Source organism: Mesorhizobium sp. M7A.F.Ca.US.005.03.1.1, assembly GCF_003997975.1.
Taxonomy (GTDB): domain Bacteria; phylum Pseudomonadota; class Alphaproteobacteria; order Rhizobiales; family Rhizobiaceae; genus Mesorhizobium; species Mesorhizobium ciceri.
Map to the genome: position 1 here is coordinate 114,500 of NZ_RZRO01000003.1, position 56,075 is coordinate 170,574.

General features: G+C 58.5%; 55 protein-coding genes (2 of these 55 running past the window's edge). 33 read left to right on the top strand and 22 right to left on the bottom strand.

Annotated features, from left to right (window positions below; all coding sequences use genetic code 11):
* The 3 genes from EN990_RS02495 to EN990_RS02505 form a co-directional block, all read left to right on the top strand.
* Positions 1-41: the 3' end of a DUF6538 domain-containing protein gene (locus EN990_RS02495; protein ID WP_245465000.1), read on the top strand. It extends 1,678 nt beyond the left edge of the window; 41 of the gene's 1,719 nt are visible here — the last part of the coding sequence; its start codon lies off the left edge, out of view; it ends in the stop codon at positions 39-41.
* Between the two features lie 431 nt (positions 42-472).
* On the top strand, positions 473-1,276 hold the full coding sequence (locus EN990_RS02500) for a hypothetical protein (protein ID WP_024503087.1): 804 nt from the start codon (positions 473-475) through the stop codon (positions 1,274-1,276).
* Positions 1,277-1,375: 99 nt separating this feature from the next.
* Positions 1,376-2,242: a hypothetical protein gene (locus tag EN990_RS02505; RefSeq protein ID WP_024503088.1), complete on the top strand. Its 867-nt coding sequence runs from the start codon at positions 1,376-1,378 to the stop codon at positions 2,240-2,242.
* 91 nt (positions 2,243-2,333) lie between these two features.
* On the opposite strand, the gene EN990_RS02510 is transcribed toward EN990_RS02505, so the two are convergent.
* Together EN990_RS02510 and EN990_RS02515 are read right to left on the bottom strand one after the other, a co-directional pair.
* Positions 2,334-3,149, bottom strand: a complete 816-nt coding sequence (locus EN990_RS02510) for a hypothetical protein (RefSeq protein ID WP_024503089.1) — start codon at positions 3,147-3,149, stop codon at positions 2,334-2,336.
* 129 nt (positions 3,150-3,278) lie between these two features.
* Entirely contained in the window at positions 3,279-3,593 is a 315-nt protein-coding gene (locus EN990_RS02515; RefSeq protein WP_127218517.1) for a hypothetical protein, read from the bottom strand.
* Positions 3,594-3,954: 361 nt separating this feature from the next.
* On the opposite strand from EN990_RS02515, the gene EN990_RS02520 reads away from it, so the two are divergent.
* The 13 genes from EN990_RS02520 (at position 3,955) to EN990_RS02585 (ending at position 17,699) form a co-directional block, all read left to right on the top strand.
* Positions 3,955-5,619, top strand: a complete 1,665-nt coding sequence (locus EN990_RS02520; protein WP_081714267.1) for a RecQ family ATP-dependent DNA helicase — start codon at positions 3,955-3,957, stop codon at positions 5,617-5,619.
* Positions 5,620-5,771: 152 nt separating this feature from the next.
* A complete protein-coding gene (locus EN990_RS02525) occupies positions 5,772-6,032 on the top strand; it encodes a hypothetical protein (protein WP_127218519.1) in 261 nt (86 codons plus the stop codon).
* A 324-nt stretch (positions 6,033-6,356) separates the two neighbouring features.
* Positions 6,357-7,814 (top strand): His-Xaa-Ser system radical SAM maturase HxsB, encoded by a 1,458-nt coding sequence (gene hxsB / locus EN990_RS02535; RefSeq protein ID WP_127368061.1) that lies wholly within the window; start codon positions 6,357-6,359, stop codon positions 7,812-7,814.
* A gap of 1 nt (position 7,815) precedes the next feature.
* Entirely contained in the window at positions 7,816-8,976 is a 1,161-nt protein-coding gene (gene hxsC / locus EN990_RS02540; protein WP_024503094.1) for a His-Xaa-Ser system radical SAM maturase HxsC, read from the top strand.
* A gap of 60 nt (positions 8,977-9,036) precedes the next feature.
* Positions 9,037-9,861, top strand: a complete 825-nt coding sequence (locus tag EN990_RS02545; protein ID WP_206519144.1) for a hypothetical protein — start codon at positions 9,037-9,039, stop codon at positions 9,859-9,861.
* A gap of 96 nt (positions 9,862-9,957) precedes the next feature.
* On the top strand, positions 9,958-10,395 hold the full coding sequence (locus EN990_RS02550) for a hypothetical protein (RefSeq protein ID WP_128336529.1): 438 nt from the start codon (positions 9,958-9,960) through the stop codon (positions 10,393-10,395).
* Positions 10,396-10,494: 99 nt separating this feature from the next.
* Positions 10,495-10,944: a hypothetical protein gene (locus tag EN990_RS02555; protein WP_245460878.1), complete on the top strand. Its 450-nt coding sequence runs from the start codon at positions 10,495-10,497 to the stop codon at positions 10,942-10,944.
* A 1-nt stretch (position 10,945) separates the two neighbouring features.
* A complete protein-coding gene (locus EN990_RS02560) occupies positions 10,946-12,175 on the top strand; it encodes a hypothetical protein (RefSeq protein ID WP_024503097.1) in 1,230 nt (409 codons plus the stop codon).
* Between the two features lie 251 nt (positions 12,176-12,426).
* Positions 12,427-13,428, top strand: a complete 1,002-nt coding sequence (locus tag EN990_RS02565) for a hypothetical protein (RefSeq protein WP_024503098.1) — start codon at positions 12,427-12,429, stop codon at positions 13,426-13,428.
* A complete protein-coding gene (locus tag EN990_RS02570; RefSeq protein WP_127368063.1) occupies positions 13,418-14,545 on the top strand; it encodes a hypothetical protein in 1,128 nt (375 codons plus the stop codon). Before EN990_RS02565 ends, EN990_RS02570 begins: the two co-directional genes overlap by 11 nt.
* Positions 14,542-15,219, top strand: a complete 678-nt coding sequence (locus EN990_RS02575) for a hypothetical protein (RefSeq protein ID WP_024503100.1) — start codon at positions 14,542-14,544, stop codon at positions 15,217-15,219. Before EN990_RS02570 ends, EN990_RS02575 begins: the two co-directional genes overlap by 4 nt.
* Positions 15,220-15,446: 227 nt before the next feature.
* Positions 15,447-16,007, top strand: a complete 561-nt coding sequence (locus tag EN990_RS02580) for a recombinase family protein (RefSeq protein WP_127368083.1) — start codon at positions 15,447-15,449, stop codon at positions 16,005-16,007.
* 270 nt (positions 16,008-16,277) lie between these two features.
* A complete protein-coding gene (locus EN990_RS02585) occupies positions 16,278-17,699 on the top strand; it encodes a recombinase family protein (protein WP_127368082.1) in 1,422 nt (473 codons plus the stop codon).
* A gap of 3 nt (positions 17,700-17,702) precedes the next feature.
* Here EN990_RS02585 and EN990_RS02590 read toward each other — a convergent pair whose 3' ends face one another.
* The 4 genes from EN990_RS02590 to EN990_RS02610 all read right to left on the bottom strand — a co-directional run bounded on the left by EN990_RS02590 (position 17,703) and on the right by EN990_RS02610 (position 21,572).
* Positions 17,703-17,984 carry a helix-turn-helix transcriptional regulator gene (locus EN990_RS02590; protein WP_127368081.1) on the bottom strand — a complete coding sequence of 94 codons (282 nt, stop codon included), beginning with the start codon at positions 17,982-17,984 and terminating at the stop codon, positions 17,703-17,705.
* Between the two features lie 198 nt (positions 17,985-18,182).
* Entirely contained in the window at positions 18,183-20,003 is a 1,821-nt protein-coding gene (locus EN990_RS02595) for a DUF262 domain-containing protein (RefSeq protein ID WP_127368080.1), read from the bottom strand.
* Between the two features lie 795 nt (positions 20,004-20,798).
* A complete protein-coding gene (locus EN990_RS02605) occupies positions 20,799-21,080 on the bottom strand; it encodes a hypothetical protein (protein ID WP_127368078.1) in 282 nt (93 codons plus the stop codon).
* Positions 21,081-21,092: 12 nt separating this feature from the next.
* Complete coding sequence (locus tag EN990_RS02610) at positions 21,093-21,572, bottom strand: MucR family transcriptional regulator (protein WP_127368077.1); 480 nt, start codon at positions 21,570-21,572, stop codon at positions 21,093-21,095.
* A 168-nt stretch (positions 21,573-21,740) separates the two neighbouring features.
* On the opposite strand from EN990_RS02610, the gene EN990_RS02615 reads away from it, so the two are divergent.
* Together EN990_RS02615 and EN990_RS02620 are read left to right on the top strand one after the other, a co-directional pair.
* A complete protein-coding gene (locus tag EN990_RS02615) occupies positions 21,741-22,115 on the top strand; it encodes a DUF6232 family protein (RefSeq protein ID WP_127368076.1) in 375 nt (124 codons plus the stop codon).
* Positions 22,116-22,987: 872 nt separating this feature from the next.
* Positions 22,988-24,094: a HEPN domain-containing protein gene (locus tag EN990_RS02620; RefSeq protein ID WP_127368075.1), complete on the top strand. Its 1,107-nt coding sequence runs from the start codon at positions 22,988-22,990 to the stop codon at positions 24,092-24,094.
* Positions 24,095-24,116: 22 nt separating this feature from the next.
* Here EN990_RS02620 and EN990_RS02625 read toward each other — a convergent pair whose 3' ends face one another.
* Positions 24,117-25,715, bottom strand: coding sequence for a DUF4339 domain-containing protein (locus EN990_RS02625; RefSeq protein ID WP_164753407.1), 1,599 nt, complete (start codon positions 25,713-25,715; stop codon positions 24,117-24,119).
* Positions 25,712-26,158 carry a hypothetical protein gene (locus EN990_RS02630; RefSeq protein WP_245460880.1) on the bottom strand — a complete coding sequence of 149 codons (447 nt, stop codon included), beginning with the start codon at positions 26,156-26,158 and terminating at the stop codon, positions 25,712-25,714. The genes EN990_RS02625 and EN990_RS02630 overlap by 4 nt, the downstream gene beginning before the upstream one ends.
* Positions 26,159-26,185: 27 nt before the next feature.
* On the opposite strand from EN990_RS02630, the gene EN990_RS02635 reads away from it, so the two are divergent.
* Positions 26,186-26,452: a helix-turn-helix transcriptional regulator gene (locus EN990_RS02635; RefSeq protein WP_127368073.1), complete on the top strand. Its 267-nt coding sequence runs from the start codon at positions 26,186-26,188 to the stop codon at positions 26,450-26,452.
* A 44-nt stretch (positions 26,453-26,496) separates the two neighbouring features.
* Here the strand turns inward: EN990_RS02635 and EN990_RS02640 are convergent, their stop codons facing one another.
* The 4 genes from EN990_RS02640 to EN990_RS35360 all read right to left on the bottom strand — a co-directional run bounded on the left by EN990_RS02640 (position 26,497) and on the right by EN990_RS35360 (position 28,597).
* Positions 26,497-26,862, bottom strand: coding sequence for a DUF3768 domain-containing protein (locus EN990_RS02640; protein WP_127368072.1), 366 nt, complete (start codon positions 26,860-26,862; stop codon positions 26,497-26,499).
* A 74-nt stretch (positions 26,863-26,936) separates the two neighbouring features.
* The gene (locus EN990_RS02645) at positions 26,937-27,551 is read right to left on the bottom strand and encodes a hypothetical protein (RefSeq protein ID WP_127368071.1); all 615 of its coding nucleotides are present in this window, start codon (positions 27,549-27,551) and stop codon (positions 26,937-26,939) included.
* 707 nt (positions 27,552-28,258) lie between these two features.
* Positions 28,259-28,420, bottom strand: a complete 162-nt coding sequence (locus EN990_RS35355) for a hypothetical protein (protein ID WP_164753409.1) — start codon at positions 28,418-28,420, stop codon at positions 28,259-28,261.
* Positions 28,421-28,450: 30 nt separating this feature from the next.
* On the bottom strand, positions 28,451-28,597 hold the full coding sequence (locus tag EN990_RS35360) for a hypothetical protein (protein ID WP_164753410.1): 147 nt from the start codon (positions 28,595-28,597) through the stop codon (positions 28,451-28,453).
* 246 nt (positions 28,598-28,843) lie between these two features.
* On the opposite strand from EN990_RS35360, the gene EN990_RS02650 reads away from it, so the two are divergent.
* The 5 genes from EN990_RS02650 (at position 28,844) to EN990_RS02670 (ending at position 32,266) form a co-directional block, all read left to right on the top strand.
* Positions 28,844-29,047, top strand: a complete 204-nt coding sequence (locus EN990_RS02650) for a hypothetical protein (RefSeq protein ID WP_127368070.1) — start codon at positions 28,844-28,846, stop codon at positions 29,045-29,047.
* Positions 29,044-29,967: an AbiV family abortive infection protein gene (locus EN990_RS02655; protein ID WP_127368069.1), complete on the top strand. Its 924-nt coding sequence runs from the start codon at positions 29,044-29,046 to the stop codon at positions 29,965-29,967. The genes EN990_RS02650 and EN990_RS02655 overlap by 4 nt, the downstream gene beginning before the upstream one ends.
* Positions 29,968-30,186: 219 nt before the next feature.
* Positions 30,187-30,984 (top strand): TIGR02391 family protein, encoded by a 798-nt coding sequence (locus EN990_RS02660; RefSeq protein ID WP_127368068.1) that lies wholly within the window; start codon positions 30,187-30,189, stop codon positions 30,982-30,984.
* A gap of 124 nt (positions 30,985-31,108) precedes the next feature.
* Positions 31,109-31,549: a hypothetical protein gene (locus EN990_RS02665; protein WP_013533589.1), complete on the top strand. Its 441-nt coding sequence runs from the start codon at positions 31,109-31,111 to the stop codon at positions 31,547-31,549.
* 378 nt (positions 31,550-31,927) lie between these two features.
* The gene (locus tag EN990_RS02670; protein WP_084016304.1) at positions 31,928-32,266 is read left to right on the top strand and encodes a hypothetical protein; all 339 of its coding nucleotides are present in this window, start codon (positions 31,928-31,930) and stop codon (positions 32,264-32,266) included.
* A 26-nt stretch (positions 32,267-32,292) separates the two neighbouring features.
* Here the strand turns inward: EN990_RS02670 and EN990_RS02675 are convergent, their stop codons facing one another.
* Genes EN990_RS02675 through EN990_RS02685 form a run of 3 tightly spaced genes read right to left on the bottom strand, consistent with a single transcriptional unit; the run spans position 32,293 to position 36,130 of the window.
* The gene (locus EN990_RS02675; protein WP_063170037.1) at positions 32,293-33,192 is read right to left on the bottom strand and encodes an alpha/beta hydrolase-fold protein; all 900 of its coding nucleotides are present in this window, start codon (positions 33,190-33,192) and stop codon (positions 32,293-32,295) included.
* A 21-nt stretch (positions 33,193-33,213) separates the two neighbouring features.
* Positions 33,214-35,262, bottom strand: a complete 2,049-nt coding sequence (gene fhuB, locus EN990_RS02680) for a Fe(3+)-hydroxamate ABC transporter permease FhuB (protein ID WP_082826648.1) — start codon at positions 35,260-35,262, stop codon at positions 33,214-33,216.
* Complete coding sequence (locus EN990_RS02685; protein WP_024503125.1) at positions 35,255-36,130, bottom strand: ABC transporter substrate-binding protein; 876 nt, start codon at positions 36,128-36,130, stop codon at positions 35,255-35,257. The genes fhuB and EN990_RS02685 overlap by 8 nt, the downstream gene beginning before the upstream one ends.
* Positions 36,131-36,634: 504 nt before the next feature.
* On the opposite strand from EN990_RS02685, the gene EN990_RS02690 reads away from it, so the two are divergent.
* On the top strand, positions 36,635-36,982 hold the full coding sequence (locus EN990_RS02690; protein ID WP_032808338.1) for a hypothetical protein: 348 nt from the start codon (positions 36,635-36,637) through the stop codon (positions 36,980-36,982).
* Between the two features lie 86 nt (positions 36,983-37,068).
* Here EN990_RS02690 and ggt read toward each other — a convergent pair whose 3' ends face one another.
* The 3 genes from ggt to EN990_RS02705 all read right to left on the bottom strand — a co-directional run bounded on the left by ggt (position 37,069) and on the right by EN990_RS02705 (position 42,521).
* The gene (ggt, locus tag EN990_RS02695) at positions 37,069-38,808 is read right to left on the bottom strand and encodes a gamma-glutamyltransferase (protein WP_127365677.1); all 1,740 of its coding nucleotides are present in this window, start codon (positions 38,806-38,808) and stop codon (positions 37,069-37,071) included.
* Positions 38,809-39,116: 308 nt separating this feature from the next.
* Positions 39,117-40,406, bottom strand: a complete 1,290-nt coding sequence (gene rhaI / locus EN990_RS02700) for an L-rhamnose catabolism isomerase (protein ID WP_127365807.1) — start codon at positions 40,404-40,406, stop codon at positions 39,117-39,119.
* A gap of 12 nt (positions 40,407-40,418) precedes the next feature.
* Complete coding sequence (locus EN990_RS02705) at positions 40,419-42,521, bottom strand: bifunctional rhamnulose-1-phosphate aldolase/short-chain dehydrogenase (RefSeq protein WP_127365808.1); 2,103 nt, start codon at positions 42,519-42,521, stop codon at positions 40,419-40,421.
* Between the two features lie 185 nt (positions 42,522-42,706).
* On the opposite strand from EN990_RS02705, the gene EN990_RS02710 reads away from it, so the two are divergent.
* The 7 genes from EN990_RS02710 (at position 42,707) to EN990_RS02740 (ending at position 49,846) form a co-directional block, all read left to right on the top strand.
* On the top strand, positions 42,707-43,516 hold the full coding sequence (locus tag EN990_RS02710) for a DeoR/GlpR family DNA-binding transcription regulator (RefSeq protein ID WP_013533598.1): 810 nt from the start codon (positions 42,707-42,709) through the stop codon (positions 43,514-43,516).
* 55 nt (positions 43,517-43,571) lie between these two features.
* Positions 43,572-44,567 carry a rhamnose ABC transporter substrate-binding protein gene (gene rhaS, locus EN990_RS02715; RefSeq protein WP_013533599.1) on the top strand — a complete coding sequence of 332 codons (996 nt, stop codon included), beginning with the start codon at positions 43,572-43,574 and terminating at the stop codon, positions 44,565-44,567.
* An 84-nt stretch (positions 44,568-44,651) separates the two neighbouring features.
* Complete coding sequence (locus EN990_RS02720; RefSeq protein WP_127368685.1) at positions 44,652-46,193, top strand: sugar ABC transporter ATP-binding protein; 1,542 nt, start codon at positions 44,652-44,654, stop codon at positions 46,191-46,193.
* Positions 46,190-47,164, top strand: a complete 975-nt coding sequence (locus tag EN990_RS02725) for an ABC transporter permease (protein WP_127368686.1) — start codon at positions 46,190-46,192, stop codon at positions 47,162-47,164. The genes EN990_RS02720 and EN990_RS02725 overlap by 4 nt, the downstream gene beginning before the upstream one ends.
* Entirely contained in the window at positions 47,161-48,156 is a 996-nt protein-coding gene (locus tag EN990_RS02730; protein WP_127368687.1) for an ABC transporter permease, read from the top strand. Before EN990_RS02725 ends, EN990_RS02730 begins: the two co-directional genes overlap by 4 nt.
* On the top strand, positions 48,156-48,473 hold the full coding sequence (rhaM, locus tag EN990_RS02735; RefSeq protein ID WP_127368688.1) for an L-rhamnose mutarotase: 318 nt from the start codon (positions 48,156-48,158) through the stop codon (positions 48,471-48,473). Before EN990_RS02730 ends, rhaM begins: the two co-directional genes overlap by 1 nt.
* Positions 48,470-49,846: an FGGY-family carbohydrate kinase gene (locus tag EN990_RS02740; protein WP_127368689.1), complete on the top strand. Its 1,377-nt coding sequence runs from the start codon at positions 48,470-48,472 to the stop codon at positions 49,844-49,846. The genes rhaM and EN990_RS02740 overlap by 4 nt, the downstream gene beginning before the upstream one ends.
* On the opposite strand, the gene EN990_RS02745 is transcribed toward EN990_RS02740, so the two are convergent.
* The 3 genes from EN990_RS02745 to galE form a co-directional block, all read right to left on the bottom strand.
* Complete coding sequence (locus tag EN990_RS02745) at positions 49,847-51,673, bottom strand: alanine racemase (RefSeq protein ID WP_127384507.1); 1,827 nt, start codon at positions 51,671-51,673, stop codon at positions 49,847-49,849.
* Position 51,674: 1 nt separating this feature from the next.
* Positions 51,675-52,925, bottom strand: a complete 1,251-nt coding sequence (locus EN990_RS02750) for a D-amino acid dehydrogenase (RefSeq protein WP_127369916.1) — start codon at positions 52,923-52,925, stop codon at positions 51,675-51,677.
* A 106-nt stretch (positions 52,926-53,031) separates the two neighbouring features.
* The gene (galE, locus tag EN990_RS02755) at positions 53,032-54,027 is read right to left on the bottom strand and encodes a UDP-glucose 4-epimerase GalE (RefSeq protein ID WP_127369917.1); all 996 of its coding nucleotides are present in this window, start codon (positions 54,025-54,027) and stop codon (positions 53,032-53,034) included.
* A gap of 266 nt (positions 54,028-54,293) precedes the next feature.
* Between galE and hemA the strand changes: the two genes are divergently transcribed.
* Positions 54,294-55,571: a 5-aminolevulinate synthase gene (gene hemA, locus EN990_RS02760; protein WP_127384508.1), complete on the top strand. Its 1,278-nt coding sequence runs from the start codon at positions 54,294-54,296 to the stop codon at positions 55,569-55,571.
* Between the two features lie 72 nt (positions 55,572-55,643).
* Here hemA and EN990_RS02765 read toward each other — a convergent pair whose 3' ends face one another.
* Positions 55,644-56,075, bottom strand: partial view of a pyridoxal phosphate-dependent aminotransferase gene (locus tag EN990_RS02765; RefSeq protein WP_127369353.1) — the final stretch only. The gene runs 735 nt beyond the window's last position; only the last 432 of its 1,167 coding nucleotides appear in the window; the start codon falls outside the window, past its right edge; its stop codon occupies positions 55,644-55,646.

A 56,075-nucleotide genomic window follows, 5' to 3' on the forward strand; every position in this document is an offset into this window, starting at 1 on the left:
TTGTTGACGCAAATCAGAATTTAGCGTCGCGGCCACAGTGATAAGCCATTTTCTTTCTGGTGTAGTTTGACGCGCGTTCGCTCCCCTTGTGGGCACTTCCAGCAGCTTTGCGCATTCCGTCGGCGGTGTGACGGGACCAAGCAATTGCAATTTACCTTGTAGCCACCCTTGCGAATAACCAAGTGACTGCCTATTTCCCCAACTAGACGAATGGCAGCAGCCATCGGCCGAGCGCCGAGTTCTCCTTTGGAGAGCCAAGAAGCTCACGGACTTCGCCGCAGATTTTGCGGTTCAGCTCGGCCAAATCACCACAGATCAATCTGGGGTCGGTGCTGCTGGATTCGTTGTTTTTCCATCTCCATCGATCCCGCTTTTTGCGGAGTAGAAAAATGCCTTGCGATCTAGCTTGTGCAATCTTGGACGCTGTCGCGTTGTCCAAGGAATTTACGGTCGTGAACGCCGGAGGTGCGCAATGAGCGCCAAAGGAAATTCACCAGAACGGAAGCTACCGGTTGCGCTCGAATCAAAAGATAGGTGCCCACCAATCGAAGACTTGCTGAACAACCAAGGTGCCATCAACGGCGCATTGGACACCCTAAGCAACAGCCTCGCTACTCTAGCAACGCAGTATCGCCAGCATTATCGCGAATACCTCGCCGATGGCTATTATTTGGCGTCGGTCATGCGCAAAGATCCCGACACTTGGAGCGATTTCTGTCATAGGCTCGATTGGAACGATGTCGCCGATCGACCCAAAATCAATGAGCCCGAGAGGGCTCTGGAGTACGTGCTTCGCATAGTCTGCGGCCTTGGAAGCAGAACCGGACGACAAAAGGCTTCAAAGCTGAAGTTTGCGCTGCTTGACGCGTGGGAGGCCGAGATTCCACACAGCGAAATACCCGACTGGCTAAAGCAGCGAGGAGGCATCGAGAAGGCTTACAGGGCTAGGCGAGCACGGTTACCCGCCGCAAGGTCAAAGCCAGCCACCGCCAAAGAGCACACGGCTGGCGTGACACCTCATGTCGACGGAAGCGCTCCATATTTGGCTCTCCAGATCTTGGCGAGCGAGGAGCATCTCGCACAAATAAACAAGATCGGGCTTTCGTCTTTTGCTACGCTCTCAGTTCGGCGTTCAGATGGCGATCCCTCCAAATTCGAGATCAGCCTCGTTAAAAAGGGCGGCCCGTATCTTCGCTGGGTCGGGCCTCTGGGGTCAGTTGTAGCACCAAAAAACGTGACAGCACCCACCAACGTGCCAACGCCCATTAGACACTGAAAACGCCGTACCCCACCACCACCTCAATCGTCGAGTGCACAAACCCGTCTTGTGACGCACCATGTGCACTCGACATCACCCCCCATCATGAGATCCATCATGGCTTCCGAACCCATCGTGAAATGGAAGACTTTCGTATCCGCCCATCAACAATTCGACGAAAAAGTGAAGAGATATGCGCTCGGCAAACGAGGGCGTGAGGGCGAGTTCGCTTTGGACGAAGCTATGAGGGAAAACCTCGCAGATCGTTCATCGCTGTCGCTTAAAGCGACAAATTGCCGGGCCAGAATCGAATTCTGCCGTGCCGCCCGCAACGTCATGAAGGCCACAACTAAGCCAATGCCTGAAAGGCCAGCCTACTTTCTGACGCTATCGCCGATCGATTTCGTAACCACCGCTGCCGAAGCAGAGACATACGACTGGTCGGTTCTCCAAGTGTGGGCGGATAAGGTGCTCAAGGGATTTTGCTACTTCGGCATCGTCGATGCAGCTCCGTATGCCAATACCCCAACAGGACGGGAGAAGGTTGTATCGTGGCATATCCACGCCATTGTGTGGGGCGCGAGCCGTGATGAAATGGAGGCGTTTAAGGACTCAGTGAATGAACGGTACGGATCGCTCTTGCCAAATCGCGAGGCAGCGCATGTCCGTGTTCGTAGTAGCTGGAAGGGCCTTCGTCAGAGCCTCATCTACATGCTGAAGGCCCCGCTCAAGACATACCGCGTCTACGCCATCAAAAGCTCCGACAAGCGGCCCACCGGGGAATACCAACAAAAGAAAGATTGGCATAGGTCGGGTGAAGCTGCTGCCGTTTGCCGGTTTATGCACGGCGCGGAGATCGACAAGCTATGCGTCGCCGGACTAGGCGGTCGGGAAGTTTTGGAGCGCACTACGGCTCGGTCCATTTCGACCATCGTTCGGCAGGACGTTGACCGGCTTCATGCCTTGATCCGGGCCGTTGCCTGAGACCGTTTCTTATCCAACTTGGACGCTGCTATGGCGCGAGGAGCCACTTTGGGAACAGTTCGGCGCCAAGTCTCGGAACTCTGAGCAGCAGTCAGCTGCCGTCCTCAAAACGCTTGAGCTTCTCCAGCACGAAATCATTGGGCCGAACCAAAAAGGGAATTTCGTTTGCAGTAGCGCGTCCTTTGAGGACCTCAGCGAAAGCGGTGGCTTGTGCAATTTGCTCACCATCACACGCATCGCGGGGAAGCACGGTACGGCAATCAAAGAATGAACTGGCGAGATCACCTTGGCCTCCTACTTTCGTCGACCCGGTTGCAATCAGATCATCGTTGAGGGCAATGTTGATCTCGGCTTTCCGTAGCCGTGTCTCGGTGGCGGCGAATAGGCCAGCTTTCCCACACACCCTTAGGAATCCGATACCATCTTTGATCTCAACGTCATCACGCGCGCGTTCACGAAGGCGACCTAAGGCATGGGCGGAAGCGTGTGCGACAAGGACCCCAAGCCTGACATCGGTGCCGGACCGCCCAATCTTGAGATAATGACACTGAATGGTGACGCCGGTTTCTAGGCCGGTGAGTGCTTCCATTGGATGGTCGTCGGCTAGCAGCGTGGTAAACATAATTTCGCAGGCTCTTTTGCCAGCAAAGAGGGTGATGTCGACAAAAGCTCCCTTGTCGGCTTCGGGTATGGACTTGAGGCGGTCTCCTACAGCTTGCAGCAAGGCCACACGTTTAACTGGAGACCCCTCTAAATTTAGACTACCGGCCAACCATTTCACTGCTGGCCACCACTCCTTTTCGTTACCATTCGAAATTGCTACGGCGCCGATTAACTCGCGTCGCTTTATCTCTCGCCCAACCTGACGAGCGAAAATGCGGCCTTCCGTTGTGATAGATTTGGCCATAGATGCCCCTAAGCCGATGCGAACAACCGCTCCCGGAGATACCACGCGACGGCGTTCAACACGTTGCCTTCCCAAAACCATTCGACGGTATAGGGTCGAGAGACCTGCCCCAAAGCGGACCAAGCGTTTTCATTGGCCGCAGAACGCGAACTGTTTGATCGTATACGTGGTCTCAGAAACCTTCGTCAGGTTTCCCGACCCGACATCGTAGAAGCGCCGGACGCACGTGTCGTACTTGTCATTGCTGGTGTCCATCCAATCCGCTTGCAGGAGAGTGCTGTCGATACCGTAGCGGAGTTGAAGCTGATAGTTGTCCTCGCCGCCGAGTGGAAAATCGACCACCCTGCCATCACGGCCATCGATCAGAAACGCGAAAATGCACGACGTGCCACAGCCAATTTCGATCATTGTAAAGTGGCCGCCGTAGTTCGGGCCGGACTTCATACCGTTCCGAATCCTCGTCTTGAATTGGGCAGCGGAGCCCGCAAATTTTGGCAGGGCTGACTTCCCTTTGAGATACATTTTTGTGGGATAGTCGCCGAATTTGGGTTGCCGCTGCCGGTGGGACCGCGAGGAAAATGGCGGCCAATAACGCTGAAATCAGTTTCATCATGCTGCCCAAATCCCCTTACGGAACGGCAATGCCTCCGGTCACTAAACCTGTCAAGAGTTTCCTACACCCGGTTTTAACTGAGACCTCTCACTATTCCGCGTAGACTTGCGATGCTTTCGAGGGAACTACCCTGCCACCTGCTAATTACAATCGGGGAATTTTGATCTGAACGTGCCATCCAGTAGCTGGTCCATGATCCGGCAGCAGGTTTTGCACCGTGACGGCTATTGCTGTGTGTCCTGCGGCATCAGGCTCAAGTCGGCGGATGCCGACGTTCACCATTTGCTCCCTCGCTCGATGGGCGGAACCGACGAGATGTCGAACTTGGTCACGCTCTGCGACGGATGTCACGCGCGCCATCACCCAAACTTGGCTGGTGGTCTGGCAAGACGGGCGATTGAGAGATGGGCCGTGAGGCTCGCGAGATGGGTGGACCGCGAAGGAGTGGTGACCGAAGCCACAGGTAACTTCGGACCTGCTCTACGCCTGTTTGGGCTGCAGCGATTTCGTCACGGTCAGTTGCCGATCATATTGGCGGCGCTTTCGGGAAAATCCGTGTTAGTCGTCAGTCCCACAGGTTCCGGCAAAACCCTATGTTTTCAGCTTCCCGCGGTGCTTAGGCGTGGCGTCGCCCTTGTTGTTTCTCCCTTGAAGGCGCTGATGTCCGAACAGGTGTCCGACCTTCTAGCCAAGAAAATACCGGCAACGTTCATCAACAGTGATCTCAGCCGCGAAGAGAAGGAGACCCGCTTTTCTCTGCTTGGCCTCAAGGCCATAAAGCTCCTCTATGTTGCGCCGGAGCGGTTTTTTGTTCGTAGCGACGCCGAGCGCAACCAGCTTAAGCGGAGCGAACCGTCCTTTTTGATCATAGACGAGGCCCATTGCGTTGACCGCTGGGGTGAGGACTTTCGCCCCGAGTACGGGCGCTTACGCGAGGTTCGGGAAAAGCTCGGTGCTCCCCCAGTCTTGGCTTTCACAGCTACTGCTGGAAAGGAAATGCAGGACCGGATTCTCGCCTCGCTTGGCATCCCGGATGCAAAGGTGTTCGTCCGCGATGTGGATAGGCCAAACATCGCGATGTTGCGACGGCATTGCCGATCTGAACAACGGGCGCAGGAAATAGCATCCATGCTGGCGCTGCCCCAGTTGAAGGGGCAGAAGGCAATGATTTTCGTCCCTACGGTAAAAGTGGGTGACGAACTGCGGACTGCTTTGTCGGCGATGGGGTTGGACATCCCATTCTATCATTCCAAGCTGGGAACTGCATGGGAGAGGCAGGAACTCGTGAAGCGCTTCTTGGGGCAGAGCCGCCCAGTGGTCGATCAGATTGTCTGCACCAACGCCTTTGGCATGGGCCTCGACGTTCCTAACGTGCGGCTGGTGGTGCACTGGCAACAATCAGCATCTGTTGAAGACCTGTTGCAGGAGTTTGGCCGCGCTGGAAGAGATGGGAAGCCGTCGGTCTCGGTCATGTTCCACGACGGTAAAGGTCGAGGTGATACGGGACGCCTCAAATTCATGGCCGAGATGACTGTCTCGAATGCACCGGGGGATGAGCACCAAAAAGCGGTCATGCTGGAGCAGCGGACCCGGAACATCGATCAAGTGGCCGGGATGCTCCGCTCGACTTCTTGTCTTCGTAAGTCGATCCGCAACTATTTCGGCGATAGCGAGGCACGGCACAAACTGAGCCTTGCAGAGCGGATCCTTGAATGGGTTTTTGGAACACGTGCGCCGAGAACCCACCACACCGCTTGCTGCGATAGCTGCGACTCCGCAACAATCAAAAAGCACGGCGCGATAGCTTATGTTGCGCGGGTCATGGGAGCTGAATTCTCGCGTTCAGGGCGAAAATGACGATCGATTGCGCTCAGAAGACGGAACCCGGCAACTCCCGCAATACAGTATTTGGTGGAACATTGTTGATATCTTAAGCACGTCTCCACAATCGGTACTTGTCCGGCTTGGCCCGTTTTGCTAATGAGTCCGTACAAACGGGGGTTTGGATAATGTCGAAGCGCAATTTTCTGTCACCAATGGCCTTGTCGGCCACGATGATTCTCGGCGGCCAAGTTCAGGCTGCAGTCCTTGTCGAATCGGCAAATCAGCCTTCGGCCAAGCTCGCTGAAGCTGGCACTGTTCCGGCGGACCTCGGCTACGGTGAGGTGCTCGACCGCTCAAATGGTACGGACGTTATCATGGCGTACCACACCAGCCATTCGAGCCATGCTAGTCACGGGTCTCACTGCTCTGGCTACAGCTATTGTTGATGGCGGACACTTCTCGCGATAGCGAGCTCGTCCAGACTGCCCAAGTCAAGTTTGATCTGTCAGTCTTCAGCCTCGACTGTGTGAAGCGCGCAGCGTATCGGGTAACTGGAAACGCTGCGGTTGAGATCACGATCGAAGGCGGCTTCGCAGTATGCACGATCAACTTCAGTAAGGCGGCCGCGCGAGCTGCGGCCGACGCAGCGATAGAAAGGCTGCGGCTAGAGGTCTTGGATCAGGACCTGCGTAGCAGCATCGCCGCCGAAACCGCCACGGTTAGAAACGCTATACTGGCGCTGGCGTTTTCCAGATCGGGCCTACAGTCCGATGACTAAGTTTGCTCCGGCAACTGAGTTCCAACGACCGTTGGACGACACATACCAGCTCGCGTACTTCCGTTTTTCCCAGTTGGATGACGAGCGGTATATGCTGACCAACCAAGCGGGCGAATATCTGGTATTGCCGCGCGCCGTGCTGGCTTCGTTTGTCAAGCACGAGCTTCCCAGCACACACCCCGCTTACTCCCGCCTGCGCAGCAGGCAGTTCCTCTTTGATGCATCCTCCAATATCGGCAAGGAGCTGCTGGCGCTTAAGGTTCGGACCAAGGCAAAGAGGCTGGAGAACTTCACATCGCTTCATATAATGGTCGTGTCTTTGCGGTGCGAGCACTCCTGCCCTTACTGTCAGGTATCCCGTCAAAGCGAAGATCGTTCAGCCTTCGATATGTCAGAGGAGACTGCCGAGAAGGCGTTGGCGCTCATTTTCCAGTCTCCAAGTCCGGCTATCAAGATCGAGTTCCAAGGCGGCGAGCCGCTTCTGAATTTCCCGTTGATCCAACACATCGTGCATCGGGCTGAAGCGATCAACAAGGTCGCCGGGCGGTCGCTGCAATTCGTTATCACGACGAACCTCGCTGTCGTTACGGACGAAATCTTGGAGTTTTGCTGCGAGCACAGCGTCCTAATTTCTACGTCGCTTGATGGTCCGGCCATTCTTCACAATGCCAATCGACCACGCCCGGGAAAGAACAGCTATGAATTGGCTGTGGCAGGTATCCACAAGGCCAGACTGGCTCTCGGCCATGGACGCGTCAGCGCACTTATGACGACGACCAAAGCCAGCCTTCCACTGGTGCGCGAGATCATTGACGAATACGTGCGGCTAGATTTCCCCGGAATATTCCTTCGGCCGCTTTCTCCTTACGGCTTCGCGGTCAAGACGAAATCGTACGCTGCCTATGACGTGGACCACTGGCTCGACTTCTACTTCGACGGGCTGAATTACATCCTCGAACTGAATCGGAAAGGCATTCCTTTCAAGGAGTTTTACGCGGCCACCATCCTTACAAAAATGCTCACGCCTTTCGAGCCGGGATATGTGGACCTGATGAGCCCGGCAGGCATCGGTATCTCCGCCGTTGTCTATAACTATGACGCCAGCGTCTACGCATCCGACGAAGCGCGCATGTTGGCTGAGATGGGCGACAAGACATTTCTGCTCGGGAACGTCCACGAAAACACGTATGCGGAGATTTTCGGGTCTGACGCTCTCCTCGATCCTATCGAGCAGTCTTTTGCAGGCTCCGTACCGATGTGCGCCGACTGCGCTTACGAACCGTTCTGTGGCTCCGATCCGGTGTTCCACACCGCAACGCAGGGCGACTTTGTTGGCCTCAAAACGCGGTCGGGATTCTGCAATCGCAACATGTCGATCTTCAAGAGGCTGATCGACCTTATGGAGAGGGACGTTACCGCCCGAGAACTCTTTCTAAGTTGGGCGAATTAGGATGTTGCGACTGAGTGGCTTCGCTGCGTCAGCAAGCGTCGGTGATTTCTCACAGCGAGTGGCACTTAGGCTCGTGACGGGCCAAGCTGATCAAGCGCCCAACCCGGAGCATGATGCGTATCTTTTCAAGGGGCAGGCGTTACATCCTGAATGCCAGTGGGTTGTCACCTTTGAGGAGCACCGGCCGGAGGCTGAGCGACTGTTTTCAGACCGACGACTAGTCGTTCTGCCCCACGAATTCGACTACCTCAGCGAGGGAGACGTTATCCGCTTTGTCCCGGATCGGAAGGCAGTGCGTGTCCTGTTCAGAAAGGGTGCCAACGCGAACTATTTCCTCGTAACGGAGCGGTGCAACCACCTGTGCTTGATGTGCTCCCAGCCACCCAAAGACGTTGACGATCGCTGGTTGGCGCGGGAGATTTTGGATGTGCTGCCCTTGCTGCCCGCAACGACCCCGTTTCTCGGGATCACTGGCGGTGAGCCGACGCTGGTGGGTGAGGACTTTTTTGACATTTTGTCATCAGCTCGTGACCACCTTCCTTCTACGCCGGTTCATATTCTTTCCAATGGCCGGACATTTAAGGACAAGGCCTTCTCGCATCGCTATCAAGCAATCGGGCATCCTCGTCTTTCCGTTGGCATACCGATCTACTCAGCGGACCCGGAAGTGCACGACTATGTGGTTCAATCCAAAGGCGCTTTCGATGAGACCATCCGCGGGATCATGAACCTGAAGTCCGTCGGGGCTGAGGTTGAGATACGAGTTGTCGTTCACAAGCAGACCTATGAAGGTCTCGCCGACCTGTCAGATTTCATTTTTAGAAACCTCACCTTCGTAGACCACGTGACGTTCATGGGGCTGGAGATCACTGGCTTCACAAGGGCAAATATGGATAAGCTCTGGATAGACCCGTACGACTATCGAAGTGAGTTGCGGGCGGCTGTGCAATATCTGGCTGCGGCTAGGATCAATGTTTCAGTCTACAATCACCAGCTCTGTCTTCTTGATGGCTCCATCCATCAGTACGCAAAACGCTCGATCAGCGATTGGAAAAATGAATACGCCGATGAGTGCAGAGGTTGCTCCCTACGCAATAAGTGTGGCGGCTTCTTTTCATCCAGCAGCCTCGCAAAGAGCTCTCACATCGCGGCGTTCCAATAATAGAACACCGATGTGCATCGGGACTTTCACGAAACCCGATTCAAAAGCTAAGGCCGTCCAATGCGAAGCTACTTGAGAAACTTTCTCGCGCTAATTGTCATCCTCAGCTTCACGACAGCGTCAATCGCAGATGATTTCAATGCCATTCTATTCGGTCATTCAGTCGAAATTTACGGCGAGGCCGAGGAGACGATGCACCTTGATGGAAAGCCGACCATTACAGACGGTAGACTCACAATCGACGAAATCACAATTGTGAACGGAATTCCAACATTGGTCGGCAACAGCCTGTCCGGCGGCAACGCTTGCGAAGGCTCACCCTTCATTGTTTCGTTCCCCCCTAGCGGCCAGCCTCGCATTGACGGGCCGATCGAGGGAGCCGACTGCGCCTTGGTAACCCGCAAGGTTGAAGACACTGCGATTACTTTTTCCACAGCTCCAAGTGCCGGAAGGGTAGGCAAGATATGGGTCTGGACGCCCTCCACTGGCCTTGCTGAGCAGGCGTCCGTTGAAATGCAGCCTGATTTGACTAAGGGCTTCGCGACCTTGCGAGAGCGCACTGTCAAACACCCGTCTGACCTTTTCAGCTACGGGGAAATTAGCAGTGCCATCAGCGACCTCCTCGGCCCCGACCTCGGTGCCTACCGGGAAACGCTTGATGGGACGGGCTCCGGCAAATTCGTCGGCGACGACTATGTAGGAACGGCTTGCACCCCGCATATGTGCGGCCTTCAGGAGGCATTGGTTTTCGTGTCCGCAAAAGAACATCGCGTCTACGCGGCGTGGAAACCGGATCAAAAGAAGATAGAAGTCCGGCCGCCTCTAGATGATTGGCCGGACAAGGCTCGGGTCGAACTGGCAACGTGGGCGCGAAAATGGATGTAGCTCGGATTTGAGGTGATAATCTTGCAGCTGAGATATCCGTTAGCCTTTACAATCGCGGCCTGCGTCGTTTGCGGTCCGGTGTTGGCCCAATCAGCCATGGAACACCACCTCTGGCAAGATAAGCGTAAATTCGATCCCTATAGTCGTACGGCAGAGTCAATCACCGGAACGATACGGCTCTCGGGAAATCCAGATTTCGCCATCCCGGGCAGCAAGCTGGCGATCACATTCGGAAACGGCAAAAAAGTTGGTCTGACCTCGGTGGGCGCATCTTGGCGTCAGTGGGACGAAACGGGCGATAAAAAAGCGACCGCGGAAGTTTTCAAATTGTCGCGGGATCCGGGTGCTCTTAGAAACGGCAACACGCTTTGCGGTGATCCGAAATCTGACCCAGCCCAGTACGTCGTGTTTTTCGAAAGATCGTCGTCTGGTGGTCCCCTGCTGCTTGGGATGGCGGTCTTTGGATCGAAAGACACTCCGCACGACATCAATAGCCCAAACCTCTGCGGCACTTTCAATTATTCTACAGACTGAACCGGCCGTCTGGCCGATTGGGGCCGCTGCGAGTGATTAGAGTACTTTGGAGTATCATTGGGGACGACTATGAAGTTTTTCAGGTACGTATCTGCAGTCTTGGCCATCGCTATCTCCGCTTCAGCAGGATGGGCCGATGACCACGATCCCATCTACTACGGAAGTCGGGCCGGTATGCAGCTTACCACAGTGTCGACGGAAGGCATCGGCACGGCAAACGCCAAGATTCACGTACGGCACACGCCCAAGGATGCCAAAGCCTTCTGTGTCCAATATAACTCGGACTACTCGATGGCTTGCGTCAAGCAGACAATGGCTTTGGTCAAAATCGACGATTATGTGACCGGTAATTGCGTCAAACGGACTTGGTTGGATCTATCGAACGAAAAGTTCGCGTTCCTCGGCCCCGCCAAGAAGTCAGACGAAATGATCGCCGATTACGCTATAAAGCGCGTCAAAACTGGCGAGATTCTCGACGGCACAACGGCTTCGGGATACTGGGTCGAGCTCGGCATTTTCCAGCACCTCTGTCCCGGAATTGCGAAGTAACATGCGTTGGAGGCTTTGCGCGTCGCTTTCGCTCGGCATCTTTCTCGGTCTAGCCGGGATGGTGCAAGCTGCCGAGGTGAGGTTTGTCGGGAAGGTCGAGCACAAAGGAAGTGAGGCGGTAGGTTTTCGACTTGAAGGCGAGATCAATGATACTGACTCCGCTAGCGTCAAGGTCGCATTGGCGAAAGCCGGGATCTCAAATGATGGCGAGGTCTGGCCAAGAATTGTCGTCGAACTCAACAGCTCGGGTGGATCTTATCAGGCTGGGCTCGACTTAGCGCTGCTCTTCCGCAGGTTAGGGCTGGCGACAGTTGTCAAATCTGGAGACCATTGTTTTTCCGCCTGTGCGCTGGCTTTCCTTGGCGGCACTCAGCGGGCAACGGATCCGACACCAGCCCCCGAGGATGGACCTATCCCGGACCAGCTTCCGGATCGTTCAATCGCACGTGACGCCTTGCTTGGTTTCCACGCTCCGTATCTCGCCCTGAGCGGGTCTTCATACACTGCTGACAACGTCTCAGAGGCGTATACCGCTGCTGTCTTGGGAATTTCGCGGTTTATAGCCACTGCCGACCATTTGTATGTGTCTACCGCCGAATTGCCGAAACTTCTCAAACCGACACGAGATGACCTCTATATGGCGGACAACGTTGATGCGGTCAGATTTCTAGGAATCGACTACATCGACTATGCCCTGCAGATTCGCGACCTTAAGGGCATTACACCATCGATGATCCTGAACGCCTGCGTAAATCGATACTACCATCTCCGAGGGCGAAGCAGCCTCGCCGGGTACGGAATGGCAGCCTCTGTCAGAGAAGAATTTGTCGAAGGCTCGAAACTCCTTGAGAATGGTGAGGAGAAGGAGGTCTTCGGCGTCCGGCGCATCAAGTACGGCGAGCGTTCAACAAATGTGGTGTTCACACCGATAGCGAAAACCGACGATGGTAGAAGTTTTGTCTGGTGCCTGTTTGGTCCCGTCGGATCTGATGCCACAACGATCTACAAGCCCGCCGGAACGGTTGAGGAGCTGTTTGCAGAACTGAGGAACGGAAGCGGGCAATGGTGGGAGTTCTCCAGCTCGCAAACAACTATGAAAATTGGTCATACCGACCCGATTGAAACAATGATGCGGGTCCTCGACATGGTACCGCCCGAGACAAAACTAAATGACGTTGGCAAGATTGTGGGGCAGTACCAAGCAGATGAAATGAATATCCCGTCGCCATAAACAGCGGCAAATGATAGCAATCTTTTCAACCTGCAGGGGCCGGTCAATAGGAGCGGGCCAATAACGTTCCGACATTACGTATACCAGATAATTACGAGCCGACCCAACACTTCGACCGAGTAGTCAAAGAGGCCTTTTCCTTTCGGTTGACAGGTGCTCTTTAACGACCACACCCAACAAAGCAGGAAACCTGTAATATTGGCTCGGAGAGTGCTACACAACGGAGATTCGCATGTGGGAGCAGGATAGGCATGGGTGAGACTGCGGGTATAGCGCAAATTGCAGAGATAATTTCCGACCAGATTTTTGCCGAGTTTCTCTGGACAAAAATTGGACCAGTCAACGTTGATTTCAAATGCGATAATTACGAGAGCCACAAGGTAGCTACGCATCCAACCGATGTCGTCTTTTATTACGATGAGCCTTACGACGACGTTACAACCTATGTTCAATGCGATCTCAAGAGCTACGCTGCCGCTTCGATCGGGCGGTCACAAATCGAGAAAGCCATTGTTAGCCTTTCCGCTCAGGTCGCTTGCGCAGAGATAAGCGCCGAGTGGCAAGAGCGATATGTGCACAAGCACAAGGACTTCTCAGTCTCAGGTCTCCTATTCATCTACAATCATGACGGAGGGTACGATCGGACATTTAGTGATAACCTTGAGAAATTGGACTTTGACGACCTACACACTCCCAAGAATGGAAAATTGGTCGTTCTTGGTCCCGCCGAAATTCATTGGCTCAATAATGTCAGCCAAGAAATACTACGAATGAGAGGGAGATCAGGGGCGGCGCGACTACCAGATCGAGGAGCTTGCTCTTTTTTTTACCCGCAGACGGTGCGCCGTGCACAGCTCCGCGGAAAACAGCGATGCGCCGCGTCGTTGGAAATGCTTACCGGCCCGTGGATTATTTTGCAATATGACGGAAACAGCGAGAGAAAAGCGGGGTTGGTGGTGTTTTACAGACCACCCGGTGAAACGGTTGATGAATTCCTCTACCTATTGGATTATATGCGCCAGCATGGATTGTTTGACCTTGAGCGTCAAATATTCATTCGCTCTATAGACAAAGCGGGCACGTCGCTACAAAATTTTCAAAAGGCACGGCTTCATTATATAGAAGCTATGGGCGCGACCGATGAAGGGAAGAATAGCCTATTGGACGTCTTAAATAACATACGATTCGAGCTGATAAACAATGTAATATCGACATTCTCCGAGATCCAGATAGGAATGTCATATGACGGATAAATTGCCTTTTTTGGCAGCTACAGACAAAGATATATTTGACTTGCTCATGTCATCTAAGGGGAGAATGAGCGAAGGTGTGCTACGTGGAATCGCGCTAACCCGAGGAATTATCTATTCTCCCAAAACTGACCGAGAGCGGCTTGCCAGTGATATTTCCATCCTGCCTCATGATTTTGCCTCGTTGACCAAACTGATCGAGAGACGCGAATATCAGAATAGAAACGAGAAGAGGGCTTACGTGGACGTGCCTGTGTCTCTTACTCATGACGAGATTAGTGAAGTCGTGCGAAGTTATAAGGAAGAGTTTGCAGGTGAGGATGAGTTGACCACTCAGCAACGGAGATTGAGAGAAGTCCAGCTGAATGTCGCATACGATGAAATAGACTATTCGAAGACAAGATTAATACAGAGGCAACGAAGAGACGCAAACATCGAGTTTATCTTGGAGAGTGATCGAACTACGATAAGGATGCCTGCAACGGAAAAGGCGAGAGGTGTCGTTGATCGATTGATTAAAAAGATTAGTCAACTTAAGCTTCAGTCTCTTACACCTAAGGATTTGTCACTGGATGGATTGACGGCGGATCAACGGACTACTTTTTTTATGAGTATGCTTCGAAATATTCCCGGATACCAGTTGCAGACGGTCGTTAGCATAAAATGCGCATCGGGCGACGATGACGTCGGCGAAGACCTTGAGATGGATATCGAAGAGAAGGAGCGCGCGGTCGAGAGCGAAATCGTCGGCAAAATAAACAGCGTCGCTCTAAGCGGTATGAACCTCTTGCAGTCTGAGGAATATCAGTCGCTCAAAAAGAATGGGTTTTTCATCACAGCGGTAACTTGGAGGGCGCTTCAAACAGAGAGGCCTAATGATCTCATGCAGTTCGACGTTTCATTTGACGAGCCTCGCCAAGGCAAAGGTTTTAAATTTGGGGTCAGGATCGCTCGGCGACTGACTGACGGAACTCCCACTTCCGACTTCAAACCCCTTGACCCAAATAGGCAGCCCGCGCTTTGGAGTCTGGTGGAGCGCACATCGGCAAACGCACTCGATGAGATTATTGCTTCAGGAGCTCCCGTTCAAGAACCCGCTGAAAGAGTGACAGCGGCATGACCCGGCGTAGATGGCTCCGTGTCCGCTGGCCTTTCGATATGAGAACATTGGCGGAGAGGCTGAGAGCAATACCCTTCACGGCTGCAACACAAAACGGCTTCATTTTGGATCGGGTGCGGCCCAACTCTTTGGAGGGGCGGTTTATCGAGCGCCAAGATATCAGTCAGATTGTGGAGAGTCCCTTAGGAGAGAAAGTTGTTTATGAAAGAACCGAGTTTCGGGGCATTGGCTTCGCGGTTAACCCATCATATTCGGACCTCGAAATCATAAATCCGCCTAGGAGCATGAGTTTATTTTTGTCGCGCCTTGGGGAAGCTTGCAATTTCGAAGTGTCTGTCAGCGAAATTAAGGTAGATGTTATTAGATGGTGCGAGCTTTTCTCGAAGGAGACAAACAGGGACATAAAAATAGTTAGCTGCCAGATGCGAGATATCAAGCTCACTGAAAGTGTTATGGCAACGGCGATTTTAAGAGGTGCCAATGACGTTCGTCTAGCTGCTGATAAATTGACGAATGGCGCTTCATATACGAACGACAAAATAAGAGTTCAGATTGAGGGCTCACCGATTAACACCCTCATCCTTACCAGACAGGGTTCGGCGAGCATTGATAAGAGCGCGTCTGAACCCCTGCTCGAAGCACTGCGGAGATCCCTACGCTATTCATTAGATTGAGAAGGTTTGACAGGCCCATAGGTGACTGAACACCGCTTCAACGAACGGACGCTGTTCGGCCAGCACCGCCCATATGCGCAAGTCAACCACGAGAGACGAGAACATGTCACTTTAGGGTATGCCCTAAAGTGACGTCACGCCATTGCGCAAGGGCGATGTAACATCGGAGTTGACAGCGACTATTTGTGACAAGGTAGCCTCGGGCCTAAACCATGAGGTGACACCACATGAGCCGGATAGGCTACGCCCGCGTTAGTACGATCGATCAGGACCTCGAAACCCAAATTGCCAAGCTGAAGGCTGAAGGGTGCAGCATCGTCCGATCGGAAAAGGTATCGGGGGCCAGCCGCGATGGCCGGGCCGAACTTGCGACGATCATCGACTTTCTCCGACCGGGTGATGAACTTGTCGTAACGCGGCTCGATCGGCTTGGCCGAGACACTCGCGATGTTCTAAACTTGATCCACGAATGCGAGCAGCGAGAGGCGTTTGTAACCGTCTTGGATCCTCACGTTTCGACCCGGGGGGAGATGGGCCACATCGTGCTGACCGTGCTGGGTATGGTCGCTCAGATGGAACGGCGTTTCATCAAGGAGCGCCAGCGCGAGGGAATTGAGAGAGCGAAGACCGTCGGTGCCTACAAAGGGGGCAGACAGCGTCTCGACAGGAACAAGGTGATGGCCCTTCGCGATGACGGCCAGAGCCCGACGCAGATCGCGAAGGTAGTCGGTTGCTCAAGGATGCAGGTTTACCGTATCCTCAATGCTCCTGCGGTGGCAGCGCCATGAAGCCTTCGGGTGCATCGAGGCCGTGCCACGACTAAGGGCTGACGGGTTCGCTGCAGGAAGTACTTACGGTGCTGGCGTCTCCTTCCGCCGTCATCGGCCAGCCGCCATAGGGACGGAGTTGCGCTACCCGACTCCCGGTCAAGCCGCTCGGCTACGGCAAGCACACGTGAATTGACGGCTCAGAACGTTTTGCTCAAGCCCGTTGTGGAGTAATATGCGGGCATCAGCGTCGTCCTGCCGCATTAGATCGGCTCGCGCGGAGGCACTATAGTGACTGAGCTTACAAGCGATCTCCGTGTTCCGGCTGCGCAGTACATTCGCATGTCTACCGACCACCAGCGGTATTCTTTGGAGAACCAGATCGCTGCCATCGCCGAGTATGCCGAAAAACGAGGGTTCGCTGTCGTTGATACCTACGCGGATGCCGGTAAAAGTGGCTTAAGCCTGAAGGGAAGAGACGGCCTGAAGCGGCTGTTGGCTGACGTTGTGACTGGGCAACATGCCTATTCTGCCGTTCTGGTTTTAGACGTCAGCCGATGGGGTCGCTTTCCGGACGCGGATCAATCCGCCCACTACGAATTCCTCTGTCGTAGCGCGGGTGTCGCGGTGGTGTACTGCGCCGAACCCTTTGAAAACGACGGCAGCATGGTCTCGACCATCCTAAAGAACATGAAGCGCGCAATGGCGAGCGAGTTCAGCCGCGAACTGTCTTTCAAGGTCTCAAGGGCACATCGACAGCAAGCCCTCCTTGGTTTCAGTCAAGGAGGCGTCCTGCAATATGGCGTGAGACGCCTCTTGGTGAACAAAGACCGGGAGCCGCTGTTTCTACTTAAGTCCGGCGAGCGAAAGGGGTTGAGTTCCGACCGTGTATTGCTTGTCCCCGGGCCACCGAATGAAATTAGTGTTGTGCAGCGGATATTCGACATGTTCGTGAATCAAAAGAGAAGCATGAGCCGCATTTCAACGAGTCTGAATCAAGAGGGGCTTCCTTCTACGAATGGTCGGGTCTGGAATCACCGGCGGGTCAAAGCCGTGCTCAGCAACGAATTGATGATAGGTTACTACGTCTACAATCGCAGATCCTATTTGCTGAAGGGCAGACCGAACCGGAACCCTCCTGAACAATGGACAAGAGCCCGGGTGATGGACCCGATTGTGGACGTAAGGCAGTTCGAGAAGGCTCAACGGGAACTCCGTTGTAAGCGGGGCTACGGTTATGAGAGACCGCGGATGGTCAAATGCCTCCAGCGCCTGTTCAAAGAAAAGAAGAAGCTTACCGTCTCGATTATCAACGCTTGCCCATATACGCCTGCTGCGGCAGCGTATGTTGCGCACTTTGGAAGCCTAAGAGCCGCCTATGCAGTTGTCGGTTATAAGCAGTGCTCCGCAGGTCCTAAGGCAGATCGACAGTACTCAGACGAAGAGCTTTTGGAGTGCCTTCGTCGACTGCAAACGGCATACGGATATGTCACGGTCGCACATATAAATGCTGACGCTGGGCTACCTAGGTATCAGGCTTTCCTAGACCGATTCGGCACGATGAGGACCGCCTATTCGCAGGCAGGCTTGCCTGCCACCAACTCGGAGCTGATCTCGGCGGGGCTTCTACGGGCAACCCTTCGACGCGAGAAAGATCAACAGGGAAGCTCCGGGCATCGACGCGGTTCTACTAAGAAAGCGAGTCGGAGTTAATCTCTATTTGTCCTCCGTATCGACCTTGTGGTCGAGCTGATCGAAACAGCGGATAAGTTGGTGGAGAGAGAATTTGCCGGTGCGGCCGACAACAATGTCGGAGACGTCGCGCTGTCCAATACCAAGCATCTCAGCCGACTTCGCCTTGGTCAGGCGGCGGCGTTTAATAATGGCGCGAATCTCACGGGCCAGCTCGGCTTTGAGCAGTTCCTCTTCTGGATTGTCAAAACCCAAGTCCGCAAAAACGTTGGCGCTGCTAATGTCGGCGGTGATTTCTCCTTTCATGCCTTTCTGCCGTCCTTCTTGGTCAGGTGACCGGCCGGGGATTGTTTCTTGCCTGCGCATTGGATGACGATAATCATTTTGGTTCCTCAAAGGACGTTGATCGTGGTGAGCTAGGCTTCGCCCGAGATTCTTTGAGAAGCTAACTTTGGCGCTCTGCAACCACCGCAAAGCCCGGTTTGAGTTTACAAACGAACCGTCCTATTTATCAGCGATAGCGAATATACTTAGAACCCTGCCAACGAGGACAGCAGTGCGGTCCTCAATCTGTTTTACGCTCCAACTGTCAGCTGACCCCAGTACATCATTCAGCTTAAGACCATTCTTATAACCGACGGGAAGTCCCTTGCTATCGACCCTGTCTCGCTTTTCTGAAAACCCTTTGTTCCCAAGAGCACTATTAAATCCGGAGATAGTAAGATTTCCAATCCTGTGGGCGTGAGACTGAATTAGCGCCTTTGCCACGGCTGCGTCTCCGCCAGCCATCATATCGACCCAATACGGGGGAACGTTTTGACCTTGTGGGAAAATGTGTTCAATCGACCAAACATACTGTTTGTTATCGACTCTCCATAGATCAACGGTTGTCTCTCTCGTCATTCCCTCCTCTGCGAGAGCGCACAAAACAAAACGAGTAACACCCACGTTCTCTTCGTAAATCGGCCCTTCCAATTTCTCCTCAAAGACCTTGTCGCTAGCTGAAACTGCCAGAAGGTCTTCAATCGCCGCGTCGACCACCCGATCACCTCGGAGAGGGGCCACCTTCTCGATTATCGACATGAATAAGCGGGTCAGATCGCGCGTCGGTGGCGTGTCCGTGAGATTCCTGCGAACAAAGAAGCGCGTTAGAAGACGAGCTATCTTGTCCAAATGCGAAGGCTGGAGTCCCAACTCTGATTGCTTCACAATGAGATACAATAGCAGCAGATGCGATGGCGCACCTTGAATTCGCTCCAGATCTTTCAACGGTTTGTCTAAAACTGAAAGCGCCGAGTTCTGGTTTCTAGAAAGCATTAGCGCATAGGATTCGGCTGCGCTTCGAATCCCTTGGAGCTGTGCGCCTGCGTCTTGATTGATCAACTTCTCGTATATCTGAATCAGGTTAGTACGTGTAGCAACTGGGCCAAGAGGGTCTTTTCTTTTATCTTTGTCGCTTCTAAATGGCCTATTTAAATCGTCCTTGAAGGCATTATAATAATGCCGGAAGAAGCGCTCTTGAACACTGTAATCGTCGCCGAGGTGCGAGAGCAGGGTGCTCCAAACGTCGAAGTAATAATCGACCTTATCGCTCGATGTAGCCTCCGCTCTGGCTAATAGTTTGTTCTTTATTAAATCAATTGCCGTAAGTGGCATTCCTCGATTGTTTAGCGATTCAAAGAGAGTATAAGCGTCTGCGTGGCTAGCAACCTCAATCTTAACTAAACATGCTTGGCTTACTTTGTCGAGAAGTTCCAAGATCGATACGAGCGGGTCGGCCGAAATATTGGCTGTCTCCTCAATCCGAGTTTGGAAATATCGATACGCGCGAAAAATCTTCCGATTTCCTGCATACGGGGGAGCATCAAAGGGGCTTACGGCACCCAATTCAGACAGAACGGCTCGATAGTCATTTAGGTTAAGGTTTTGAATCTGAGGAATAACGCGGAGTTGGTCAACTCCCTTTTTTAGCACAAGCTTGCGCTTGAGATTGAGCATTTCGATTTTCTGATCGTCGTTTAAAGCCTGCTCGCGAGATTTTAGTGACTGATAGATAGCGGCAAAGAGGAGGGAAAGAGTGGTCAAACGCTGCTGGCCATCTATGACCTCCAACCGCTGCACGTCGAGGCTATCGTTGGTCTGGTTGATACATATGATCGAACCTAGGAAATAACCGCCATCATTCTCCTGTACATCGTCAAATATTGTCTCCCACTGATTTTTCCCCCAAGTGTACTCTCTTTGATACCGGGGAACGGCGTAAACAACCGAGGCCTCTATGTCGAAAAGCTGTGAGATTGGATAATTGTTGACCGACTTTATCATCGCGTTGCCGTTATCCCTGCCATTTTGTCATGTCCCGATCCGTAAAAAAGACTACTCATCTCGATCAGGGTGAGAATTACGAAACGTTTCTAACTGCCTTGCAGCCGTCTGGCTATCGCGTCTCAGCAAATTGTAGCTCCAGGAGGGCTGGCGCAGCGACGGCAGCGTTTTCGCAGCTTGCGACCAAGGCCAGAAGACTTTGAAAGGGCCGACCGCCGGGCAGCGGTATGTTTGATCTTATCCCATCGTCTTCGCTGTGGCTTCAGGCATCGACGCAATCATTTCCTCGAAAGCCGCAAAGAAATTTGACAGGTTTTCGGCGTCACCCGTCACTGTTCACCGCGCCGCTGCATAGCCATTATCTTCATACTTTGGCCTTCCGCCACCCAGCCCACCACGCTTCCCATTGGGAGCAGAACCATCTCTCGCCTCGCGCCGGGTTTATGCGCGTAGCCGAATAATATTCCTGACCGGGCACGTGATAGATGTGCTCACCGCGATCGTTGATGTTTCCCTTGATGTCACAGCCCACTCTGCGCACGGCGACGGAGGTCGTTGACCTGACGGGATAATGAACATTTGGAAGTGAGTGTTGGGTGTCTGTTGCGACATAAGCGAGGGACGCCGTGCCAAGCAGCGCCAGAGAAATAGGGAGGCGAGCGCGCAGAAGCGAACGCCACCAAGGCCTCCGCCGTCTAACCCACGGCCGAACAGAATTGCCCATAGCCATCTCCCCGAGGGGAGAATGCTTCCGTCAGGCGGAAGAGTCTAGAGAGAGAAGAAAGCACTATCGGGCTATTCTGAACTGTCCTCGTCGCTTTCGTCGGGAGGGACTTCATCGTCTGGCGCTGGCTGTTGCTCCTCAACGTAAGCCTGACAACCTTCATTGAAGGATTGGCTATTGCCGTCGCAGTCGTTGGCGTCCGAAATACCATTTCGTTCGGCCCAATCGTATCCTGCTTGGTGGCCTGAACAGCCTGCGGTGCAGTCGTAACCTTCGAATGTTTGCTGCGCCACGGCAGGGTAGGCCGTAAGGCTTAACCACACGATAGCGCCAACGGCGGCTGATCTATTCATCGAGGTTCCGGCCTAAGCCGTCTTCCGCCGCGCGGCAGGCTTCTTGGCTTTGGCTGCAGGTTTTTTTGGGGCACCTTTTGCAGCCGCTTTTCGGCCGAGGCCTGAGGATTTCGCAAGGGCGGACCGCTGAGCAGCATAGTTTGGTGCCACCATCGGATAGTCTCGAGCCAAGCCCCACTTGGACCTGTATTCCTCCGGCGCCAGCCCATAGTGGACATTCAAGTGGCGCTTGAGGGATTTGAACCTCTTTCCGTCCTCCAAGCAAACAATGTAATCTGGGAACACGGATCTCTTGGGGTTCACCGCGGGAATAAGCTCAGGCTCTGTCGGCTTCGAAGGCAGGCCAATTCCCATCAAGGCAGAGTTGACGCTTGCAATCAGATCTGGAAGGCCGATCGCGGGCACTGGGTTGTTCTGCACGTACGCCGCAACAATCTCTGCAGTTAAACCCAACACACCGGCGTTACGAGTTTCTGCTGCAGCATCCGACATCGTTTCATCTCCCAATTGATTGCGTTTTTCGAATAGTCCGGAAAACCCGTCCGCGCAACTGTGACGGAAACGAACTCAGCGCCCGCAAACAACAAGTCACAAAACGCTTGGCAAGAAAGAGAGAATGCTCCACCGTCCAAAAGGGCAGAAAAGCTAGGTGGGGGAAGCATGGAGAAGGTCAACTTCACAAGTGGAGGCATCCACGTCACGGATGCAACCGCTATCTTCGGGAATGTGACTTATCAAATTTCAAGCATTGGAAGTGTGAGCATTAAGCAGGAGGCCGGAGGTTTCGGTGCTGTTTTAATTTTGGTGGCGATTATCTTTTCCATTTATGTTTGGATGAAAGCTGGCCTTCTGTGGGGGGTCCTCATTTTTTTCGGGTTAGGTTTCGCAACTACGATGCTGCCCTCCAAATCGACGCTGGTCTTGCGCACTTCCAGCGGCGACGTCCATGTGCTGTCGTCACATGACAAAGCGCTCGTTTCGCAAGTCAAAGGAGCTATTGAACAGGCTTTCAAGAACCGAGAAAGCTCGCGATAGCCGGTCCAAATTTTCGGTAATGCCAACCTTCCCATAGTTCGGCTAACGGGATCATCAACACGTTTCATGTTCGCAGCGACATTTAGGTAACTTCTATGCCTGCATATTCGGGAAAAGCCCAGCCCTACTTGAATGCCATCGCTGAGAGCGTATTTACCTCTCAACACGTCAGAGATTGGTTGATTAGGGGCACGTCGGCGGAACCAAATTACACCGGCAGTTCCGCCCTCGTAGACGAACAGCGCGCTGTGCGTTGGCGAACGCGGCCTACAATACAGCCTTTCTGGGCCAACTACTGGTGCGGTTTAGATAGTCGATGCACTTGTCGAATTCCCGATAGTAAGGGACTCGAGTCGGATGCCATCTTTTTCTTTCGAAATTCTCTAAACCGCATTCTCGCGGTCCATCTTGAATTCAAGCATTCAGGCGAACGGTTCGGCTACGGCCAGCCCGAGGCGTACCCACTTCGCGCCGCTTGTTTCGCCAAGACGTATCAGACGCGTCAAACCCTGAACGCCCATCATGACTGGACCACAGTCGTCTTTTGCGGCGCTGAGACCGCATCAGATGCGAGGCTTAGAAACTTCGAACGGGTGATCTACCACGCTGAAGCGATCTCCGTTATCGCTGGTTATCCTAAGGGGAGCCGCTGAGGCCTTGCTCAGCGCATTGAGAAGGGAAATATGGGGAAGCCATTCACACCTAAGGAACTGCGTATTCTATTCTCGTGCGCCGAAGACATATTTAAGTCCAAGTCACTTATAGCTCCTAAATCCATAAGCGAGATACCGCGCGACAGAACTCTCGCTAGGGAGCTTAGGATCAGAAAGAATAAGCATCTATACCTCACTGATTTTGGATTTGAGAAATTCATGCAAGTCGTCGAGATGGTATCTCGGCGCGATTATTTCGATGGAAAGGCAGACTATTCGGACATCTGGCGGGCATGGAAAAGCGCCGTACAGGATTGGCTATCTCAAGCTCTTATGCCTGACAATCCTCAAGAGGTCCTCGATGCCATATCTAATCTGGTCACCGGCGAGATACACGAGCATTTCTTCATCGTTCCAATTTTTGGCATAAAACTGGAATCAGAGGACTCATTCAGTCTCGGCCCGATGAGGATACTGCGAAGTCCGATTTCTGTCCTGAAATCGGCGAATGTCTCTTACGAGAAGCACCCGGATCCTTCTATATTGGAGGCTCGGCCCGGCGCTTTGTGGCTCCATGGTTCAGCTTTCGCGACTGAAAGAGTGGCGCGACGATTGTTCTCAGAGCAGACCGTGTTGGTCGTTGGCCTGATTGCAATCGCTGCCGCTGCTACATACGAGAATGGCGCTGCAGGGTTTCGCATCGGTACGGGCATGACTCCAGAGGACGCACCGGGCCGCTCAGTTTGGATGTCTTGGAGCCAAGCCGACAGTCACGTTACCACGCATTTTGGATCTCCAAGAGGACAGCCATTTTCGCTAGATACCGAGTTATCGGACAGGTCTGACGCGATGCGAATGATCGGGCTCGCGGCGACGAACTTACAGAAAGGCAACAAGACAGAGGTCGAGGAAGCAATCGAAAGGGCGATTTACTGGTTCTCAGATGCGCACCGCGACACTCCGCTGACCATGAGAATCGTCAAATATTGGAGCTGCGTCGAAGCCTTTTTCTCTCTTGAAAAGGAGAGGGTATCTCAATCTGTCTCGTCTGGGCTTGCGAGCATACTGACCTACGGTGGGTTTCGTTTCGTTCATTTCTCTGAATACGGGAAGCTGAAGAAGCAAATCAGCGACATGTACGATCTAAGATCGCTTGCAGTCCATCGCGGCGCCCACCAGCACGTCACTGAAAAAGACGTTGCCCGGTTTAGCCAATGGGTGGCTTGGATGATCATAGAAATTTTGCAATTGAGCCATTCTGGCTATGCAACGCTCAATCACCTCAAAAGAGAAGTCGATCGTCTGGACGCCATTAGCCGCACTTGAGTTCCGAGACCCTCGAAGGGTCTCAGTTGAAGTTGGCGTGGGGAACTCGTTCGACTGTCAGCGTCAGGTTGTTGTCCATCTGATGGAGCGAGGCGGTGAAGCGCTCGGACGTAGTCTGCCTGACACCGACATACTCGGTGTACTTGAACTGGTACGCTCCATCACCACGCATTTCCCAATGGCTGGACATGCCGTCCTCAAGCTGGAAGGTATCGACTATTTGTCGCGCGAAATCGTCGATCGACATGCCGCTGGCGATGTCGAAGTAGCACTGATAGAACCGCAGGCGAGCAGCGTGGCCGTCGCGCATCAAGATCTGCCCGCAAGCTTGTTGGTCCTTGACGATAAACAGCATCTGGCCCTGCGGTCCGTTTGGGTTCAAGCCTTTGGCAAGAGCGGAAAACGCTTGCAGGGTGCCAGTCCATTTCGAGCTTAAAGCAAACGAACGATCCACCGATTGCGTAAGCTGGGCTTCTGTCATTCCCAACTGGAGGCCGCGGAAGGTCGATCCGTTCGAAGGGGCGTCCGTGACGGATTCTTCAGCCACGTTTGGGGCAGTTTGTTCGGCATCGTCAAGACTGCTTTCTTCGGCAACCTCAGGAACGGGGTCTTCTCGATCGGCTCGCGCAACTCTGGCGGGACATAGCGCCTTGAACGCCTCAATCGCCACATCATAGTTGGCTCTGTAATCAAGCACTTCGTGCGGAACGACGTCTGGTTGAACTATGTAGGAATAATCGCCATTGGCAGCGCGGCCCTTGAATTGGAAGCCGTTGCCCCATGGACTGGTGAACTTTCCTGTAAAGCAATTTGCTACGATGCTCGCTTGAATTTTGGCGTCGGCCAACTTCTTGCCAACACATGTCTCACCGTCATCCCCGTTGGAATCGATACAGAAGCCCTTCGAGTTCGGGGCTGTGGGATCGAGGGTAATCTCGGCATGGTCCGTATCGATGCCGGACCGGCCTGTGATCGTGACAGTCATCCCGGCGCGTGATCCGTACGACAGGAGATCTCCAGTCTCCGCTGCGTTGGCAACGCTGAGGCTTGGATCTATGGCCAGTTCGGCGATCAGGAAGACCGCCGCGCAGGCGAGCCAGATCCATAGGTATCTGAGCGGTGCGCGTATGACGGCCGATCGACGCCAGAGATAGCCGACTGGGGTCAGCAGCATGAACGGAACGAGTGCCTTGCCCGTCGGGTTTTGCCCAGCGTTCTTGATCGCCTTGGCGTCCTTGTAAGCCAGCCAGAAAACGCCGATCGCTGCCCACAGCGATACGCCGGTGCTGATGGGCGGGGTGTTGGGATGGCCACCGGCGAGCAGGACGATCGTATCGGCAGCGAGGATGATCAGCGGCGAGAACGCGATCCATCTCGCCCATTTATCGACGACAGCGGTCGCGGGAACAGCCGCTTGAACAACACTCAGCGGAGGCGGAGTTACCCTGATTTCCTTTGGGACAATGTCCGTTTCGGAGGCCGCCTTCCACTGGCTGCCGAAAGCATCCGTCCAAACGCGCGTATTTGCCGGAAGCGCCTTACTCGAAAGCATGGCGGTCAGATAGGTTTCTTCGATCGGACCGCGCGGCTGTCCGTTTTCTTCGTAAAACCAGATCGTCATTTCGGGGCCGCTCCCGAAGGCGTGGTCTTGGCCTTTCGAGCGCTTCTCCATGCGAAGTACGCCATCACTGCCAGTATCAGATCTGCAAACGCCCAAATCTTCATATCGGTGAATGCGCTTGCCGCGATGAAGGCAAACAAGCTGCCGACGACGAAAATGATCGCCGAGATCAGCGGCAGGCCGAAGGCGAAGGCGCCGCCGACGAAGAACAGCAAACCGACCAACACGCCGACTGACCCAGCGCCCGCTAGGTCATGGTTGGCCGCGATGCTTCCACCCGTCGCGACCGCGCAGGACTGCAGCATCGAAATCATGCCAAGCAGAATGCCGATAATTCCAACTGCGATTTTCATTTCAATCCCCCTGAAGCTTCGTAACCGGTTGCTTAGAACCTGAAGCAATCCCCACGCCAAATAGGGGACTGTCAGTCCGTCGATTGTCAAGCCGTTTATATTGCCTTCTTGCTCACAATGAATGTGCGCAAGATCATTGGCTGGAATCTCCGCAAGCTCCGGGCAGAGCAAGGTTTGTCGCAAGAGCGGCTGGCATTGGCGGCGGAGATCGATCGATCTTACGTTGGCCGCATTGAGCGAGGCTCGGAGAACGTCACCATCGATACGTTGGATGCTTTGGCAACCGTCCTTGGTGTGCCCGCCGCGGCTCTTTTGATCGAGCCTGCCAAAGGGGCGCGGCAGCCTATGCCCTTGTCGTCCGGCAGAAGGCCAAAGGCGACTTAGATGTACCGGCGGCTGTGCCCCTGTGCCCTGTGCAGAGGGCAACATTAGTATTCCTCCGGCAGCATGACGGTCATCACGCGAATGGTCACAGCGGGGTCGGATGCATCGGGCGACAGGTTTACCAGCGCCCGGTCATAGTAGTCTATTTTGAAGAACAGCTGCCGCTCGCCGACGTGCAGCAGAGCGCAATCGTGCTGGCCCCATGGATCGTTGTTCTCGTCGAATGCATCGAAGTTGGCGATGGCCAGCAGAATGGCGCCGATCTCTTGGGCAGGCAGTGCGGCGACACCGGCGGTCATTACCATGCGGCCGCCCGCACCGGTCTGGCGCAGTTGGTCGTTGAGGGTTCGAATACGCGTGGTTCGATCAGCCGCCGACAGCCGACCGACGCGCTCCTTTGAGCATGTCATGGGGTGGTTCCTTCGAATGGATGTCTGGTTGAGGGGTGACGGGCCAGGACGAACCCGGCCCGTTGCAAGACCGCTTACTTCTTCGCCAGCTGGCGCGGGTGGATCAGGCCGAGTTGGTAGTAGCTGCGGTCGACGTGGGCTGCATCCGGATAGTCCCTGAATTTCAGCGTGAAAATGCCCTTGGCTTTCGCCTTCATGATCCGGGCCTCAAAGTATCCCTCGTCGGGGCCTTCCGATGCCAGTACCATGTCGCCGACTGCCAGCTTTGCCCAAAGGTCGCTATCGTTACCGCCAGCGGCACCGCCGCCACCGTCGCCCCTGCCATGGCCCGCCACGGCCTCAGGCGAGCCCGCTGAGGCGTTTTCGGGGCTGTCGACGGCCTTGTCGTCGCCCGACCCATTGTCGCGCTCGTCAGCGACGCCCGCTAGGGTCGCGATACGGGCATAGACTTCCGATTTGACGAACGGCACGAAAGCCCTGCCGCTGTCGAAAAGCTTGCCAGCCGGAAGGCGCATGACGATCTCGGGTGCTTCGCCGGGCTCAACGCGATGCGAATGCATCCCCATCAGCCTAGCCGCGCTTTCTGCCGCCTCGACTTCGGGCAGCAAGAAGACCGAGGCGTGGGTTTTACGAGCGTCATCCCTGCCGAAGACGATCAACGATCGGGTGGTTTCGGAGGCGACATTCATTGGCCTGCCTCCATATATGACAAAGGGGCCAGAAGGCCCCTTGTGGTGTGATTTGAGTGGTGCCGACATGGTGTGTCGGGTCGATCTGTCAAAGGCATGTCAATACTCCTGTTAAGGTCTGGCCTAACCGCGTCAGCCGACGCAGCTCGCCGCAGTCAGTATAGAGGAATATTTTCCTATTGTCAATGGAAGCCGTTCAGGGTAGCGCGTTATGGATACTCCGTTGTCGCTATCCTGTTTGCACAAACGAGGGCCGCTTCTGCGGGATGACTTTTCAGCCATTAGCTCTCGGTGGGGCGAGGCTTCTTCCGCTTGAGGAGCGTTACAAGCACGGTCCGCATCGACGAGTGCTCTGAGCTATCCAGCTCCACAACCCAGTCGTCGTTGTGCTTGTGCCAAGGGAACTTCGCGTCTCTCAAAGCTTGTCGAAATGCCTTGGGATCAACACCAACGGACCGGGCCATATCCGCAGCGCCTGTTAGCTTAGTCATGACACCTCCCATGCTTTTTGCGAGCATAGACGAGCTCGCCTCATGCGGCGACAGGCGGGATAGCGCCGACAAGCGCGCCCTCTGGAGATCCCCCGGCGAACGGGTGATTCACGAGGGCTATGCTAGGAGCATCGCCATTCTATCTGAAGCAGTATTCTGTAGCCCGACGTTCGAGGTCAGTGTCATACTGAAGCGCGCAGCCACGCCCTGCCCTTCCTACGATGAGCCTCGACTTTGCAACACCTCGGTGATACACAAGCCGCGCAAATCGGTTGCCAGTGCCATTGATTTTGTTGTCTTTTTTCTGCATTCTGCCCATTCCGCCTCTGGGCACCATTCTACTTCTTTGATATTGTTGTGTTTTTCGATGCTGCTCATCGTATCGATGCTCATCAGTTTGACGTTTTTTCAACCGGATTTGACAGTTTTGTTGGCCGCCTCTCGTCGAGAGGCGACAAGCGCCTCGGCGGAGATATTTCCTGCGGCCAACATACCGGTCGCTGCGATAGCAGTTGATGCGGAAACGACGACGCGGCGATTGACGTGCTGATCCAAGACACTATCCTCTCGCAGTGGAGTAACGGGCTCGCTGCCCGCGCGCGAATTCCAGTGGGTATGAACCGCGGTGACAAGCACCAGGTTCGCCGATGGCGCGCTCTCGGTTCGAGCTGGCTTCTGAAGGCTGGTGAAAACGCTCCGGACGGGAACGGTTTTCAAGCATGCCCTTTCGAGGCGAAGCTTGCGCGCGCACAACTATTGACCGAGATTGGCGGCGTTCGTGGAACTAATGAGGGGGACACAATGAAAGAATATCTGCCCTATCTGGCAATCGCATCCAGCGTTGTTGCAGCAGGACTTGGCGTCCGCGCTGCCACTGTCGTAGTCAGAAACTCGATCGACGACTTTATGACCGACATTGGCCGGCAGAGCAGACGGGCGAGCTTCGCGGCCGTTGCGGCAGGCGCTTCGGTAATTCTACGGTCTGTCGACCGACTGGCGCAATGAACAGTTCCACATCTGGTGACAGAGTTAATCGTGTAGACGCGAACTACAATATTTTCGAGCCGCAACCAGCAGCTAGTCCTATCGGCGAAAGCGGACCTCTTACCGCGATTTTAGAAAATATCACATCGTTAGTTGAGAGCGCGAAGAGCCTTCATCGACGCAAAAAGTATGCTGTCTGCAGTCATATTTCTATATTGTCCGTCGAGGAATCGTCAAAATACCTTATCATTTACTGCAAAGCCCATCTCCCAGAACGCATTTTCAATCATCGATATAGGCACCTAAGCAAGCATGCGATATCGGACGCTCCTTGGTATTTATCTGGGAAACTATCCGTTTTATACAGCGTGCATTTAGCTGCGGAGATGTTATCGCCGGGCGATCAAGGCTGGGAAGAAATGCAAACACTGTCGAAATTGTTGTCGCCATACATCCTTCGAACGGATCCAATCGCGGTGGCACAATCAATCATGGGTGTTCTTGATACACGTGATAATGATGAATTGAGTGAGATGTACAAAAAATCTGATAGAGAGCGAGAGAAAGCTCGACTTTCGTCGGTCTATGTGGATGTCTCGAATAAGCTAGAGATCACATCCAGCCCTGCCGATTTTGACCGAAAAAGATCGAAAGACTATCTAGACCAAGCATTATATTGCCTAGCTGTGGTTGAGTTCATTTCTAGACCTACCGAAACCATATTGGATTTCGTTCAGTTGCTCCCATCTGGGCAACGGCAGAGATTTGAGCGCGAGGCGAGGCGTAGCGCTTTGCAACTAGCGAATATTAAGCACGTCGCGCTTTCGGAGGTTAGAGTAGCGGATGAAGATGAAACGCTATCGAAAGTCGCTGTTCGCCAGCCGAAGGCTGGCGAACAGATGAGAGACGCCGAAGACGTAACGGACGAGCAAATTCTTTGACGCGTAAACTGGGGTCGGAGAGTCTACTTGCGTTCGACCGCGCCGTGAAGGTTTTCCCCAGTCTAAACCCCGAGGTGCTAAAGTACCACTCGTCAAGTCAAATAGGAGCAGGCAACTAGTATCTTGTGATAGTCAAGGCGCCGGCTTGAATCCACACCTGAAGGAAGGTGTCCCTCGCATCGGGCCGGTGCAGCGAAATCAGATTTGCAAGGAAAGAGCATGGCACGCCAGCCGATAGCAACTGCACGTCCAACTGCCGTATTGTCGGATGCGCAGCTCCGCGCAGCGCTTCCAAAGCTCAAACGACGACTTGACGAGCTAACTACTCTCAATGTTTTCGCATTGACGGAAAAGGACGGACGTAACATTCTAGATAGTCACTCAACTAAGATAAACTCAACGCTTCGAGATATTTTCGGAGTTGATACTTTGGAATATTCTGAATGTAGCGTAGAAACCTTTCAACCGGTGTTTGGTATTTGGTACAGCGGGATGGATGACTCCCTTCTCGGCAACATCAGCACGGTCGAGAACAAGGTGACGAGTTGCATCACCACGCTGAAGTCCGTCATCGAAATTTTTGAGGAACGTCTCGGCGACGAAGGCGAGAGCAGTATCGAAAGGACAGCACGTGCATACGATGGCCTTGATCTTCATCGGGAAATCGCGCGTGCGGCAAATAAGCTATATCAGGATGGCCATTATGCTAACGCCGTAGAGGCAGCCGTGAAGGCGCTCAACGGCTTGGTGCGTCTCCGTAGCGGACTTGAGTTCGACGGCACGACACTAATGGAGCGGGCGTTCAGTCCATCTAACCCCATATTGAAATTCAACGCGCTGCAAGACCAGAGCGATAGGGATGAACAGAAGGGCTTCATGCAACTATTCAGCGGCGCGGTGTCAGGTCTACGAAATCCGAGGGCACACGGATTCATTAACGATGACGCCGAGCGTGCTTTGGAGTTCATCGCCTTCGTGAGCCTGCTTGCGAAGCTTCTCGACGTGGCCACCACCTAGCCGCGCCCGCCGCACACATCGTCGAGCGAAACAAGTTTGCGCTCTTCTGCCACCAGCGGATTCGATTTGCTTGGTGATCCCCCAACCTTAGGGCAAACTGCCTGCTGGGGTGCTAGGAGGAGAAATGAGAGCACGCGCAGCAACGCTTGGGGATCTGGAGGATGTCTTTCGCGGTCTGTCGAAGCGGATGTCGGACGAATACGTCGCTGCCGGCAAGGACAGCAAGATCGCCTACGACAACCTTATGATGAATTTGAAGGAGGGCCGCGCGCACGCGCTTGTCGAGGGTGACAAGGCCGTGGCGATCATCGCCTGGCATGAGAACAGCGACGCCGCCGACACGCTGTTCGCCGCACGGGAGGACTTCTTCCGGGCCACGACCGTCCGTTTCTGCAAGCGGCATATCAGGCATATCCAGGCGCTCGCCGGCAACCTCGCCATCCATTCGCGCAGTTGGCTCCAGGGGCCGGATGTCGCAAGATGGTTCGGCGTCATCGGCTATGTCGAGCGCGGCCGGGAGAACGGCGCCACTTTGTTCGAGCTGCCGCCGGCTCGCATCGGCTAGGAAACCCTGGGCTGGTCAAGATCCCTTGCCGCAAACACCGCCACCCTCTCGCGATCGCCCGCACAGGTTCGTCGATGCGGGTCACCGTCTTCGGCTCCAGGATCCCTTGCTCGGCGGCCTTCTGAACTGCCTTAGCAAGCGGCTTGCGCCGGGCGCCGATTGGCGAGATGTTATGGGAGGGCAACCGGGGGGCAAACCGGCACGCCGAGACAGATATGGCTGCTGGAAATGTCACGAGCTTGCTTCGCCTTTCTTGCCTTTGTTGCCTTGGTGAGGCCGGTAGGGGCAGGCGAGTGGACGTCTCATCTGCTTGACCGCCCAAGCCTGGCAACCGCCTATTTTCGCCAAGCCGATCTTGTGACTGCATACGCGACCGCAATGGCGCGCTTCCGTCTGCAGTTCGCAGGGCGTGCCGGCGAAAACAACCTTGCGGTCCCTCTCGAACCACTGCTTTTGCGGGCGGAATTCCGTGCGCGGACATGGCGCTCGGCGGACGGCAGCCTGTTGCAAGGCTTTGCCGGCAAGGGCGGCTTCCGGCTGACTATCGGCAACTGCCTGGCGCGCATCTGCGCTGCCAGCGAATGCAGCGATGCCGGTTGGCCGGTTTACGCCTGCAGCGACGGAGGCAAGCGCAAGATGTCCGTCACGGATTTTGTGACGGCAAACTTCGGCGGCGTCTCCTACCGCCGATTGAGCGCCTCCCCTTCACAGGAATGACAGCGCCGACCGTCTTGCTGCGGCGTTCAGCAAAGGGCGGTGTCCCTCCTCACCGCAAACGCCGCCTGCACCGCGCGATTGACGGTGACCGGCAGGATCGACATGTGGTTCTCGCCGGCATGCAGTTCGAAACTGGCGCGCACGCCCGGGAGAGCGTCAAGACGCTGCGCCATTGCCCGCGCGAATGCGTCGGTGCGTGTCACCTTTTTCTGCTTCAGGCGCTTTTCCTCGTCCTCGGCGCCAATCTGGAACGGCGCCAGCTTCTCGGTCTCGTACTCGCCGGCCGACAGGATCATGGTCGCCGCCAAACCATCGGGAATGGCGGCCTCGAAGGCTTCGAGAAAGCGGTCGATGGCACGCTCTTCCCAATAGATGGCGGGGCTCGCCGCGATCCAGGTCTGAAAGGAAGAAGGCCGCGTGAACAGGGCGTAGAGCGCAAACAGGCCACCGAAAGAATGGCCGTAAAGCGCCTGGCGGCTGGCATCGACCGTGACCCGGCTGGCGACCCACGGCTTCAGCTCATCCTCGATGAAAGCAAGGAATTTCCCTGCCCCACCGGTCCGGACTTCGGACGTGCCTTCGTGGAAGGGCGGGTAGGTCTTGCCTGGCGGCGGGCCGAGATCCCATGAGCGGCGCAGCGGATCATAGGCGCCGTCGACGGGATAGCCGATGGCGACGATGACGCCCCAGCCGACATTGGTGCCCGTGGGATAGAAGGCCTGCGCGCGCATGGCGTCGACCGCCGTGCCGATGACGGCGTTGCCGTCGGTCATGTAGAGGACCGGCCAGCCGGCCTCGGGCACCGGCCCGGACGGCACATGCAGGAATATCCGCCAGGGCGCGCCGCCCTGCGCCGGAACAAGATCGTGGACCGCCGTGTTGGCGATCAGGGCTGGCGTCGCGTTGGACATGGATATCTTGGACATGGATATCTCCAGGCAAAACGGTCAGCGGCGGCGCAGCAGCCACATCAGCACCGGGCCGCCGATCAACGTGGCGACGAGACCGGCCGGGATCTGGCGCGGGAAGATGGCGATCCGGCCCACCCAGTCGGCGGCGACCATGATCAGCGCGCCGGCGAGCACCGCGCCAATGGCCTGCGGCAGCGCACGGGAAAGGCCAAGGCGACGAGCAAGATGCGGCGCCATAAGGCCGATGAAGGTCAGCGGACCGACGATCAGCGTCGAAGCCGCGGTGAGTGCCGCGACGGCCAGCAGCACGAGAAGCCGCGCCCTCTTCAGGTTGATGCCAAGGCCCTGAACGGCGGCGGAGCCGAGCGGCAGGATGTCGAGCCAGCGCATGAAGAAAGGCGCGAGCGCGAAGAGGCAGACCGCGATACCACCGGTCAGCAGGGCGTCACCGACATCGACGCCATAGGTCGAACCGGTCAGCCAGTTGAGCAGCAGCATGGCGCGAGGATCGCCGGTCGCGGTGAGCACCAGGATCAGCGCGTCGAACAAGGCCGTCAGGGCAACGCCGGCAAGCAGCAGCCGCTCCGGCGCATAGGCGGCACGACGGCCGATCGCCAGCGTCACCAGCAAAGCGGCGAAGGCCCCGATCGTTGCCGCCGCCGTCTGAACCGGGCGCCCGGCATCGACGAGCGCAAACAGCGCCACCATCATGCCAAGGGCGGCACCGGCACTGATGCCCAGCACTTCGGGGCTGGCCATCGGATTGCCGGTCAGCCGCTGCATCATCAGCCCGGCAAGCGCCAGCATCGCCCCGGCACTCAGCGCGGCAAGCACGCGAGGCCACCGCCACGACAGCAAAGGCTGCAGCTCGTCGCCGAAGGCGAAGGTCCAGCCATGCGGACCCGGTTCATGGAGCAGGGCCAGCCCGAGCAGCAGAAGCAGAGCCAGGCCGAGTGCCATGAGAACAAGGCCGGGCCGGCTTGCGCGCGGCAGGCGCACGGCCATCAAGGTCGGGGCTTCCGAGCCAAGCGCAAGGCGCGGCAGCAGCCAGAGCAGCAGCGGCGCACCGAGAAGTGCTGTGATCGCTCCGGTCGGCAGCAGGTCGCCTTGCGGCCCGGTGGCGATCTGCACGCCTTGATCGGCGGCCCACAGCAACGCGCCGCCGATCAGCGGCGCCATCACCAGTTGTTGGCCAAGCCGCCGGCCACCGCCGATGCGCGCGAGCGTCGCCGCGGCCAGGCCGACGAAGCCGATGACGCCGACAGCGGCAACGACAAACGCGATCAGCGCGACGGCGGCCGCCAGTCCGGCGAAGCGATAGGCGCCGAGCGGCACGCCAAGGCTGCGCGCGCCTTCATCGTCGAGGCCAAGCAGGGTCAGGGGCCGCACCATGAAGAAGATCGCAAGCGCAGCAGTGCCGATGCGGGGCAAAAGCCACAGCGTCGTCGACCAATCCTGCTGGCCGAGCGAACCGGCGCCCCAGATGAACAGGCTGGCCAGCCATTCATGCCGCAGCACGATGAGAGCGGCACCGATGGCGCCGGCATAGAGGCTGACCACAAGCCCCGCCAGCACCACCGAAAGCGGCGACAGGCCCTTGTGCCAGGACAGAGCGATGACGGCGGCAAGGGCCATAAATGCGCCGGCCAGCGCCACCCATTCGCGGCCGAAGGCAAGCAGGGACGGTGACAGAAGCGTCGCCAGTGCCAGCGCCAGATAGGCGCCGGCCGAGACGCCAACGGTTTCAGGCGAGGCGAGCGGGTTGCGCAGAACCTGCTGCAGGACAGTTCCGGCAAGCCCGAGCGCCGCACCGCACAAAAGGCTGATCGCAAGACGGGGCAGGAAGGCATAGTGGACGAGCACCTGCCGCATGTCAGCGATGTCGGGAGCGGCGAGCGATTGGAGCCAGAGCGCCGATGGCAGTTGCACGGTGAGGTTCGAGACGGTTGCCGCTGCCGCAGCCGCGAGCAGCACCGCGCAAAGCAGGATCGCGCCTACCGGCTGATTGCTGGAAAAGCTCCACACGGGGGCCCGGCCGGCCGACGCAGGCTTCCCCCTTTGGGCAATGGCAGCATCCTCAGCCATGGGCGGCCTCCGCGGTCATCGCCGATGCCAGGACCCGAGCAAAACGGCTCGCGGATGGAAGCGCGCCAAACATCAGGACGGCAGGAAGGCGCATGATCGAGCGGTTGCGCACGAAGGGCATGGCATTCCAGACCGGACTTTCGGTCAGCGTGCCGCCGGCGCCCTCAGGCAAGGGTTCGAGATAGGCGAGGCGCGCATCGCTGGATGTCGCCAGCCCGTCGATGCCGACGGTCGAAAACCCCCAATAGTTGGTCTCGGCCGTCCACGCGTTGCTGAGCCCGATGCGGTCGAACACCTCCTGAAACAGGCTCTTTGCGCCGTAGACGCGCACATTGCGGGGGTCCAGGAAGCTGACGACATAGATCGGCCGTGCCGAAAGCGGCGCCAGTTGCTGGCGAACCTCCAAAAGATACGCGTCTGTCGCCGCGATCAGCGCCTCGCCTTCGCTTTCCTTGCCGACAAGCCCGGCGAGCTGGCGCGTCGCCTCGAGCGCGCGCCGATAGGGTTGCCCGGCCTCGGTATAGAGCCCGATCGTCGTCACTGGAGCCACGCGTTCGAGCAGCGGCTTGATGCCCTCGAGATACGGCATGGACAGGATGATGTCGGGCCTGAGCTGCTGCAGGAATTCGAGATTGGGCTCGAGCAGCGTGCCGAGATCGGCGACGTCGGGCGGCAGCCGCGGCTCGACCACCCATTTCTCCCAGACCTCCCGATCGGCAATGGCGACCGGGCTGACACCGAGCATGAGCAAGGTCTCGGTCAACCCGTCATCCAGGCAGACGATGCGCAACGGACGGGCTTCAGCCGTGGAGGACCTCATGCCGGCGAACGGCAGCGAAAAAAGCCCGAGCGCCTGGCGCCGGGTCATTCGGCTGCGCAAATGATCGGGCGCGGCTCTCGACTGGGGCTCTTGGTCTCTCTGCAATGCGGCCGGCCCTGCTTTTCGGGGGTTGGTCTCCAGCGACCACTGCCCGGTGACTATGAAACATGAGTTTACTAGTCAACATTTAAGATGCCTGCCCAGTCAACTTTCACGCAACCGCATGCCAAGCGCAGACGCCCACTGGCCGCAAGGCGATTCGCCCGTACAACAACCCTGTGCGACGTCACCGTCCGAATCACGGTTTGCGAAGCCCAATCCGCGCCCCGCATCATTTTTCCTCCACGAATGCATTCCATGATAGAGGGAGCTACGGTCGCCTTTGGGCAGCCGTTTCCCGGATTGCCTGAGAGACCAAAGACGGCCAAGAACCAAAAGCCGGCAGCAAGCCGCCACCTGAAGACGTCAAGGACCGGTCGAACGCATCAAGGCAGCGTGATCGGGTTGCACTCGGCAAGGCTTGATGATTTGTTGCCGCTATACGGAGAACGAATGATGCGAGAGCCTGCCGGTCAAGACGAATACGGGTCGACGAACCCTTTCGATCCGGACGACCTGCCAACCTTGAACGCAATCGGCCCGAGCATGGGAAGCGGCAACGATTTCGAGAGATATGCCGTTGCCGTGATCATCGTGTTCGGTGCGCTGATCATCGGCGGGCTGATGGCCGCATCGATGGTCTTCGGGCACCGCAACGGCTTCCTCTTCGCGCTTGGCGGCGCCACATCCGCCTGGATCTCCGGAAATGCGCTGCTGCTCGACCGGCCGCGCATCTATGCGCTGTTCGTCGGCATTGCCGCCTTGATGCTGGTTGCGTCCACCCTCACGCTGGTCTTGTGACGGTCAAGTCGGTGTGAGCCGATCCACTTGAGCAGCGGGCGATCAACCCGAATCGCCACGCTGCTCCAAGCTTTTCCTCCGAGCTGTCAGTATCCGAGCGCCTCGCCAGAGGCCGCGCGGCTGTCGATGGCGCCGTTGTAGCGCGCGCCGCCGCCTTTCTCGATTTCCGCCAGGCTCTTGCCGCCGACCAGGATGCCGGCGGCCTGACCCCAGGTCTGGTCGGCGAGATCGAGGTGATATCCCATGCCGGCCAGCAGCTTTTCTGTGTCCGGCGACAGGCCGAACGGCTCGACATACACCTTGTCGGGCAGCCATTGATGGTGGATGCGCGGCGCGTCGATCGCCTCCTGGATGTTCATGCCGTGGTCGATGACATTGACGATCGCTTCCAGCGTGATGGTGATGATGCGGGAGCCGCCGGGGCTGCCGATGACCATGAACGGCTTGCCGTCCTTGGCGACCACGGTCGGGCTCATCGACGACAGCGGCGTCTTCTTCGGCTGGATGGCGTTGGCCTCCCCCTGGACCAGGCCATAGAGGTTGGGCACGCCGGGTTTCTGGGTGAAATCGTCCATTTCGTTGTTGAGCAGGATGCCGGTGCCGTCGGCGACGACGCCGGCTCCAAAGGAACCGTTCAACGTGTAGGTGACCGCTACCGCATTGCCTGCATCGTCGATGATCGAATAATGCGTCGTCTCCTTGCTCTCGCCAAAGCCCTTCGGCATCAAATCCTGCGACACGCCCGCCCGGAACGGGTCGATCTTGTCGCGGATATCCTTGGCATAGGCCTTATCAAGCAGTTTCGAGACCGGGTTGTCGACGAAATCAGGATCGCCAAGCGCTGAATTGCGGTCGACATAGGCGTAGCGCATCGCCTCGACCATGACGTGGACCGTCTCGGCGGAACCTGCGCCGAGATAGGACAGCGGATAGCCCTCCAGGACGTTGAGGATTTCGCAGATGATGATGCCGCCGGAGCTGGGCGGCGGCGAGGAGGTGATCTCGTAGCCGCGATAGGTACAGGTCACGGGCTTGAGCTCACGCACCGCATACTGCTCGAAATCCGGCTTGGCGAGAATGCCGCCCTTGGCGCCGCTCGCCTTGATGATGGCGTCAGCGATGGCGCCTTTATAGAAGGCATCCGTACCCTTTTCGGAAATGGCGGCGAGCGAGGCGGCGAGGTCGGGCTGAACCAGCCGCTCGCCGATGCCATAGGGCTTGCCGTCGGGTTTCAGGAATATGGCGGCGGCCGCGGGGTCCTTCGCCAGCCTGTCGGCACTGCCGGCAAACGAGGCAGCGTCGCCCTGATTGAGGATGAACCCGTCCTTGGCGTAGCCGATTGCCGGCGCCATCAGATCCTGGCGGGACAATTTGCCGTATTTTTCACGGGCCATCTCGAAGCCAGCCACAGAGCCCGGTACGCCGACGGCGAGATAGCCGTCGAGGCTGGCGCCCTTCGCCGGGTTGCCGTCCTTGTCGAGATACATGGTTTTTGTCGCCGCCAGCGGCGCCCGCTCGCGGAAATCGAGAAAGGTCGATTTGCCGTCCTTGAAGCGGATGGTCATGAAGCCGCCGCCGCCGATATTGCCGGCATTGGGGTAGACGACGGCGAGCGCATAGCCGACGGCAACCGCCGCGTCGACAGCATTGCCGCCCTTCTTCAACACCTCGATGCCGACTTCGGACGCCAGATGCTGGGCCGTCACCACCATGCCGTGCTCGCCCTTGGCCGGCGCCGGCGAGGCGGCGAAGACACTCGTCAACGGCGCCAGGACAAAGGTGATGGAAAGACTGGCGGCGATCAGTGTCCGACGGTTGAGAGGCATGGCGGTTCTCCGGGCGGGGGGATGCCTAGAAGACCGTGTTGGACGGATCGAGTCCACTAACAATTAAGGGAGCACGAGAAAGAGCCCCCTCACCCGGATTGCCAACCGAATTGCGAAGGGCAATTCGGGGCAATCCGACCTCTCCCCGAGGGGAGAGGAGGTGTCAGCGCTGACGCCAGTCTCTTCTCCCTGCGGGGGTGAGGCGTGGTCCGCGCAGCGGGCGAAAAGCCAACTGCTTGGCTTTTCGAACAACGAACGCCCGGAGGGCGGTGGCCGCAAAGCGGCCGGATGAGGGGGCCGGCTCGGCCTCAGACAATGCCCCCCGAACCGCCAGCGACTGCAGGGCGTTCCGCTGCAACCTTGGCGCGGTAACCCGCCGCTCGATAGGCGGCGACCGGGTCGATGGCGCCGCCGGTCTTCAGCCGCGCCATGGCGAGGATCGGCTCGACATCGGTGCGGTAGGCCGCTTTCAGCGTCTGCGTCGCCATCAGCGCGTCATTGCTATCCTGAAAATCTTCCAACGCCTTGCGGTCGACCAGCAGCGCCTGCGCATAGGCGCGCTGCACCTCGACCGCCGATAGCATCAGGCTTTCGATCGGATCGGTGACGTTGTGGCTCTGGTCGAGCATGTGGGCCGGGTCGAACCCCTCGGCGCCGGAAAGTTCGGCGTCGACCAGTTCGTTGAAGACGAGAAACAGCCGGTAAGGATCGATCGAACCGGCGTCGAGATCGTCGTCGCCATATTTCGAATCGTTGAAGTGGAAGCCGCCGAGTTTTTTGAACTGGATCAGCCGCGACACGATCATCTCGATGTTGACGTTTGGGGCATGGTGGCCGAGGTCGACGAGACAGAACGCCTTGTCGCCCAGCTCCTGCGCGATCATGTAGTTGGTGCCCCAGTCCTGCACGACGGTGGAATAGAAGGCCGGCTCGTACATCTTGTGCTCGCTGAACAGCTTCCAGTCGGCGGGCAGTCCGGCGTAGACCTCTTTCATGGCGTCGAGATAGCGCTCGAATGCCTTGGCGAAATTGACCTGGCCGGGAAAGTTCGAACCGTCGCCGATCCACACCGTCAGCGCCTTGGAGCCGAGCGTCTTGCCGATCTCGATGCATTCGAGATTGTGCTCGACCGCTTGCCGGCGCGTGCCGGCGTCGGCATGCGACAGCGAGCCGAATTTGTAGGAGAGCTTCTGGTCCTTGGCGTCGGAAAAGGTGTTGGAGTTCATGGCGTCGAAGCCGAGGCCAAAGCGCGAGGCCGCTTGCTTCAGCCGGTTCGGATCGGCCTTGTCCCACGGAATGTGCAGGGAAACGGTCGGCGTCGCCTGCGTCAATTGCTGGATGACGGCGCAATCCTCGATCTTGTCGAAGATGTCGCGTGGCTCGCCGGCACCGGGAAAGCGGGCAAAACGCGTGCCGCCGGTGCCGACGCCCCAGGACGGGATCGCCACCGCGAATTTCTCGACCTTGTCTCTGACAGCGTCGATGGCGATGCCGCGACGGTCGAGCCGCTCGCCGAGCGAGGCATAGTCGCGCTCGAGGTTGGCCTTGCGCGCGGCGTTGTCCTTGTCGACGAGGCCGGCGGAGATGATGTGTTCCATCGTCCCCTCCGCTCAGCGCGTGAACGACTGGGCGTTGCCCGCGTCGACATTGATGATGTTGCCGGTCGACTTGGCCGACATGTCGGACGCCAGGAAATAGATCGCCTCTGCGATGTCTTCCGGGAAGACCGAGCGCTTCAGCATCGAACGCGAGCGATAGTGCTCCTCCAGATCGTCGGTCGACATCTTGTAGGCGGCGGCGCGCTGTTCCTTCCACTCGCCGGTCCAGATCTTCGAGCCGCGCAGCACCGCGTCCGGGTTGACGACATTGACCCTGATCTGCGCCTCCGCGCCCTCCAGCGCCAGGCAGCGGGCGAGATGGATCTCGGCAGCCTTGGCGGTGCAATAGGCGGCGGCGTTCGGCGATGCGGCAAGGCCGTTCTTGGAGGCGACGAAGACGACGTTGCCGCCAATCTTCTGCGCGCGGAACAGCCGGAACGCTTCCCGCGAGACCAGGAAATAACCGGTCGACAGGATGTCCATGTTCTTGTTCCACAGCGCCAGCGTCGTCTCCTCGATCGGCGCCGAGGAGGCCAGCCCTGCATTCGATACCAGAATGTCGATGCCGCCGAACTCGACCGCTGTCTCGGCAAAGCCCGAAATGACCTGCTCCTCCGAGGTGACATTGATCAGCACCGGCCGCACGAAGTCCCTGCCGTAGACTTTCGCCAGTTCGTCATTGGTGCTGGCGAGTGCCGCCTCATCGATGTCGGCCAGCACCACGCAGGCGCCTTCGCGCAGCAGGCGGTTGGCCGTGGCGCGGCCGATGCCGCCGGCGCCACCCGTGACCAGGGCGATCTGGCCGGCAAGCGACTTCGGCTTCGGCATACGCTGCAGCTTCAGGTCTTCGAGCAGCCAGTACTCGATGTCGAAGGCTTCCTGTGCAGGCAGGCCGACATAAGACGACACGGTGGAGGCGCCGCGCATGACGTTGATGGCGTTGACATAGAATTCGCCCGAGATGCGCGCCGTCGCCTTGTCGCCGGCGAAGGTGAACATGCCGACGCCGGGCATCAGGTAGACGACGGCATTGGGATCGCGGATGGCGGGCGAGTCCGGATGCTTGCAGCTGTCGTAATAGGCCTGGTAGCCAACGCGATATTCGGCGATGTCGTCGGCAAGACGCGCGATGACGGCATCGACATCGGGTTTTGCCGGATCGAACTCGATGACCAGCGGGCGGATCTTGGTGCGCAGGAAATGGTCAGGGCACGACGTGCCAAGTGCCGCCAGCGGGCGCAGATCCCTGGAGTTGACGAATTCGAGCACAGCAGTGGAATCGTCGAAATGGCCTGTTTTGTGGCTCCTTTCCGAGATCAGGCCGCGAATCCTCGGCATCAGTTTGGCCGCGATGGCACGGCGCTCAGTGGCGTCGAGCGACTTGGCCGCTTCACCGCCGAAGATAGCGACACCCTCGGAGCGGCGCTCGAACCATTCGATCGCCTGGTTGATCACTGAGATCGTCGTCTCGTAGCATTCCCTGGGGGTGTCGCCCCAGGTGAACAGGCCGTGGCTTTCCAGGATGACGCCCTTGGCGGCTGGGTGTTCGAGGCAGAATTTCTCCAGCCACAGGCCAAGTTCGAAGCCAGGGCGCTTCCACGGCAGCCAGCCGATGGCCTCGCCGAAGATTTCTTTCGTCAGCGCCTTCGAATCCTTCGCCGCGGCAATGGCGATGATGGCATCGGGATGCATGTGGTCGACAAAGGGCTTCGGCACGTAGGCATGCAGCGGCGTGTCGATCGAAGCCGCACGCGGATTGAGGTTGAAGGTGCAGTGCGGCAGGAAGCCGACCATCTCGTCTTCGTGCTCGACGCCGCGATAGAGGCCTTTGAGCGCGCGCAGCTTGTCCATGTAGAGCGTGGCAAAGCCGTCCAGCTTGATCGAGGCGCTGTCGCCGCCCGATCCCTTGACCCACAGCACTTCGACATCCTCGCCGGTAAGCGGGTCTTTCTGCCAGATCTTCGACGACGTGTTGCCGCCGCCATAGTTGGTGACCCGCTTGTCGGAACCAAGTGTGTTCGAACGGTAGACCAGAAGTTCCGGCCCGCTCATGGCGTGAGCCTTGGCCTCGTCCCACAGATTGGCGAGGCGCGCGCCGGTGCGCTTGTCGAGCATAAGAAATCCTCCCGAAGGCACGCAGAAGGCGCGGCCATTTGGCCCCGAATTTCCACGGAAGCGGTCGGCTTGTCAATCACAAACGATCAATATCGATCATATTGCACTGCACAATGAAATTATATGATCGGAAATGATTGACACTGCGCGTTTTGGGTGCCTAGATGCCCGGGCAGGGAGGAACCATGCACGAAAAAGAGCGCCACAGGATCATTCTGTCCGCCGTCCAGGAAAAGCCTGTGGTGACGGTGCAGGAGATGGTCGACCTGACGGAGTCCTCCGAGGCGACGATCCGGCGCGATATCGCGGCTCTCCACGTCCAGAAGCGCCTGCGCCGCGTGCGCGGCGGCGCCGAGGCAATCTCGCCGCCGCAGTTCATCGGGCTGGCCGGCCGGCCCTTTTCCGTCAACGAAACCATCAACGCCTCGCAGAAGCGGGCGATTGCGCGTGAAGCGGTCGAGCTGTGCAACGACGGCGAACCGATCATCATCAATGGCGGCACCACCACCTTCCAGATGGTGCATTTCCTGACCGGCCGCCGCATGCCGATCTTCACCAATTCGTTCCCCATCGCCGAGCACCTGCTCAAGCACTCCAAGAATACGGTGATGCTGTCGGGCGGCACCATTTATCGCGAGCAGAACATCATCCTGTCGCCCTTCGACAACGACGTGACGCGCAATTTCTATGCGCGCCGCATGTTCATGGGTGCGCAGGGTCTGGGGCCGCTCGGCCTGATGGAGGGCGATCCGCTCTTGATCCAGGCGGAGCAGAAACTGATCGACCAGGCCGACGAGTTGGTGGTGCTGGTCGATTCCTCGAAATTCCGCAAACGCTCCAGCCTCATCCTGTGCGGCCTGTCGCGCATCGCCACCGTCATCACCGATGACGGCATCGAGGATCGTGAAGCCAAGATGCTGGAGACCGCCGGCGTGACGCTGATCGTCGCCCGCACATCCGCAACCAACAAGGAAGAATCTTCACTGCAGGCCTGAGGCCAACTCGCGCTCGCAGCGGCGATGGAATGCAACGCTCAAGGGAGGAAATTCGATGAGCTTCTTGAAGAAATTGATGGTGACGGCTGCATTCTCAGCCGCCATGTTCGTGAATGCAGCCTACGCCGAAAACGTCAAGATCGCGCTGGTGGTGAAGTCGCTCGGCAACGGCTTCTTCGATGCCGCCAACAAGGGCGCCGAAGAGGCGGCCAAGGAACTTGGCGATGTCGACATCATCTACACCGGCCCGACCAAGGCGACCGCCGAAGCGCAGATCGAAGTGGTCAATTCGCTGATCGCGCAGAAGGTCAACGCCATCGCCATTTCGGCCAATGACGCCGACGCTCTGGTGCCGGTGCTGAAGAAGGCCATGGAACGCGGCATCACCGTCATCTCGTGGGATTCGGGCGTCGCCAAGGAAGGTCGCCAGCTTCACCTCAACCCGTCCGACACCGGCCTGATCGGCGAGACCATCATCAAGCTCGCCGCCGACCACCTGCCGGAAGGCGGCGAGGTCGCCATCCTGTCGGCCTCCTCGACCGCGACCAACCAGAACGCCTGGATCGACGCGGCCAAGAAGATCCTGCCGGAGAAGTTCCCCAAGATCAAACTCGTCGCCACCGTCTACGGCGATGACGATTCGGCCAAGAGCACCGACGAAGCCAAGGGCCTGTTGAAGTCCTATCCGAACCTGAAGGCGATCATCGCGCCGACCACCGTCGGCGTCGTTGCCGCCGCCCAGGTCGTCACCGACGAGAACCTGATCGGCAAGGTCAATGTCACCGGTCTCGCACTGCCGTCCGAGTTCAAGAAGTTCATCGACAACGGTTCCAGCCAGGCGGTTGCGCTGTGGAACCCGATCGACCTCGGCTACTCGGCCGTCTACCTCGCCCATGATCTGGCGGTGAAGAAGGAAGAGGCCAAGCCCGGCGCCACGCTGTCGATCGGCCGCGTCGGCAAGGTCACGCTCGACGACACCAACTCGGCTGCAATGGCTCCGCCCTTCCAGTTCGACAAGTCGAACATCGAAAAGTTCTCCAAGATCTATTGATCTGGAGTTCTCTAGAGCTGACGCGGCGGGGCTCACGTCCCGCCGCGGCTTTAAACGAACCTTGTTTCAGGGCTTGATACGACTATGGACACGACAGCCCAACACGGCGCGGTGAAGGAGCGGCCTCCGGCCCCGGCTCCACGCTTGACGCTGTCCGGCATCTCCAAGAGCTTTCCCGGCGTGCGCGCGTTGCACAATGTCAGCCTGTCGCTCTATCCGGGCCAGGTGACGGCGCTGATCGGCGAGAACGGCGCCGGCAAGTCGACGCTGGTCAAGATCATGACCGGCATCTACCAGCCCGACGGGGGCACGATCAGCATAGACGGCCACGCCGTCACCCTGCCCAGCGCGCATGCCGCCTTCGGCCATGGCGTCACCGCCATCCACCAGGAAACCGTGCTGTTCGACGATCTGAGCGTGGCCGAAAACATCTTTCTCGGCCACGCGCCACGCACGCGTTTCGGCACCATCGACTGGCGCACGATGCGCAAGAACGCGCGCGAAGTGCTGGACACCATGCATGCCGACCATATCGACGCCGACGCGCGGCTGAAGGACCTTGGCATCGCCAACAAGCATCTGGTCGCGGTTGCGCGTGCCATGTCGATCGACGCGCAGATCGTCATCATGGACGAGCCGACCGCCGCGCTTTCCATGAAGGAGATCGAGGAGCTCTTTTTGCTGATCGAATTCCTCAAGAGCGATGGCAAGGCGATCCTGTTCATCAGCCACAAGTTCGACGAGATCTACCGTATCGCCGACCGCTACACGGTGTTCCGCGATGGCGAGATGGTCGGCGAAGGCCTGATCAAGGATGCCGGCCAGAGCCAGATCGTGCGCCTGATGGTCGGCCGCGCGGTCGATCACATCTTCCCGCAGCGCAAGGCCGAGATCGGCGCACCGGTGCTCTCCGTTTCCGGCCTGTCGCATCCGACCGAATTCAACGATATCGGCTTCGAACTGCACAAGGGCGAGATCCTCGGCTTTTACGGCCTTGTCGGCGCCGGCCGCAGCGAGGTGATGCAGGCGATATCGGGCATCACCCGCACCTCAGCCGGCACGATCACGCTGGAAGGCAAGACGATCGCGCCGAAATCGGCTGCGGATTCGATCGATGCCGGCATCGTCTACGTACCGGAAGAACGCGGCAAGCAAGGCGTGGTGATCGGCCTGCCGATCTTCCAGAACGTCTCGCTGCCTTCGCTCAAGCGCACGTCGAAGTCCGGCCTGCTGCGGCTGTCGGAGGAGTTCGATCTGGCCCGCTCCTACACCGAGCGACTCGACCTCAGGGCCTCTTCGCTCAGCCAGGATGTCGGCACACTGTCGGGCGGCAACCAGCAGAAGATCGTCATCGCCAAATGGCTGGCGACGTCGCCCAAGGTGATCATCCTGGACGAGCCGACCAAGGGCATCGACATCGGCTCGAAGGCCGCCGTGCACGGCTTCATGGCCGAGTTGGTGGCGCAAGGCCTGTCGGTGATCATGGTGTCGTCCGAGCTGCCCGAAATCCTCGGCATGTCCGACCGTGTCGTGGTCATGCGCGAGGGGCTTGTCGCGGCGGTCTACGACAACAAGGAGCTGGACGCCGAGACGCTGGTTCGGACGGCAGCAGGGATCGCGGCATGAAGGCTTTCCTCAAATACCGCGAAATCTGGCTGGCTGCTGCCATCATCGTCTTGATCGGGCTGATCTCGACGCGTTTTCCGGCCTTCGCCGATCCGGCCAATCTGCGCCAGGTGTTCAACGACACCTCGATCCTGATGATCCTGGCGCTTGGCCAGATGGTGGTCATCCTGACCCGGTCGATCGACCTGTCGATGGCGTCCAATCTCTGCTTCACCGGCATGGTGGTGGCGATGCTGAACGCCGCGCATCCGGCAATCCCGATCCCGCTGCTGATCGTCATCGCACTACTGGTCGGCCTGGTGCTCGGCGCCATCAACGGCCTTTTGGTCTGGCGGCTGAACATTCCCTCGATCGTGGTGACTTTGGGCACACTGACCATCTATCGCGGCGCCACCTTCGTCCTGTCCGGCGGTGCCTGGGTCAATGCCGACAAGATGAGCCCGGAGTTCATCGGCTTCCAGCGCGCGGCCTTCCTCGGCATTCCGGTGCTGTCGTGGATCGCCATCCTGGTCATTGCGCTGTTCTTCGTTGTGATGACACGCACCGCGCTCGGCCGCTCGATCTACGCGATCGGCGTCAACCCGACGGCGTCCGTCTATGCCGGCATCGATGTCGGCCGGACGAAATTCATCGTCTTCTGCATCTCCGGCATGATTGGCGGCCTGTCAGGCTATCTCTGGATCTCGCGCTACGTGATCGCCTCGGTCGAGGTCGCCAATGGCTATGAGCTCAACATCATCGCCGCCTGCGTCATCGGCGGCATCTCGATCGCCGGCGGCATCGGCTCGGTCGGCGGCGCGGTATTAGGCGCACTGTTCCTCGGCATCATCTCCAATGCGCTGCCGGTCATCAACATCTCGCCTTTCTGGCAGATGGCGATTTCGGGCAGCGCAATCATTCTGGCCGTCGTGCTCAATGCGCGCGGCGAGCGCCAGCAAGGCCGCATCATCCTCAGAAAGGTGGAGGCGTGACCGACATCCCTGCCCCGCGCCACATTCCCGACCGGCTCGACAAGCCGCTGCGTTCGGCGATCTTTTCCTGGGAAGCGCTGCTGGTCGTGGTGGCCGTCGCCATCTTCGCCATCAACAGCTTCGCCTCGCCCTATTTCCTCGACCCGTACTCGCTGTCCGATCTGACCTTCAATTTCACCGAGAAGGGCCTGATCGCCTTCGCCATGGCGCTGCTGATCATCTCGGGCGAGATCGATCTGTCGGTGGCCGCCATCATTGCGCTGGCGTCGACCATGATGGGCATGGCGGTGCAGGCCGGCGCCGGCACGCCCGTGCTGGTGCTGATCGGCATCGTCGTCGGGTTAGGCTGCGGCGCCTTCAACGGGCTGCTGGTGACAAGGCTCGGCCTGCCCTCGATCGTCGTCACCATCGGCACGATGAGCCTGTTTCGCGGCATCGCCTTCATCATCCTCGGCGACCAGGCCTACAAAGGCTATCCCTCAAGCTTCGCCTTCTTCGGCCAGGGCTATGTCTGGTGGGTGGTGTCGTTCGAGCTGGTGCTGTTCCTGATCGCGGCTGTCGTCTACTGGTTCCTCTTGCACCGCACGAGTTTCGGCCGACGCGTCTTCGCCATCGGCAACAATCCGGTCGCTGCGCAATTTTCCGGCGTGCGCGTCGGCCGCACCAAGTTCATCCTGTTTTGCCTGACCGGGCTGATGTCGGGCATCGCCTCGGTGCTGATCACCTCGCGCCTCGGTTCGACGCGGCCCTCGATCGCACAAGGCTACGAGCTGGAAGTCATCACCATGGTGGTGCTCGGCGGCGTCAGTATCCTCGGTGGCGCCGGCAGCATTCTTGGGGTCGTCCTGGCCGCCTTCATCATGGGGCTGGTGACCTTCGGACTTGGCCTGCTCAATGTGCCGGGCATCGTCATGTCGATCTTCATCGGCCTGCTGCTGATCATCGTCATTGCCTTGCCGATCGTCTGGCGGCGGCTGCGCGGAGGGCGTTGATGGCCAAGAAATACGCGTTCAAGATGAAGCTGAAGCCCGGCATGAAGGCAGAGTACAAGAAGCGCCATGACGAGATCTGGCCGTCGCTGGTCGCGCTACTGAAGCAGGCCGGCGTCTCCGATTATTCCATCCATCTCGACGAGGAGACCAATATCCTGTTCGGTGTGCTGTGGCGGCAAGACGACCACCGCATGGACGAATTGCCCGGACATTCGGTGATGCAGCGCTGGTGGGCCCACATGGCCGACATCATGGAGACCAGGCTGGACAACGAGCCGGTGGCCGTGAAGCTGGAAACAATGTTCCACATGGCATGAGTGCGATGCGTCACATCGCCGTCATCGACATCGGCAAGACCAACGCCAAGGTGGCGCTGGTCGACCTCGCCACGTTGAGCGAGGTGGCGCTGCGCCGCATGGCGAATGCGCCGGTGCGGCAGGCGCCTTACCCACATCACGATGTCAAGGCACTGTGGGCATTCATCCTCGAAAGCCTTGCCGGCCTCAACCGCGAACAGCGCATCGACGCCATTTCGATCACCACCCATGGCGCGACCGGCGTGCTGGTCGACGCGGCGGGTGAACTGGTGCTGCCGGTGCTCGACTATGAGTTCGACGGCCCCGACGGGATGGCCGAGGATTACGACGCGATCCGCCCGCCTTTTGCCGAGACCGGCACGCCGCGCCTGCCGCTCGGCCTCAATCTCGGAGCACAATTCTTCTGGCAGCAGAAGAGCTTCCCGGCGGAATTCGCCAGGGCCGCGGCGCTGCTGATGTACCCGCAATACTGGGCCTTGCGCCTGACCGGCATCGCCGCCAACGAGGTCACCTCGCTCGGCTGCCACACCGACCTGTGGAACCCGTGGACAGCGGATTTTTCATCCCTGGTCGAGAGGCTGGAGTGGCGAAGCCTGATGGCGCCGGTGCGGCCGGCCAGCGATCGCCTCGGCCCGATCCTGCCCACCGTTGCTGTGCGAACCGGACTGGATCCGCACACGCCGGTGTTCTGCGGCCTGCATGATTCCAACGCCTCGCTGCTGCCGCATCTTCTCTCCGACAAGCCGCCTTTCTCCGTCGTCTCGACCGGCACCTGGGTGGTATCGATGGCGGTCGGCGGCAAACAGATTGCGCTGGATGCCGCGCGCGACACGCTGGTCAATGTCAACGCGCTCGGTGATCCCGTTCCCTCGGCGCGCTTCATGGGCGGCCGCGAGTTTTCGGTGCTGACAAAGGATCAGCCGGAGCCGTGGACCGAGGATGATGTCGGCGCCGTGCTGGCGCGAAAGATGCTGCTGCTGCCGTCGACCCAGCAAGGTTCGGGGCCGTTCCCGCACCATGCCGCGGCATGGCTCAACGCCGACGGCATCAACAAAGGCCAGCGCTTTGCCGCCATCTCATTCTATCTGGCTCTGATGACGGCGACCTGCCTCGACTTGATCGGTGCCGACGGGCCGACCACGGTCGAAGGCCCCTTTGCCCGCAACCGGCTCTTTGTCGGCATGCTGGCGGCAGCCACGGCGCGCGCCGTGGTTGCGTCGGAGGCCGCCACCGGCACCAGCATCGGCGCGGCGCTGCTGGCATCCGATCAACTGATGGCACAGGGCAAGGGCGAAAGAATAGAACGGCCTATAGACCCAGCCTGGGTCGACTATGTCAGCGCATGGCGGGCGGCAGTGGAAGTGCAGGGCTGATCAGAGAATCCGTTTGCCGAAGGCAGACATGACGAAATTGACCGCATCGGTGCCGATCCGCGGCTCCAGATCCGCGGTCAGGCCCGACACATCCATCGACAGCAGCCCGCCGGAGAGCGCGATCGCCTCCATCGCCTGATGCGTCTCGCGCACGGTCAGCCCACCGGAGCCCGCCGCCCAGCCGGCGAATTCGGTCACTGTAGGCGAGTAGCTGACATGAAAGCCTTGCGTGCCTGATGTGGCGATACGGATCGCTTCATGCATCAGGTCGCGCATGCCCATGGCGTCGATATCGGTCATGGTGAAGGCCGACACGCGTGAGTCCTTCAGCACGCGCGCTTCGGCCGGATCGGCGTGGCGCAGGCCGACGATGACGACATTCTCCGGCGACAGCTGCGGCTGCAGCGCGCCCGCCTTGTGGTCGAGGCCGAGGGTGCGCGCCAGGACCGAACCTTCCGGCAGGTCGATGCCGTCCTCGTCCTCGGGCATCAGGGCGGCGATGGAATCGATCCAGATCAGGCCGCAGGAATGCGTGGCTCGCGCCGTCGCGGTCAGCGCCTTGTGCGCGACGCGACGATCGGCGCCGGCGGTCAGCCGGACCAGTCCCGATGGCGGCCGCTCGATATCGGCCAATTCGACGACGTCGAAATTCATCGCCTCCAGCCGCGCCCCCGTGCCCTCCCGGGCCAGGATCCCGGCGGCCCCCGGTTCGGCGGAGATCGACACCATCTTGCGGCCGGAAAAATCCTCGACGTCGTGCATCGGGGCCTTCTCGACATATTCCGAGGTCATTGCCAAAAGCATGGCGCCATAGCTCATGCGGAAGGCGACGCGGTCGCCGACGGCCAGCGGCGGGTCGGCATCGGCGACGTCCAAAAGCAGATGGTCGCTGGAGGCGCCCAGCACCCGGATCCCCCTGGCAATCGGCGTCAGCCCCTCGACCAGCACGTCCTCGCGGCCGATATTGGCGATGGCGCGCAGCCTGTCGCCTTCGTCGGGGAAGACCGGCTGGTTGCCGAAGGCGTCGTAGCCCGATTGGCCGATCGGCCGTGACGGCTTGAGCTTGACCTCGATGATGTCGCTGGTCAGCCGGCAGGCATCGGGCTCGAGCTCGGCCCATGGCACATCGCGGAAGGTTTCGACGCCACCTTGCAGGATCGCCTCGCCGACGCGCAGATTGTTGATGCCGGCCGGAAGCCTGCCTTCGAGCAGCAGCGGCAGCGACGACGAGGCGCCGCCGGAAATCACGTCGAGGCTTTTGCCGGACAGGCGCTCGGTCTTGTAGGCATGGGCGACGAGCTGCCCAAGGTTTTCCGGCGTCGGCATGATGGCGCCGAAGCAGCCGAGATTGGTGCCGATGCCGGCGATGCGCACGCCCTTGAACTGCAGGATCTGCTCAACCGTGGGGATCAGGTCGTTCGGCCAGATGCCTTCGCGGAGATCGCCGAGATCGATCATCAGCATGATGTCGTGGACGCGGCCCATGCGCTCGGCGATGCGCGAAATTTCGCGGATGGTGGCGAGTTCCGATTGCAGGCTGATGTCGACGGTGCGCACCACCTCCTCGACCCGCGCCATCGGCGGGCTGCGCAGCAGCATGATCGGTGCGTTGATGCCGCTGTCGCGCAGCCGGCGGATGTTCTCGAAACGCGATTCGGCGATGCCGGCGACGCCGCCGCGCAGCATGGCGCGTGCCACTTGCGGCATGCCGCAAGTGCCCTTGGTGACGCCGAACACTTTTATGCCCGACAGCGCGCAGCGCTCGACGATGGTGCGCGCGTTGCGCTCGATGCGGCCAAGGTCGATGGCGACTTGCGGTCCCGACATCCTAGCCCCCGTAAACCAGCCCCTGCGGGTCGATCTCCGGCCTGCGGCCGGAAACGAGGTCGGCAAGGAATTTCCCCGAGCCGCAGGCCATGGTCCAGCCGACATGGCCGTGGCCGGTGTCGAGATAGAGATTCTTGTAGCGCGCCTGGCCGATGACCGGCACCGAGTTGGGCATCATCGGGCGCAGGCCCGCCCAGAACACAGCCTTCTTCTCGTCGAAGGCACCCGGGAAAAGATCTTTGCCGGTGCTGATGATCGTCTTGAAATCGGCGGGCTTGAAAGTGCGGTCGAAGCCGGTGAATTCGGCCGTCGAGGACATCCGCAACCGGTTGCCCAGCCTGGAATAGCCGATCAGCCGGTCCTCGTCGGCGCCGCCCATGGTCGGTCCCCTGCTTTCGTCCTCCAGGGGAATCGTCGCGGTATAGCCTTTTACCGGATAGACGGGCAGGTCGATGCCGTAACGGCGCCCGAGCAGGCCGCTTTCCGGCCCCATCGAGATGACAACCGCATCGCCGGCGACCGGGCCGGCCGAAGTCATCACCGCGCGCACCCGGTCGCCCTCGATGTCGAGGCCTTCGACTGTCGTGCCGAACAGGAATTTGACGCCGAGCTTCTCGGCCGCATAGGCGGCCAGCCTGTCGACAAACTGCTTGGAATCTCCGGTCTGGTCGGTTGGCGAATAGACGCCGCCGGCAATCTTGTCCTTGACGCCGGCAAGGCCCGGTTCCAGCTCGACCAGCCGGTCGCGGCCGACGATTTCGATCGGCAGGCCGTGCTTGGCAAGATAACGGTAATTGTCGGTGCCGGTGTCGAGGCTCTTTTGCGAGCGGAAGAAATAGAGAATGCCCTTCTTGCGCTCGTCGTAATGGATGCCGGTCGCTTCCGAAAGCGCATTGATGCAGTCGCGCGAATAGAGCGCGAGCCTGAGCTTGATGTCGGTGTTGGCGCGCAGGCGCGCCACCGTGCACTGGCGCAGGAAACGCAGGCTCCAGGCGAGGAAATAGGGATCAAGGCGCAGCCTGACCTTGATGCCGAGATCATGGTTGTAGAGCCCGCGCAGGAAGGTCTTCAAAGCCGCCGGCGAGGCCCAGGCGGTGGCGTCACCCGGTGACACCAGGCCGGCATTGGACTGGCTGGTGCCTTGTGCCGCCGCCGGATGGCGCTCGATCACCGTCACCTCATGGCCGTCGCTGGCCAGATAATAGGCGGCCGCCGTACCGACGACACCGGCCCCGAGCACCGTTATTTTCATGCCATTCCCCCAAGATCTCCTCGCGGCGCCGCGCCTCCGCGCCTTGCCGCGAACGCCTTCAATAGCGCTTCGCTGCCCGGCTTGCGAGCCCTTGGGAGAACCCGGCTCAGCCGCGCGCGGAGTTCTTGCCGGTCAGGATGCGCTCCCAGGCGAGCGCGTCGGCGACGATCTGGTCGAGATCGTCGCGTTGCGGGGTCCAGCCGAGCTCGGCGCGGGCGAGATCCGAATTGGCAACCACCGCCGCGGCATCGCCAGGGCGACGGTCGCCCATCTTCACCTCGAAATCACGGCCAAAGGCACGGCGCACGCTGTCGATGACCTCCAGCACCGAATAGCCATGGCTGTAGCCGCAATTGGCGACGAGGCTCTGTCCCCCGGCACGCAGCCGCTGCAGGGCCAGGCGATGCGCCGCCGCCAGGTCGCTGACATGGATGTAGTCGCGCATGCAGGTGCCGTCCGGCGTCGGATAATCGGTGCCGAACACCTGCATGAACGGCCGCTTGCCGAGTGCCGTCTCGCAGGCGACCTTGATCAGATGGGTTGCGCCCGGCGTCGACTGGCCGGTGCGGCCCTTCGGGTCGGCGCCGGCGACGTTGAAGTAGCGCAGCGCCGTATAGCGCAGGCCATGCGCGATCGACGCGTCGCGCAGCATCCACTCACTCATCAGCTTGGACAGGCCATAGGGCGATTCCGGCGCCAGGCGGGCGTCCTCGCGCACCGGCTCCAGCCCGGCGCCGCCGTAGACGGCGGCGGTCGAGGAAAAGATGAAATTGGGCACGCCTTCGCGCACCGCGGTTTCGATCAGCGTGCGCGTCTTCGAGGTGTTGTTCTCATAATAGCTGAGCGGGTCGGCGACCGATTCCGGAACCACGATCGAGCCGGCGAAATGAATGATCGCGTCGACCTTGTTCTCCCTGATGACCGCGCCAACCAATTCCTTGTCGGCGACATCGCCGACGACCAGCTTGGCCTCCGGCGCCACCGCCCATTCGAAACCGGTGGAAAGACGGTCGAGAACGACCACGCTTTCGCCGGCATCCAGCAGCTCCCAGACCATATGGCTGCCGATGTAACCGGCGCCGCCTGTCACCAAAACTGTCATCCGCGTCCTCGCTTATCCAAGATTTATCGGAAACTGTCTCAACCCCGCTCTACTGGAAAGCCCGCCGCATGGCCATTGGACCCCTGGTAACCGGCATTGCCGGCCAGTGGCATTGTCCTGAAACAAAGTTCATCCACATCAAGGGAATAGGCCACGATCCGCGGTCGTTAGGAACAGGTCCGGGGCGTGGCATTTTGACCAAAAAGGCCAGGTGGACGACCAACAGGCCAATGATTATGATCCCGCGCAAAAATTGGGAAGTCGACATGAACTATCAGCGGTTCTTCGAGGAAGCGATCGACCAGCTCCATGCCGAGCGTCGCTACCGCGTTTTCGCCGACCTCGAGCGGATCGCGGGCAAGTTCCCGCGCGCCATCTGGCGTTCCAATGGCCGCGCCGAGGAAATCACCGTCTGGTGCTCCAACGACTATCTCGGCATGGGCCAGCATCCCGACGTCATCGCCGCGTTCCAGAATACCGCTGGCAAGATGGGTTCGGGCGCCGGCGGCACCCGCAACATTTCCGGCACCTCGAACCCGCTGGTAGAGCTCGAGCTGGAGCTTGCCGACCTGCACGACAAGGAAGCGGCACTGGTCTTCACCTCCGGTTTCGTCTCCAACGAAGCCTCGATCTCGACCATCGCGAAGCTTTTGCCCAACTGCCTGATCATCTCGGACGAATTGAACCACGCCTCGATGATCGAAGGCGTGCGGCGTTCCGGCGCCGAAAAGAAGATCTTCCGCCACAATGACGTGGCGCATCTGGAAAGCCTTTTGCAGGCGGCGGGGCGCGAACGCGCCAAGCTGATCGTCTTCGAAAGCGTCTATTCGATGGATGGGGACATCGCGCCGATCAAAGAGATCGTCGAACTCGCCGAGCGCTACAACGCCATGACCTATATCGACGAGGTCCATGCCGTCGGTATGTACGGGCCGCGCGGCGGCGGCATCACCGAGCGCGAAGGCCTGGCCGACCGCATCGACATCATCGAAGGCACGCTGGCCAAGGCATTCGGCACGCTGGGCGGCTACATCACCGGCACCAGCGCTGTGATCGACGCCGTGCGCTCCTATGCGCCGGGCTTCATCTTCACCACGGCACTGCCGCCGGCGATCGCTGCCGCCGCGACCGCGTCGATCCGCCATCTCAAGCGCTCGCAGGCCGAGCGCGACGCCCAGCAGCAGCAGGCCGCGAGAACCAAACACATCCTGTCGGCCGCCGGCCTGCCGGTGATGGATTCGCCGACGCACATCGTGCCGCTGCTGGTCGGCGATCCCGAGGCCTGCAAGATGGCCAGCGACCGCCTGCTCGGCGTGCACGGCATCTACATCCAGCCGATCAACTACCCGACCGTGCCGCGCGGTACGGAGCGGCTGCGCATCACGCCGACGCCGTTCCATTCCGATGCGCTGATCGCCGAATTGCAGGATGCGCTGGTCGAGACCTGGGATGCGCTCGGCATCCCCTACGGCTCCGCCGGTCGGCCTTCGGTGGCCAAGAGCGACCGCATCATTCCATTGCTGGTGCCCAAGTCAGGCGGCTGATGCCGTTTGGAACTCTACTCCGGCGGCCATCTGGCTCGCCGGAGCGATTTCAATTCGGGCTTCGTCAGCGGCTCAGGCGTTCTTCATCCACTTCGCCAGCCGGTGTGCCGCTTCCTCGATCTGGTCGAGACGGCGGTGGAAGCACAGCCGCAAAAACGCCTCACCGCCGGGGCCGAAAGCGGTGCCTGGCGCCAGGCCGACATTGGCCTTGTCGACGATGTCGAAGGCAGCGGTGCGTGAATCGGTGATGCCCTCGACGGTGAAAAACAGATAGAACGCGCCCTGCGGCACCGTAAACCCAGCGCGGCCGGTGGCGCCGAGGATGCCGCAGACAAGGTCGCGCGCCTTGCGCGCCCGCTCCACCTGTTCGGCGACGAAGGCGTCGCCCTCGTCAAGGGCGGCGACCGCACCGCGCTGCATGAACTGGGCGACGCCGGAGCTCGAATACTGGATCAGGTTCTCGAACACCTGCTGCAAGCTCGGATGCGTCTTGATCCAGCCGAC

What these genes read in the sequence shown, in the direction of transcription:
- EN990_RS02500 (WP_024503087.1), top strand. Translation starts at nt 473, where the DNA reads ATGAGCGCCAAAGGAAATTCACCAGAACGGAAGCTACCGGTTGCGCTC.
- EN990_RS02505 (WP_024503088.1), top strand. Translation starts at nt 1,376, where the DNA reads ATGGCTTCCGAACCCATCGTGAAATGGAAGACTTTCGTATCCGCCCAT.
- EN990_RS02510 (WP_024503089.1), bottom strand. Translation starts at nt 3,149, where the DNA reads ATGGCCAAATCTATCACAACGGAAGGCCGCATTTTCGCTCGTCAGGTT.
- EN990_RS02515 (WP_127218517.1), bottom strand. Translation starts at nt 3,593, where the DNA reads ATGAAGTCCGGCCCGAACTACGGCGGCCACTTTACAATGATCGAAATT.
- EN990_RS02520 (WP_081714267.1), top strand. Translation starts at nt 3,955, where the DNA reads ATGATCCGGCAGCAGGTTTTGCACCGTGACGGCTATTGCTGTGTGTCC.
- EN990_RS02525 (WP_127218519.1), top strand. Translation starts at nt 5,772, where the DNA reads ATGTCGAAGCGCAATTTTCTGTCACCAATGGCCTTGTCGGCCACGATG.
- hxsB (WP_127368061.1), top strand. Translation starts at nt 6,357, where the DNA reads ATGACTAAGTTTGCTCCGGCAACTGAGTTCCAACGACCGTTGGACGAC.
- hxsC (WP_024503094.1), top strand. Translation starts at nt 7,816, where the DNA reads ATGTTGCGACTGAGTGGCTTCGCTGCGTCAGCAAGCGTCGGTGATTTC.
- EN990_RS02545 (WP_206519144.1), top strand. Translation starts at nt 9,037, where the DNA reads ATGCGAAGCTACTTGAGAAACTTTCTCGCGCTAATTGTCATCCTCAGC.
- EN990_RS02550 (WP_128336529.1), top strand. Translation starts at nt 9,958, where the DNA reads ATGGAACACCACCTCTGGCAAGATAAGCGTAAATTCGATCCCTATAGT.
- EN990_RS02560 (WP_024503097.1), top strand. Translation starts at nt 10,946, where the DNA reads ATGCGTTGGAGGCTTTGCGCGTCGCTTTCGCTCGGCATCTTTCTCGGT.
- EN990_RS02565 (WP_024503098.1), top strand. Translation starts at nt 12,427, where the DNA reads ATGGGTGAGACTGCGGGTATAGCGCAAATTGCAGAGATAATTTCCGAC.
- EN990_RS02570 (WP_127368063.1), top strand. Translation starts at nt 13,418, where the DNA reads ATGACGGATAAATTGCCTTTTTTGGCAGCTACAGACAAAGATATATTT.
- EN990_RS02575 (WP_024503100.1), top strand. Translation starts at nt 14,542, where the DNA reads ATGACCCGGCGTAGATGGCTCCGTGTCCGCTGGCCTTTCGATATGAGA.
- EN990_RS02580 (WP_127368083.1), top strand. Translation starts at nt 15,447, where the DNA reads ATGAGCCGGATAGGCTACGCCCGCGTTAGTACGATCGATCAGGACCTC.
- EN990_RS02590 (WP_127368081.1), bottom strand. Translation starts at nt 17,984, where the DNA reads ATGAAAGGAGAAATCACCGCCGACATTAGCAGCGCCAACGTTTTTGCG.
- EN990_RS02595 (WP_127368080.1), bottom strand. Translation starts at nt 20,003, where the DNA reads ATGATAAAGTCGGTCAACAATTATCCAATCTCACAGCTTTTCGACATA.
- EN990_RS02605 (WP_127368078.1), bottom strand. Translation starts at nt 21,080, where the DNA reads ATGAATAGATCAGCCGCCGTTGGCGCTATCGTGTGGTTAAGCCTTACG.
- EN990_RS02610 (WP_127368077.1), bottom strand. Translation starts at nt 21,572, where the DNA reads ATGTCGGATGCTGCAGCAGAAACTCGTAACGCCGGTGTGTTGGGTTTA.
- EN990_RS02615 (WP_127368076.1), top strand. Translation starts at nt 21,741, where the DNA reads ATGGAGAAGGTCAACTTCACAAGTGGAGGCATCCACGTCACGGATGCA.
- EN990_RS02620 (WP_127368075.1), top strand. Translation starts at nt 22,988, where the DNA reads ATGCAAGTCGTCGAGATGGTATCTCGGCGCGATTATTTCGATGGAAAG.
- EN990_RS02625 (WP_164753407.1), bottom strand. Translation starts at nt 25,715, where the DNA reads ATGACGATCTGGTTTTACGAAGAAAACGGACAGCCGCGCGGTCCGATC.
- EN990_RS02635 (WP_127368073.1), top strand. Translation starts at nt 26,186, where the DNA reads ATGAATGTGCGCAAGATCATTGGCTGGAATCTCCGCAAGCTCCGGGCA.
- EN990_RS02640 (WP_127368072.1), bottom strand. Translation starts at nt 26,862, where the DNA reads ATGACATGCTCAAAGGAGCGCGTCGGTCGGCTGTCGGCGGCTGATCGA.
- EN990_RS02645 (WP_127368071.1), bottom strand. Translation starts at nt 27,551, where the DNA reads ATGAATGTCGCCTCCGAAACCACCCGATCGTTGATCGTCTTCGGCAGG.
- EN990_RS35355 (WP_164753409.1), bottom strand. Translation starts at nt 28,420, where the DNA reads ATGAGCAGCATCGAAAAACACAACAATATCAAAGAAGTAGAATGGTGC.
- EN990_RS02650 (WP_127368070.1), top strand. Translation starts at nt 28,844, where the DNA reads ATGAAAGAATATCTGCCCTATCTGGCAATCGCATCCAGCGTTGTTGCA.
- EN990_RS02655 (WP_127368069.1), top strand. Translation starts at nt 29,044, where the DNA reads ATGAACAGTTCCACATCTGGTGACAGAGTTAATCGTGTAGACGCGAAC.
- EN990_RS02660 (WP_127368068.1), top strand. Translation starts at nt 30,187, where the DNA reads ATGGCACGCCAGCCGATAGCAACTGCACGTCCAACTGCCGTATTGTCG.
- EN990_RS02665 (WP_013533589.1), top strand. Translation starts at nt 31,109, where the DNA reads ATGAGAGCACGCGCAGCAACGCTTGGGGATCTGGAGGATGTCTTTCGC.
- EN990_RS02670 (WP_084016304.1), top strand. Translation starts at nt 31,928, where the DNA reads ATGGCGCGCTTCCGTCTGCAGTTCGCAGGGCGTGCCGGCGAAAACAAC.
- EN990_RS02675 (WP_063170037.1), bottom strand. Translation starts at nt 33,192, where the DNA reads ATGTCCAAGATATCCATGTCCAACGCGACGCCAGCCCTGATCGCCAAC.
- fhuB (WP_082826648.1), bottom strand. Translation starts at nt 35,262, where the DNA reads ATGGCTGAGGATGCTGCCATTGCCCAAAGGGGGAAGCCTGCGTCGGCC.
- EN990_RS02685 (WP_024503125.1), bottom strand. Translation starts at nt 36,130, where the DNA reads ATGACCCGGCGCCAGGCGCTCGGGCTTTTTTCGCTGCCGTTCGCCGGC.
- EN990_RS02690 (WP_032808338.1), top strand. Translation starts at nt 36,635, where the DNA reads ATGATGCGAGAGCCTGCCGGTCAAGACGAATACGGGTCGACGAACCCT.
- ggt (WP_127365677.1), bottom strand. Translation starts at nt 38,808, where the DNA reads ATGCCTCTCAACCGTCGGACACTGATCGCCGCCAGTCTTTCCATCACC.
- rhaI (WP_127365807.1), bottom strand. Translation starts at nt 40,406, where the DNA reads ATGGAACACATCATCTCCGCCGGCCTCGTCGACAAGGACAACGCCGCG.
- EN990_RS02705 (WP_127365808.1), bottom strand. Translation starts at nt 42,521, where the DNA reads ATGCTCGACAAGCGCACCGGCGCGCGCCTCGCCAATCTGTGGGACGAG.
- EN990_RS02710 (WP_013533598.1), top strand. Translation starts at nt 42,707, where the DNA reads ATGCACGAAAAAGAGCGCCACAGGATCATTCTGTCCGCCGTCCAGGAA.
- rhaS (WP_013533599.1), top strand. Translation starts at nt 43,572, where the DNA reads ATGAGCTTCTTGAAGAAATTGATGGTGACGGCTGCATTCTCAGCCGCC.
- EN990_RS02720 (WP_127368685.1), top strand. Translation starts at nt 44,652, where the DNA reads ATGGACACGACAGCCCAACACGGCGCGGTGAAGGAGCGGCCTCCGGCC.
- EN990_RS02725 (WP_127368686.1), top strand. Translation starts at nt 46,190, where the DNA reads ATGAAGGCTTTCCTCAAATACCGCGAAATCTGGCTGGCTGCTGCCATC.
- rhaM (WP_127368688.1), top strand. Translation starts at nt 48,156, where the DNA reads ATGGCCAAGAAATACGCGTTCAAGATGAAGCTGAAGCCCGGCATGAAG.
- EN990_RS02740 (WP_127368689.1), top strand. Translation starts at nt 48,470, where the DNA reads ATGAGTGCGATGCGTCACATCGCCGTCATCGACATCGGCAAGACCAAC.
- EN990_RS02745 (WP_127384507.1), bottom strand. Translation starts at nt 51,673, where the DNA reads ATGTCGGGACCGCAAGTCGCCATCGACCTTGGCCGCATCGAGCGCAAC.
- EN990_RS02750 (WP_127369916.1), bottom strand. Translation starts at nt 52,925, where the DNA reads ATGAAAATAACGGTGCTCGGGGCCGGTGTCGTCGGTACGGCGGCCGCC.
- galE (WP_127369917.1), bottom strand. Translation starts at nt 54,027, where the DNA reads ATGACAGTTTTGGTGACAGGCGGCGCCGGTTACATCGGCAGCCATATG.
- hemA (WP_127384508.1), top strand. Translation starts at nt 54,294, where the DNA reads ATGAACTATCAGCGGTTCTTCGAGGAAGCGATCGACCAGCTCCATGCC.